Origin of the sequence: Kribbella aluminosa, assembly GCF_017876295.1 — a bacterium.
GTDB classification, from domain to species: Bacteria; Actinomycetota; Actinomycetes; order Propionibacteriales; family Kribbellaceae; genus Kribbella; species Kribbella aluminosa.
Genome location: NZ_JAGINT010000001.1, coordinates 3,759,645 through 3,814,252 on the forward strand (window position 1 = coordinate 3,759,645; position 54,608 = coordinate 3,814,252).

A 54,608-nucleotide genomic window follows, 5' to 3' on the forward strand; every position below is an offset into this window, starting at 1 on the left:
GACAGCAACCGGAGATCGGCAGGGACCACCTCGCCGAGTCGCAACCGCACCAGGTCACCGGGAACCAGCGTCGTCACGTCAACCGCGACCTCCCGCCCGTCGCGCAGGACCACGGTCTCGTGACGGATCTGCGAGTGCAGCGCCTCGGCCGCCTTCTCGGCGCGGAACTCGTTGCCGAACCCGAGCCCAACCGACACACCGACGATCGCGCAGATGATGACCGCGCTGCCGCGTTCGCCGATCACGTACGACGCGACCGCGGCCGCGACCAGCAGGCCGAGCAGCGGCGACCGGAGCTGATGCCACAGCACCGGCAGCCAGCGAGCGCGATGCGAGCTGACCGCATTGGGCCCGAAGATCGCCGTACGACGCTCGACCTGGTCGCCGGTCAGGCCCGAGTCGGGCCGCACCTCCAGCTCGCGGAGAAGATCGTCGGCGGCTCGCGCCGCGGTGCCGGCCAAGTCCCCGGCCGTGCCCGGCGTCGCGGCGGCGGGGTCGACGCCGAGGCTGGTCATGCGCCGGCCGCGCGCATGCGTCGGGCGTGCCAGTCGGGTTCGGACGTCGTCGGCGTGAGGCGCATTCGGGCGTCGACCGCGAAGGCGCCGGACGGGCCGGCGATCAGCGGGTTGATGTCGAGTTCCGCGAGTTCGGGGACCAGCTCGGCGAGCCAGGCGATGCGGTGGATGACGTCGAGGACGGCCTCCCGATCGGCGGCCTGTGCACCGCGGTAGCCGGCCAGCAGCGGTGCGCAGCGCAGTGCGTGCACCATGTCGGTGGCGTCCAGGTCCGTGAGCGGCAGTCCTCGCCACTGGCGGTCGGCCAGCAAGTCGGTGAGGATGCCGCCGCTGCCGGCCATCAGCATCGGGCCGAAAAGATGGTCCCGCACGACGCCGATCACCAGCTCGGTCCCACTCGGCGCCATCGCCTGGACCACGACCTGCGGATCCCCGGCCGCAGCGGTGATCTCGTCGTACGCCGTCGCCAGCAGCACCGAGTTCGCCAGTCCGACCCGGACTCCTCCGATGTCGGTCTTGCGCAGTACGCCGGACGCTGCGGTCTTCACCGCGACCGGATAACCCACCGACTCGGCCGCCGCGATCGCCTCGGAGCGGCCCGACGCAGCCAGCACCGGAATCGCCGGAACCCCAGCACACTGCAGAAGCCGGCCGACATACAGCGACTCCAACCAGCCACCGTGCGGTTTGTGCTCGAGGAACCGCCGGACCACAGCCCGCGTTCCGACGGCATCGACCCGAGGCAGCTCCGGTACGACGCCCTGCGGCCGGGACCGCCACTCGGCGTACCGAACGGCGCGGGTCATCGCACGTACGGCGTTCTCCGGGAACGGGAACACCGGCAAGCGGCGGCCGTCCGCGAGCACGACCTCCGGCGCGAGGCGCGGCGCGCCGACACAGTTCACGACGATCGGCAGGTCGGCCTCGACCGCGGAGCCGGCGATGGCGTCGTAGATGTCCTCGACCCGGCCGGGACGCGTCGCGGCGCAACAGACCAGTACGGCGTCGACCTCGCCGCTGTCGACGATCACCTTCAAGGCCCGGGCAAGACTCTTCGGTGACGCCGCCGCGCCGAGATCGACGGGATTTCCGCATCCCACCGCATCGACCGCGGCCAGCTCGCGCTGAATGGCTTCGCTGAGTTCCGGCAGCTCGAGGCCGAGCCGACCGGCCGCGTCCGCCGCGAGCACACCGGCACCGCCGGCGTTGCCGACAACGGCGATCCGCCGGCCACGCGGCAACGGCCGGACCGCGAGCACCCGGGCCGTCTCCACGAGCTCCTCGACAGTTTCCATCCGCAGGACGCCGGACTGCGTGAACAGTGCGTCGACGGCAGTCTCCGGCGTCGTCGTCGCCGCGGTGTGTGACGCACCGGGCCGTCGACCGCCTGCTGACCGGCCGCCCTTCACCACCAGGATCGGCTTCGTCCTGCCGACCAGCCGGGCGAGTCCGCCGAACTTGCGCGGGTTCCCGAACGACTCCAGGTACAGCCCGATCACCGTGGTCCGCGGGTCGCCCCACCAGTGCAGCAGCAGATCGTTGCCGCTGACATCGAGTTTGTCGCCGAGCGAGACGAACTCGGAGATTCCCAGCCCGGTCCGGGCCGCCTGGTCGAGCACCGCAAGGCCGACGGCACCCGACTGCGCCGCGATCGCCAGCGACCCGGGTGTCGGGGCCACTTCGGCGAAGGTCGCGTTGAGCCGCACCTCGGAGTCGGTGTTGACCAGGCCGAGACAGTTCGGTCCGATCAGCCGGATACTGTGCCGGCGGGCGATCTCGAGGATGTCCCGCTGCAGCTCGGGTCCGGCGGTCCCGGCCTCGGAGAAGCCGGCGGTCAGGACGACCGCTCCCCGGACGCCTTTGGATCCGCATTCGCTCAGTACCTGCCGGACGTGCTCCGCCGGTACCGCGATCACCGCAAGATCGACCACGCCGGGCACATCGACGACCGACGGGTACGACGGCACCTCTGCGACCTGCTCCGCGTGCGGATTCACGGCGTACACGCATCCGGTGAAGTTGCCTTTGACGATGTTCCGCAAGACCTCGTGGCCGATCCCGCCCGGGGTGCGGCCGGCGCTGACCACCGCCACCGCGCGCGGCGAGAACAGCCGCTGCAACGAGCGGTCTTCAGCGCCCCGCTCACGGTCGGCCATCCGCTCCAGCGTCGACGGCCGGTACGCCGTGTCCAGTACCAGCTCGACGACTCCGCTGTCCATGCTGCGGACCTGGTCGAAACCGGAGCCGGCGAACACGCGCAGCATCCCCGCGTTCTCGACCAGCGTGTCAGCACGCAGCCGCCGGACTCCGTTCTCCCTGGCCACGGCGGCGAGCTGCTCCAGGAGCAACGTCCCGATCCCCCGGCCATGGACCGAGTCCTCGACCAGGAACGCCATCTCCGCTTCGCCCGTCCTGAGCGGTTCGTAACTTGCCACCCCCACCAGCTGACCGCCGTACTCGGCCACCAAGGCGACGTGCCCGTCATGGATTCTCACCAGATGGTGCGTCTGCTCATCGGCGGACGCTCGGCTGATCCCGAAGAACCGCAGGTAGATCGACCGGTCCGACACCCGCTGGTTCATCGCCTCCAGGGCCGGCTCGTCGTCCTCGCGAAGCGGCCGGATCCCGACCACCGCACCGTCGGAGGCCAGCACGTCCCAGCCCGCATCGGGCCGCCCACCCACCACTTGGTCGACCGCCGCCATGACGTCTCCTTCCGACACCCCTCCCAGCCCACCTCGCCTCGCGCGCGCGAGCCAGTGCCGTTGGGTCCTACCTCAGCGGGACCTTTGCCTCTGGTTGACCATCGCCCGCGACCGGAACGCTGGGACCATGGATGTGCTCACCGGCAAGCCCCTGTCCGCCGACGAGGTAGCCGACCTCGGCTCCTACTGGCGGGCGGGCAACTACCTGTCCGTCGGCCAGATCTACCTGCTCGCCAACCCGCTCCTCACCGAGCCGCTGCGACCAGAGCACATCAAGCCGCGCCTCCTCGGTCACTGGGGTACGACGCCTGGGCTCAACATGCTCTACACGCACCTGAACCGGGTGATCCGGCGCCGCGACCTGGCGATGATGTACGTGATCGGTCCAGGGCACGGTGGGCCGGCCATCGCGGCGAACACCTGGCTCGAAGGCAGCTACAGCGACACCTACCCGGGCGTGTCCCGGGACGCCGACGGGATGGCGAAGCTGTTCCGGCAGTTTTCCTTTCCCGGCGGCATCCCCAGTCACGTCGCACCCGAGCTGCCCGGCTCGATCCATGAGGGCGGCGAGCTGGGTTACTCCCTCAGCCATGCGTACGGCGCCGTGCTCGACAACCCGGATCTGGTCGTCGCCTGTGTAGTCGGCGACGGCGAGGCCGAGACCGGTCCGCTGGCGACCTCGTGGCACTCGAACAAGTTCCTCGACCCCCGCACCGACGGCGCGGTCCTGCCGATCCTGCACCTCAACGGCTACAAGATCGCCAACCCCGCCATCCTCGCGCGGATCGGCGACGACGAACTCACCCGCCTCTTCGAGGGGTACGGCTACCGGCCGTACCTTGTCGAAGGCAACGAACCCGAGCACGTCCACCAGGCGCTCGCGCTCACCCTCGACCAGGTCCTCGACGAGATCGCCGGGATCCAGGCCGAGGCACGGGCGAGCCGCGGGACGCCCCGCCAGCCCTGGCCGATGATCGTCCTGCGCACGCCCAAAGGCTGGACCGGGCCGCACGAGGTCGACGGCGTACTGGTCGAAGGGACGTGGCGGTCGCACCAGGTGCCGCTGGCACAGGTCCGGACGTCACCGGACCACCTGCGGCTCCTGGAGGAATGGCTGCGGAGCTATCGGCCGGAGGAACTGTTCGACGCCGACGGCCGGCCGGTGGACCGGCTGCTCGCACAGGTTCCGCCCGATGACCGCCGGATGGGTTCCAGTCCGCACAGCAACGGCGGTCTGCTCAGCCGGGACCTCGACCTGCCGGATCTCACCGAGTACGCCGTACCGGTGGCCGGCCCGGGCGAAACCGAACACGAGCCCACCCGCATCCTCGGCGCCTATCTGCGCGATGTGATGCGGGACAACCTGCCGCATCGGAACTTCCGCGTCTTCGGTCCGGACGAGACGGCATCCAACCGGCTGGACGCGCTGTACGACGTCACCGGCAAGGCGTGGAACGCCGACGTCCTACCCACCGACGAGCATCTGGCGGTCGACGGCCGGGTGATGGAGATCCTCAGCGAGCACACCTGCCAAGGGTGGTTGGAAGGCTATCTGCTGACCGGCCGCCACGGCTTGTTCTCCTGCTACGAGGCATTCGTGCACATCGTCGACTCGATGGTCAACCAGCACGCGAAATGGCTCAAGGTCACCCGCTCGCTCCCGTGGCGCCGGCCGATCCCCTCCCTCAACTACCTGCTCACCTCACATGTCTGGCGGCAGGACCAGAACGGGTTCTCCCACCAGGACCCCGGCTTCATCGACCACGTGGTGAACAAGAAGGCCGAAGTCATCCGGGTCTACCTGCCGCCGGACACCAACACGCTCCTGTCGACCGCCGAGCACTGCCTGCGCAGTCACGACTACATCAACGTGATCGTCGCCGGCAAACAGCCTCAGGCGGACTGGCTCGCGCCGGAGGCCGCTGCCCTGCATTGCGCTCGCGGCCTCGGCATCTGGGACTTCGCCAGCAATGACGACGGTTCTCCCGATGTGGTGATGGCGTGTGCGGGCGACGTACCGACGCTCGAAACGCTCGCCGCGGTGAGCCTGCTGCGCGAGCACCTGCCGTCGTTGAAAATCCGGGTCGTCAATGTGGTCGACCTGATGCGTCTGCAGCCGGCGAGTGAGCATCCACACGGCTTGCCCGACGCCGACTTCGACGCGCTGTTCACCACGGACAAGCCCGTCATCTTCGCGTATCACGGGTACCCGTGGTTGATCCACCGACTCACCTACCGGCGGACGAACCACGGCAACCTCCACGTCCGTGGCTACAAGGAGGAAGGCACCACCACGACGCCGTTCGACATGGTGGTCCGCAACGACCTGGACCGGTACCACCTCGCCCTCGACGTCATCGACCGCGTCCCCGGTCTCGGCCAGCAGGCCGCGGATGTCCGCCAATGGCTCATCGACCAGCGGACCCGGCACCACGCCTACATCCTGGCCCACGGCGAGGACATGCCCGAGATCAGGAACTGGCACTGGCCCACGGCCGCAGGTCATCAGGCCCGCCAGTGATGGTCATTCGGCACTGCCTCCACGGCATCCCCAGCTGCTGTGCTGGAGCTGACGAGAAGGAGTTCTAGATGTCCAGGAACGTATTGGTTGCCTATGCCAGCAAGATGGGCGCGACCGCCGGCATCGCCGAGGCCATCGGCGCCGACCTCCGCGAGCACGGGCACGACGTCGACGTACTCGACGTCGCCCAAGTCCACAGCATCGAGCCGTACGCCGCCGTCGTACTCGGCAGCGCGATCTACATCCGCCGCTGGCGGCGCGAGGCCGTACAGTTCCTGCGGAACCACGTCGACGCGCTCTGCACCCGGCAGGTCTGGCTCTTCCACAGCGGACCGGTCGGCCCCGACAAGGACCAGGTCCAGGAGATGCCAGCCGCAGTACGCCGGCTCGCGCATGAGATCGGAGCCACCCCCGCGGTCACCTTCGCCGGCCGACTGGAACGCGACACCGCCAAAGGCTTCCTGGCCCGGCGCCTCGCCACCGGCGATCTGGCCGGCGACTCCCGCGACTGGACCAAGATCCGTGCCTGGGCCGACGACATCAGCGCCGCCATCCAGCGCAGCACCTGGGACCGCCCCGCAGACGGCACAACGCCGAACTGACCCGCGCCGGGGGTGAACAGGAATCCGCAGCGCTCTACGACTGCCGCTGCTTGTTCGCGTGTTCGACCGCGAAAACGGCGGCCTCGGTGCGGCGATCGAGGTTGAGTTTGCGCAGCAGTGAGGAGACATAGTTCTTGACCGTCTTCTCAGCCAGGTACAGGGACTGGGCGATCTGACGGTTCGTCTTACCTTCGGCGATCTCCGCGAGGATCCGGCGCTCCTGTTCGGTCAGGGCGGCGTACCTCGGATCCTCCTCCGCGACCGGGTGGCGCAGCCGTTCCAGCACCTTCATGGTCATCGCCGGGTCCAGGAGCGAGTCGCCGGCGGCGAGACGTCGTACCGCCTCGATCAAGGCGTCACCGTGGATCTGCTTCAGCAGGTAGCCCGCTGCGCCGGCCATGATCGCCGTGAACAGCGCCTGGTCGTCGGAGTACGACGTGAGCATCAGGCAGGCCGGCGGAGTGTCCATCAACGACCGGATCTCACGGCAGACGGTGATGCCGTCACCGTCAGGGAGCCGAACGTCCAGCAGAGCGACATCGGGACGAACCGCTGGGATCCGCGCGATCGCCTCCGCGGCCGTCGAGGCGTCACCGACGACCTCGATGTCCGGCTCCGCGTCCAGCAGTTGATGCAGACCCAGCCGGACCACCTCATGGTCGTCCAGCAGAAACACCCTGATCGTCATCACCGTCTCCTTCGCCATCACCCACCGTACGTGGTCCAGCACGCCGTACACGAGCATCTCGTCCTCCGCACGGAGCGCACCAGAGGCAACGGTCCCGTCCGCGCCGGGACCTTCGGCGAGTCAGCTCGTCGGTACGACGTGGTCGCCGCACTGCTGGAGCTCGTGCTCGACCGTGGGCCGGTGATGCGGCACGATCGCGACCGGGCACGTCATCGCGGCCACCGAGCGGCGCGCCACCGGATCGATGGGCAACGGACTACCGTGCGAACCGACGACGACCAGGCCGACGTCGCCACTTTCCTGCACCAGCGCGGCGGCCGGCTGACGGCTGCTCAGGAAGCGCGTCACTCTCACCTCCGGGAACCGGCTCGCCCACGGGGCAAGCGTCTCCGACAGGAGATGATCTGCCCGGCTGATCCACGTGTGTTCCGGGTCGTCGTCGTTCCAGGCGTGCTCCGCGGGCAGGCCGGCGTGCACGACGACCAGCTCCGCCTCTCGGCCGGCCGCCGTACCGAAGGCGAACTCGAGCGCCTCCGACGACAGCGCCGTACCATCGATGCCGACGGCAACCTTGCGGTCCTGCAGCGACGGCTTCCACGACGCCGGTACGACGACAACCGGACAGCCGGCCCGACTCGCCAGCGTCAGGTTCGTGTGCGTGTTCAGTAGCTGCTGTGGACCACGACCACGCGATCTGCCGACGATCAGCATCCGCGCGTTCCGCGCCGCGTGCGCGAGCACCCGCGTGCGCGATCCCTCACCGGCAACCGCAGCCAGCTGCAGCGCGTAGCCATCCCGGTGCCTGACATGCGCGGCAGCCGCCCGCAACGTGGCATCCGCGAGCTCGGCCGGCGGCTTCGGCGTATATCCCAGCGTCATCGGGGAGAACGAACTGTGCGCCGAGTACGGCGCAACCAGCACCAGCTCGGCGCCACGTCGCAACGCCTCCGCGGCCGCATAGTCAACCACCCGCAGATTCTCCGCACGTCCATCGACCTCGACCACCACTGGTCCGGTCCGGGTCCATGTGCTCATCTGTTTCCGCCCTTCTCTCACTTCCAGCGTCTCGCCACTCGGGCGGGAGATGCAGAGGCGCGGAGCCCGTCCCGGCGCCGCAGGGGACCCTCATCCGGAGGGACCTTCGTCCTGCAGAGTCGCGTCCGTCGGCTCACCGAGACCTGAGACACGAACTCGTGGGCCGCCGACCGGCGCCCTCGGCGAGCCGAGGGCGCGATATCACGGTGTGCGCGTCCGAGCGCGAGCACGACGGAAGCCGCCGACCCTGCGACGGGTCGGCGGTTCGGGGTGCCTGGATCAGGCGGTGCGGGGCACCGCGCTCATCAGTTTCGGCATCACCTCGGCGTCGACGGGGACCCGGCGCAGGTGGGCGTAGCCGAGCAGCGACAAGATCAGCAGCACTCCGGCGCCCGCGAACACGGAGATGGCGGCAAACAGGGCGATCTGGCCCATCTTCCCGAAGGCGTAGGCGTTGAGCAGCAGGCCGCGCAGCGTCTCACCGCGGAACACCGTCTGCACCTGGCCGGCCAGCTTGGAGTCGTTCGGGTTCGCCAGCGACTCCGCGGACAGTTGCGAGTACGTCTTGCCGCCGGCCATCTCGTTGATGTGAACGGCGATGAAGTGGTTGGCGTACACCTCGGCCTGGGCGCCGGTCACCAGTTGCAGGCCGGCGTACTTGAACAGGTACGGCTTGACCGCCGGGTCGTTGAGTGAGTCGCTTCCTGCCTTGGGGAAGAAGATCTGCTGTGCGGCGAGCTGACTGTGGACCTGGTTGTCGACGAAGTTGTGGGCCCATAGCAACAGACCGCCGGCCGCGACCAGGACGATCGCGAGAACGAACCCGGCAGAGGTGAGCAGCGCATCGAACGTCTTGCGGCGCATGATTCAGTTCCTTTCAAGCCGCGACGTGCGGCGACAGAGTATCGACTGATATTGCTTCGAGTCTTCACGCCGGCCACCATCAGGGCTACCTACCGAACGGCCCTGATCCGCAGGCCTATGGACCCGAAGTCGTCCCGTCGGCCACCGCAATAGGCCTCGGCAAACGCGGCTGCTCGGTGGACATCGTGCAACAGACGGTGGACTCTGGCCTTGTAGCGTCCGCCCTGGTGGTCGTCGATGGCCGCAGTCAGCCAGGTCGGTTTGATTCCGTCGAACAACAGAGGTGGGTCATGCTTGTATTCCTGATCGTTCTCCTGGTCCTTTGGCTCGTCCTGACGATCGTCGGATTCGCCATCAAGGGCCTGATCTGGCTGGCGATCATCGGGATCGTGCTTTTCCTGGGCACCAGCGCGGTCGGGTATGTCCGCCGTAAGGCAGCCAAAAGTTGACGGGCGACGACTCTCAACCTGACCTACCTACCCCGGCATCGACTCCCTCCACCTGCCGCCCGAAGCCGCCGTCTCCTGGAAACGACGGCTGAAGATCCTGCGGACCAAAGTCGGCACCGCGAAGGGGAGCGGAAGAACTATCCGTGCGTGCTGCTGCAGATCCGGGCCTTCTATCTCGCCACCAGTACGTCACGCAGTTGACTGAGGATGGAGTTGACCTTCCCTTCATCCAGCAGCAAGTCGGCCACGAGTGCGACAGCTCCACCGCCGTCTACACCCACGTCAGCGACGACTTCATGAGCACTGCCCTGCGCGAGGTACTTGCCTCGTCGTTCGCCGGGGACTGATGAGAGGGACCCGATCCACTATCAGTGGCACCTGCGCAGGAGCATGGCGGACCGCGGGATGTTCTCCACCACCGATCTGATCCACCCGCTGGAGGTGCGCGGCGTCACCTTTGTCCTCGAGTCACGTCTACCGGCTCGTCGTGGATCGGCCCGAGCGGCTCAGCTTGAAGGTCCTGGACACCTTCGAAGGCACCCAACAAATCCAGCACCTGATGGTGGCTCGCTCCGGAATCTTCGCCGCGAAATCCCGGGACGTCGTCGAGTCTTCGGGCGAAACGCGGCGGTACCCGAGGTCCGAGGCATCCTCTGGCAGAACCAGCACCTATCTGAACCGGCCACGTTTCCGCCCGCACGGCGGCGCGACCGGTTCGCCAGCTCAACGAGGCGTCACCCCAAAGCGGTTAGGCACGTGGGAATCCTGACAACATCCCGAGCGGCCCCTTGTGCCCCGGGCACGATTATGCGGGGGAGGCCCCGACCGCGGCCGGTGCGAGGTCGGTGAAGAGGGCGAGCTCGGCATGGTCGAGGGCGCGGCGGACTGCTCCGACGACGACGGCGCGGCCGCCCAGCGAGGATGCGAGGACCTGGGGCACCTAGAGGGCGTCGTCGTCGATCAGGATCGAGAGCTGCCGTTCCAGCCGCGGCACCAGAAGGTCGCCCGCGTCGGCGACGCCGCCGCCGATGACGATCATTTCCGGGTTGAGCACCGTGCCGAGCAGCGCCAGGACCGGGGCTATGCGTACGACGACGCGGTCGACCACTTCCAAGGCGACCTCATCCCCACTCTGCGCCGCAGCGAACACGGTCTCCGAGGTGACCGCCGCGGGGTCACCGCCGACGGCCTTGTACAACGCGGAGCGACCGGTCCTGGACCGTGAACCGCAGGCCGCCGCGACGATCTCGATCCAGTTGAGTTGCGGGCGCAATACAACGCGGCCGCCGCGGAGGAACACGCAGCCGAGACGGCGCTCGCGGCAGCGCCGAGTGAGAAGGGTCTGACCCTTGAAGAACTTGACGCGTACGTCGACCAGCTCGGCGACGTCGCACAGGCTTTGGACTCGGCCGAGCCGAACGAGCTCAGCGAGCTCTACTCGTCACTTCGGCTGTCGCTGACGAATCACCACACCGGCCAGATAGTCGATGTGGAGGTCGATCCGTTGGCCGATCGTGTGGTTAAGTCTCGTGTCCGAGGAGGAACAGGCACCTTAACTACACGGCTTGGGTTGGAGACGGATACTGTCAGCGGAGGTCCCGGCGCAGATGGAGGCCGTAGGTCAGCATCCCGTCTGGATGTTCGAGGACGGTCAGGTCATTGACGCCTACGACGGCGCAGGCGGCCTGCTGCTCAGCGACGCGCAGGCGAGCCGTCTCCTCGGGACGGTTCGGCATCCCGGCCTCGCCACGGGTGAGCAGGAGACAACCCGACCTCGATGCCGCGGGCGGTCCAGCGAGCGACCGCCGCGGACGCGCCGTACTCCATGTCGTCAGGGTGCGCGACGACGTACAGCACCCGTTGGAAGGATTCCTCGGGGAGGGCAGGCAGTGTCATGCGGGCCACCTTCCCACGCCGCGAGTTGCGGTCCGCCGAACTTGCTCTGCGAGTAGAGTTTCGAATCGTGCCCGCCGTTCGCCCACGCCGCTCCCGGCCGCCCGATATGACAGTGCCTGTTGGCGCGCGATCGGTGTTCACCGACGGTGCGTGCTCCGGCAACCCCGGGCCTGGAGGATGGGCGTGGGCGTTGTCGAAAACGGAGTACGCCGCTGGTCACGAGGCTGTCTCGACGAATCAGCGGATGGAGATCCGGGCTGCGCTAGAGGCGGTCCGCGCGAACGACTGTCCGTTGCTGGTGGTCTCGGATTCGACGTACGTCGTCAACTGCTTCCGCGACCGGTGGCACGCGGGCTGGCTCGAACGGGGCTGGCTCACGTCGGCGAAGAAGCCGGTGGCCAACAGGGATCTCTGGGAGCCGTTGGTGGCGTTGGTGATCGAGCGCGGGGACGTCGCTTTCCAGTGGGTGAAGGGTCATTCCGGTCATGAGATGAACGACTTCGTGGACGGACTGGCCGTCGCTGCCTGCTCGACCCCGTAGCGCCTTGACGAGGTCGATCAGCCCGTCTTGAACAGGTTTCAAGCCGGAGGTACTCCTACAGTTGGCGCAGATTGATGATGACCTCGTGATGAACGCCGGCCGTGACGGTGGTCGCCTTCAGATCCAGGGCCTGTCTTCGCGCAGGCTGAGGCTTGCTGCGCCTGGAGAAGGCGCTCAACGACCTGGACGTCGCAGCGTCAGCTGCATCGCCGCCGGTGTGGACTGCCATCGCTGCGGAGCTGCAGGTGGAGGTGCGGGATCTACGTCATGGGCTGGCGCTGTTCTCCGAAGGTGTGGAGCCGCCTGAGGACGGGATACGCCGAGTGTGGGACGACGACGCGCCGTTCGTGACCTCTGAGGAGGCACTGAGCGATCACACCCGTCACCACCTGGACGAGCAAGAAGACGAAGCGAGCGCCGTCAAGCTCTGCCGAGGAGTCGCAGATCTGCAGATGCTGTACGACGTGCTCGGTTCCAGATGAAGGCTCACCGCAGGATGCGTGGAGCGTCGGCATCTCCCGCTGGGTGCCTGATGACCCTGACGAGGAGTACGGCGCAGCCTCCGGCGACGCAATCCTCGAGTGTCGGCGGCCGACCTCCCCTCACCTCGAGGAACTGGTGAACTTGCTGAACCTGAGCGATGGAGACAACGCTCAGCTGGCAGCCTGGGCGGCGACGCCGGTCGGAGAACCGCTCGCCGGCACCACTTTCGTCGTGACTGCCCGCTACACCGACTGAGCACCTACGTACCGAAACGCCTTGGAGAGATGGGGCGCGTCGTACCGGCGTCGCCGAGGACGAGCTCGCCCGCGCTGTGACCGACCTCTCCGAGCCGGGACAGCCCGGTCCTGCGCGTACCACGTGACGTCCGCAGTCATCTCGACCTACCAGTGCTGCTCGTCGACGACAAATCTTCAGCGGTCGCGATGCGCTCGAACAGGCCGACGGTGTGCTGGTTCATCCAGCGGGTGTTGGAGTACAGGAACGTGTTGGAAGTCGGCCAGCAGCCGCTGGTCGTCGTAGGAGTGCCAGACCACGTCGTACCCGTTGTAGGTGCCGGGGGTGTTGTCGGGCAGCGGCTTGGTGGACCGGATGATCTCGGCGGACATCAGGAACTGGTACGGCGGGTGGCCGGTGTGGACGTGTGCGTCCGCGAAGTACGCGTACGCCGTGGGGTCCTTGCGGCTCCAGGTCCGCGGGGCCTGTAGGGCGTTGCGCCGACAGACCTCGTCGCCGGTGATGGTCCACATCAGTGCCTGGGTCGGGGCGCCGTGCGAGTCGTTGGTCTCCCGTAGCGCAGGCCGACCTGGTTGAAGCGGTTGTCCAACGACTGATAGCGGTTCGGCGGTCGGCGCCGCGAGTTGTCTCATGACGGTTGTCCGTGGTGGATGGAAAACGTTAGGTGCGACGGGCGTGTGGACAGGGCCGGAGCGTCTCAGACGGCCCGGGGTGGCGGCCCGGCGGAGTCGCGGATGACCACGTGGGTGCCGATGACGGTGTGCTGGCTCAGCGCGTGCTGCTCGCGATGAAGGGCCAGGCGTACGGCGGTGCGGCCGAGTTCTTCGTGATCCACGTGAACCGTGGTCAGGGTCGGTGTGACGTCGAGCGCGAGCGGTATGTCGTCGTACCCGACCAGGGAAACGTCCTCCGGGACCCGCAGACCGGCTTCGCGCAAGGCGACCAGCGCACCGCTGGCCACGACGTCGGTCACGGCGAAGATCGCCGTGAAGGTTCGGCCGCCGGCGAGCAGGTCGCGGGTGGCCAGGTAGCCGCTCTCGCGGTCGAACGGGATGGTCGCCCGCCGCTGCGGCGCCACCGGGATGTGGTGCGACTCGTGGGCTCGGACGAACCCGCGGAACCGGCCGTCGATGGTGGTGTAGCCGGGTTCTCCGGCGCCGAGGAAGACGATGTCGCGATGACCCAGCGAGATCAGGTAGCTGGTCATCGCGAACGCACCGCCCTCGTTGTCGTATTCGACGACGGTGGCGGGTACGTCGGAGCCCAAGGGCGGACGGCCGCACAGCACGAGGCGGGAGCCGGACTTGTCCAGCGCACGGGCTGTCTGGATCATCTGCTCGACGTAGGCCTCGTCGTTGGATCCTCCGCCGACCATGACCACCGCCTCGGCCTGCTGCTCGCGCATCACGTCGATGAGTTCGCGCTCGCGTTGGGGGTCACCGTGGGTGGTGCAGACGAGGCAGAGTCGCCCCTCGGCTGTGGCCTGTCGTTCCACGCCTTGGCCGACGTACGCGTGCGACGGACCGACCAGGTCGTGAACGATGAACGCCACGGTCTTGGTGTTGCCACCGCCCAGGGCCCTGGCTTGGGCGTTGATGACGAAGTCGAGTTCCCGGACCGCTTTCATGACTCTGGCCCGGGTGGCGGTCGAGACGGGGTAGTTGCCGGCCAGGACACGTGACACGGTGGTGGGGGAGACGTTCGCCGCAAGGGCGACGTCCTTGACGGTCGGGCGGTCGCCCGGCCCTGGTTGTCGTGCCACCTTCAGTCCTTTCCGGCGTTGTGCTGAACGATAGTGCACCGTGGTCAGGCGACGCGGTCGAGATCGCCGACCGTGATCGCGTAGGCCAGTGGCTGCCCGGCACGGAGGCGTTGCAGCTCGTCGACGATGTAGCGGCCCATACGAGCGAGTTCGTTGCCGTGCGAGCCGGCGATGTGCGGGGTCAGGAACACGTTCGGCAGGTCGTACAGGGCCGAGTCGGCCGGTAGCGGTTCGGGCGAGGTCACGTCGAGGACGGCATACAGACGCTCTTTCCGGAGATGTTCGATCAAGGCGGCGGAGTCGACGAGAGCCGGTCGTGCGGTGTTGATGAGGGTGGCTCCGTCGCGCTTCAGGGCGAGCTGACGGGCGCCGACCAGGCCCTGGGTCTGCAGGTTGTCCGGGGCGTGGACGCTGACGATGTCGCAGGTTCGCATCAGCGTGTCCAGGTCGACCAGGTGTACGCCGAGGGCATCGGCCGTCGCGTGGTCGACGTACGGGTCGAACAGGTACACCTCGAAGTCGAACGGCCGGAGCAGTTCGATCACGCGGCGGCCGATCCACGAGGCGCCGATCACTCCGACCGCGCGGCCGTGGTTGCCGACTCCCGCGTGCACTTCGGCGACGGTGAACTGCCTCGACGTACGGTAGTCGTCGCGCAGCCGGAAGACGTCCTTGCCCGCGAACAGGATGGCTGCGAGGGTGTATTCGGCGACCGGTACGGCGTTCGCGGCCGCAGCCGAGGTGATCGCGAGCCCGCGTTCCCAGCAGGCCGGTGTGAGGTGCCCCTTGACCGATCCGGCTGTGTGCAGGATGGCCTTCAGTCGGGGCGCGGCGTCCAGAACGTCCGCGGTGACCGGCGGGCAGCCCCATCCGGTGATCAGGTACTCCGTCGACCTGAGCGCGGCCCGGGTCGCCGGCGAGTCGAACCGCTCCGCGACCAAGGTGTCGTCGACCTGGACCAGTTGGTGCAGCCTGGTCAGCAACTTGGGCGGGAACAGATCTGGCAGGTAGTGCGCGCCGAGGGCGAACATCGCGTGGGGACGGTCGGGCACGAGTTGGGTTTCTCCGTTCATTTGAGGCTGCCGAGCGTGATGCCGGAGCGCCAGTAGCGCTGCATGGCGAGCATCAGCGCGACGATCGGGATGAGCGAGACGATCGATCCGACGATCACCAGGCCGGTGAGGTCGTAGGACTGGTCGACCTTGACGTTGAGCCAGGAGTAGAGGCCGAGCATCACGGTCCACTTCTGTTCGCCGCGCAGGAAGACCAGTGGGCCGAAGAAGGAGTTCCACGAACCGACGAAGCCGAGCAGGAAGATGGTCGCCGAGCCGGTGGTCATCAAGCGGGCGCCGATGGTGAAGAAGACGCGGTACTCGCCGGCTCCGTCCACCCGGGCCGCCTCGATGAGCTCGGGCGGGACGGCGCCTTCGGCGTACACCTTGGCGAGGTAGACGGAGAACGCGCTGAAGAAGTGCGGCACGATGATTGCCCAGGGCGTGTCGACGATGTGCAGCCGTGTGTAGAGCAGGAACGACGGAATCGTCAGCAGCGCACCGGGGATCAGGAACGAGGCGATGATGCAGCCCATCAGGACTCCGCGGCCGCGGAATCGATACATGGCCAGGGCGTAGCCGCAGGCAACGCAGATGACGGTCATGCCGACGGTGCCGACGACGCCGTACAGGAGGGTGTTTCCCATCCAGCGCAGGAAGATGCCGTTGTGGTAGGTGAAGAGCTGGCGAGCGTTGTCGAACAGATGGAAGTCGGCGAACCACAGGCCGTTGGAGGTGTAGAGGTCGCGCTGGTTCTTCGTCGCGGAGACGATCAGGAACCAGATCGGCGAGACGGAGTAGATCAGGAAGAGCACGAGGCCGGTCCAGACCAGGGTCCGGGACAGCTTGGACGGATGGTGGCCGGCCGGCAGGTCGTCGTCGTACCGGCGCCTGGCCGGAGTGGTCGTGCTCATGTGGGAGCCCTGTTCGTCAGCTTGTAGAAGGTCGCGGAGACGAGGCCGACCACGAGCGCGAGCATGATCGACAGCGCTGCCGCGTAGTTGAAGTCACCGACCGCGAAGGCCTGGTTGTAGATGGTCATGATCGGAGTGAAGTCCTTCGTCACCGTCTCCGGCGTCATCGAGCGGAACAGCAGCGGTTCGCTGAAGATCTGCAGGGTCCCGATGATGCCGAGAACGCTCACCAGTACGAGCGATCTCCGGACGTACGGCACCTTGATCGACCAGGCGATGCGCCACTCGGACGCCCCGTCGACGCGGGCGCTGTCGAAGATGTCGCGCGGTACGGCCTGCAGGGCGCCGTACACGATCAGCATGTTGAAGCCGATGCTGCCCCAGGCCATCAGGTTCCCGACGGACACCCAGATCATCCCGCTGCCGTAGAAGTTGGCGCCGATCCCGAACAGCTTGAAGAACGGTGTCAGCGGTCCGACGGCGGGACTGTAGAGATAGATCCAGATCAGGGTGGCGACGATGCCCGGGGTCATGTACGGCACCAGCATCGCGATCCGCAGCCGGCCGGCGTACCGCCTGCGGACCGAGTCGAGGAGCAGGGCCAGCGTCAGGCTGGCGAACTGGATCAGCGGGATCACGATCACCGCGAACAGGCTGACCCGCCACAGGCTGCCCCAGAACTTCTGGTCGTGGAGGACCCGGGCGAAGTTCTCGAGGCCGCTGAAGCTCACGGTTTTGGCGCCGAAGCCGAGTCCGGAGCTCCGCGCCGTATAGAGACTCTTGCTGAGGGCAAGGATCACCGGTACGACGGTGAAGAGAATGAATCCGCCGAAGAACGGGACGGTGAAGGACGCACCCTTGAGTGCCATCGTTCGGCGCCATTGCCGCCCCGGGGGACCGGCCGGTTCGGTCGTGGTCGTTACCTGTGGTTTCTGCAACTGGTCCAGGGACATCCGCACCCCTCCAACTCGATCGTCGGTGGTCAGCTTGCGACGTTGATGCCCTTGGCCTTCAGGTCGTCGACGGTGAACTTCTGCATGTTCTCGAGCAGTTGCCGGAAGGTGATCTTCTTCGTGACCGCCTGCGCCCACTGGTCCTGCAGTTCCTTGAAGACGCCCGTGTAGTTCGGGCCGACCAGCCAGTTGTCGACACCGGACCGCGAAGCCTTGAGGATGACCGCCTTGGCCTCCGGCCGGCGGCTGCCGAACAGCTTCTGCGGCACGGCGGAGTCGACCCACGGCGAGGGATCCGGCATCGCACCCGGCCAGGCGTACGACCCCGTGGCCTTGTCGAAGGTGGCGTCGACGGCATCCTTGGTGGTGTTCATCCAGATGCCGACCTCGCTGGCCTCTTTGAGGTGTGCGCATCCCTTGGGGACGAGCAGCGCGCCGCCGTGTGCAGGCGTGGCGAACTTCGCGGCACCGGCGTACTGCGGCAGATCGACCGGCTCCCAGTTGCCGACGGACTTCTTGAAGTTCAGCTCGTAGTTGGTCAGCTGCCAGGTGGAGGTCGGCAGCGAGGCCATCTTGCCCTGGTCGAAGTATGCGATCAGCGCGGGCCGGTCCTGATACGTCTGGTTGGCGACGAGGTTGTTGTCGACCAGCTGCTGGAGAATGTTGGCGGCGGCAACAGACTCAGGCGACAGGAAGTCGACCTTCCACGCGTCTTTCTGGACGGAGTACCAGCTGCCGCCGGCCTGGATGATCAGGTTGACCAGCGTGCTCGGGTCCTCACCGGCCAGGTTCATCACCTGCACGCCGTGCGGCTTGAGCGCCTTGCCCGCGGTGATGACGTCGTCCCACGTCTTCGGCACCGGTACGCCGTACTTGTCGTAGACCGCGCGGTTGACCATCATGAACGTCGGCCCGCTGCCCGTCGGAATCCCGTAGTACTTGCCCTGCACCTGCGCACCCGGCAGCGCGGCCGGGACGAACTTGCTCTCCGCGGGCTTCACGTAGTCGGTCACCTCCGCGAGCAGGCCCTCCGCCAGTAGGGCCGGCACATCCCCGAAGTTCTGCACCAGACAGGGAACACCGCTGCCGGCCGCAACCGCATTGCGCAAGCCGGTCGCGGTGGTGGTGAGCTCCGCCTGCTTGACGAACTTGACCTTGATGTCGGGGTGGGTGGCGTTGAACTTGTCCACCACAGGCTGAGCATCCCCCCACGCCCAGTACTCGATCTCGACCGGGCCGGAGGCGGAACTCTTGTCGCTGTCGCTGCTGCAGGCGGCTGTGCCGGCGGCCAGGCCCAGCGCGAGGGTGGCGGCCAGCACAGCACGACGGCTGGTTCTGGGCATGCGCGTATCTCCAGGGTGAGGTAGGGAATCTACGGAGAGGGAAGAGCATTCGTAGTTAACGATTTCTACGAAAGCTAGGAGAAGAATGTCCATATCGTCAAGGCCTCGTGGGCTTGCTGTGTGCCTGGATGTTGCCTAGCGTAGAAATCGTTAACTACGGTTCGGCGGTTGATCGGCGTGCTCGTCGCAGCGCGCTTCTGCCAGTCACCGAAGTCCTTTGAATTCCTCCGCCCAAGGAAGAGGTGCTCCCTGTGAATCCGACTCCAGCCGCCGCAGGTGGCGAAGTCCGACGCTTCTCCGCGTTCGCCACCGCGCTCCTGCTCGTCACCGGACTGCTGTTCGCGGTAGCCCGGCCTGCCGCCGCACAGGAGCTCGGCACGTGTGCCGTGACGTTCCAGTCCACCGTCAGCGCGCAGGGGTTCGTCCACCCCGGCGTCGGCCTGACCCAGCCGATCCTGAAGAACGCCCGCCGGCAGATCGCCGCGGGTGCCGAACCCTGGACCTCGTCGTTCCGTGCGATGCAGCAGTCGTCAGCGGCCGGGACGGCCGTGACGTCGTCGAACCGGAGCAGCGCCGATCCGGCCAAGCCCGCCTCCGACGCGTTCAACAGCCAGGGCTTCAACGGCCGCTTCATCGCCGACGGCCTGAAGTCCTACACGCAGGCGATCCTCTACGTGCTCACCGGCGAGGAGGTCTATCGCAAGAACGCGCTCGACATCATCCGCATCTGGGAGCAGATGGACCCGGCGAAGTACGAGTACTTCACCGACGCGCACATCCACACCGGAATCCCACTCAACCGCATGGTCTCTGCCGCCGAGCTGCTGCGGTACACCTCGTGCGCCGACGAGGCGTATCCCTGGACCGACGCAGACACGCGGGAGTTCACCGGCAATCTCGTCGTCCCGGTCATCGAGACGTTCCAGAACGACAACAACCACTTCATGAACCAGCACACCTACCCGCTCATGGGTGCGATGGCCGGAGCCGTCTTCATGGACGACACCGTCCTCTACAAGCGATCGGTCGAGTGGTTCACCGTCAACGCCACCGCGAACGACCAGGGCTTCAACGGCTCGATCGCGCGGCTGTTCCGATGGGTCGACCACGACGACAAGACCGGCAAGCCGATCAAGGACCCGCACGTCCAGCACGCCGAGATGGGACGCGACCAGGCCCACGGCGGTGGCGACCTCACCAATGCCGCGATCATTTCCCGCATGCTGCTGGCGCAAGGGACGAAGGTCGACCCAGTCGCCGGCACCGTCTCGAACGCCCCGAACGCCGTCGGCCCCTACGAGTTCCTGAACGACCGGATCCTCGCGGCCGCCGACTACTTCTGGCGATACATGCTCGGCTACAGCACCCCGTGGACCCCGATGGCCTATGCCATCTCGCCTGACGGCACGATCCGCGACACGTACAACCACATCTCGTACGGCTACCGCGGGCGCTACAACACCGCGAGCTTCTGGGACATCTATTACTACTACGCGTTCACCCGCGGCGAGGACGTCTCGAAGCTCGCGCCGTACTTCGCCGAGGCGTACGCCAAGCGCAACGGCCCGCTGTTCTACTACGGCGGCAGCCGCAACAACGCATGGGACAACGTCGACGGCGGCGGCGACTCCTGGCTCTTCGCGCCTGTTGCCGCGGCCGGGCAAACCGTCCCGCCGTTGCCGGACAGCCCTACGATCCTCGAGGTCGAGAACAAGTACACCCGCGTTTCCGGCGACGTCGAGCGCAGAACCGACGGCAGCACCGGATACGTCCGGATGTCGACCGCGGGTCACGGCTCCGAGATCGCCTACCTCAGCGGCTCGACCAGCAAACAGCTCCTCGCCTTCCGGGTCCGCACCGACGGCGAGGTGCGGCTGCGGATCGACCGCCACGACGATCGCACGATCGTTGTTCCGGACACCGGCGGCGAATGGCGTTACGTGACGTACCCGCGCTCCATCGGGGACATGCTGTTCCTCCAGGCGACCGGCAACGGAGCGACCATCGACATCGACCACATCAACACGAACGCCGCCGCCGAACTGACCCCACCGACCTTCGACGACACATCGACCGCCCACATCGTGAACTGGAAAGGCGCGACCACGACGGCCGACCTCTCCGCGCACTACACCGGCACCGGCAAACTCGCCTATACGGCGCAGGGGCTACCTCCGGGCGCAACCGTCGACGCCTCCACCGGGAAACTGACCTGGACGGCCACCGCGGCCGGCTCTACCACCATCGCCGTGACGGTCTCCGACGGCATCACGGTGGCGAGTCATCACGTCGTACTCGCCGCTGCCCGCAACCGCACCGGCGCGCTCAGGCTCGCCGAGCGTGGCCACGACGCGGATGCCGTTTACGTCTCCGGCACCAAGTCCACCTTCGCGCAGGCGCTCGCTAATGCCGAGGCTCTGGGCAAGAAGGGTACGGACGACGAGTACTGCGCGGCGCTGGCCCACCTGGTGACGGCGGTCGACGGGCTCGCCCTCGTCTCCCCGCGCACGGCCGTGGACGGCAGCCTCGACTATCCGTCGCTCCTGGTCAGCTCCACGGCCGGCGCCAGTACCGGCAACCTCGTCGACGGCGACAACCAGTCGGGGACCGGGTACGGCCAGGCGGTGAACCTCTCCCACATCTTCGACTTCGGGCCAGACTTCCGGGTCTCGGCGACCCGCTTCGGATTCCAGAGCAACATCTTCGCCGACCGGCTCGCGAACTCCACCGTCTTCGGCTCGAACGACGGCAGGAACTGGACCCGCCTGACCCCGGGCGTCACCCGGTTCACCCAGGACTTCAATACCCTCGACGTCGCTCCTGCCCTGCGCGACCAACAGTTCCGCTACCTCAAGGTGCAGTTGCTCAAACCCCTGCCGGACGTGCTGTACGGCATCGTCCGCAACCTGTTCGAGATGACCGAGTTCCACATCTACGGCGAACGGCACGAGATCGGCAACCAGGTGTTGGCGACCTCGATCGCGTCCGAACAGGCCATCGCGGGCAAGATCATGACCGGTGACACCGTCGACGTCTCGGTGACCACGAAGCAGCCGATCCAGCAGGGCTCCGTGACCGTCCAAGGTGTGACGGCGAAGGCGATCTCGGCCGACGGCGTCAACTGGACGGCCTCGGTCAAACTCGACAAGGTGGCACCCGGCGACGTCCAGGTCGCGGTCGACTACCTCGACGCCGCGGGCAAGGCCGGGCCAACCGCGTACGGAACCACCGACGGATCGAAGCTCTACATCGCGGGTGATCCCGCACACTTCATCGACGTGGCCAAGCTCGCCACCGTCACCGCCTCCGACAAACAGTGGCCAGGCACCGGACTGGGCGCCGACCAGGTCGGCTACCTGCTCTTCGACCGCAACGCCGACACGTACGGCGACCTGAACAGCGGAGAAGGCGCGTACTACCTCCTGGACTTCGGCGCCCACGCGACCGTACGGCCCGAGGAACTCCTGTTTCTGCCGCGAGCCAGCCACCCGCAGCGGGCCAACGGCACTGTCGCGCAGGCGTCCGACGACGGCCAGACCTGGACCGACCTGACCAAGCCACTCGCCGGCGCTGTCGCAAACACCTGGAGCGACCAGCCTGCCTCAGGCGAGAACCACTACCGATACCTGCGGATCTACAACGCCACAAGCTGGTACGGCGACCTCTCGGAGGTGGAACTCTACGGCGACATCAAGTACGACGCCTGATTCGGCGTCGTCGGGGAATCACTGGCGGGCGGCGGTCACTACGATGTACATGACGTAAGGTCTGTCCTCGTAGTGGACCGTGATGGTGGTGGCGCCGGCGCCGATCGGCCGGATGAGGCCGTCGACGACTGCCGCGACGGCCGGGCCGGCGACGGTGAAGCACAGTCGGCCCGCCGGGACCAGGTGGCGGGTCCCGGCGGTGTCATAGCGGTACAGCCTGATCGGCTCGCTCCCGCCGCGGCCGGTGGAGGACAATTCGCCGGTCTGCAGGAATGCTTCGCCCTGCACTCGCGGGACGGATGCGGAGTATCGGAAGAACGGTCGATCAGGCCGGCCGGTCGGCGTCGAGCCAGCGCACGACGGTGGAGCCGTTGTGGCCGTGTACTGCAAGGAGGGCATCGAGGCCGTAGCCCCAGACGACCGTGGTGGCCCACTTTCCGCGCCATCGCAGCGCCACGGCTCCGTCCGACCACTCGACTCCCTCGGCGACGTCGCCGGTGCCGCTGACTCCGCTGACATCAACGGCGCGGCGGAGCACGAACCGGCGTGGGTCCGCGATGCGGCTGGTCGAGTGGTCGAGCTGTGCATCGACTTCCATTGGAGTTCCCCTTCGAGGTCCTTGATCCCCATCAAAGAACGCGCGACTGCGGAACGTAAGGAAGAAGTTGCTACCTCGCTGAACGTGAACCGGAAATCTCCGGGCGGAACGCTGTCGGCCGGTGACTCGCCGTACATATCGTTGGACTGTGGAGGCCAACCAGATCCTGCATCAACTCGATGCTTCAAGACTTCGGCAGCACACTGCAGATCGCTGCACCATCGAGCGACCCGGCAACCGCCTGGGATCATTACGCACACGACTCGCTGAGGAAGCTTCTGTGACCCCTGACGGTATTGCACTGCGCCACTCCACCGTGATCGACGACGTGTGGAGCACGTTGATCGAGGTGTATGCCGACGTGCGTGCGGATCAACTTCACCTTCCGAACTATTCGGTTGAGCGGTTCGGAGAACAGCTTGCCCGGCACGGATCCGATCCCGGCTGGGAGGTTGTCATCGGCTACGACGCGGCACAGCCGGTGGGATTTGCGTACGCGAACACGCTCACGCCCGACGACCGCTGGTGGCGCCGGATGACCACCCCGCTTCCCGACGGATGCACCCAAACGTCGACCGTCGCGATGAAAGAGATCATGCTGCGCAAGCCTTGGCGGGGTCAGGGAATCGCCCTGCTGATCCACGACGAACTTCTCCGCGATCGCCCCGAGGAGCAGGTGTCGTTACTGGTCAATGCCTTGAACGGCGACGGGAAGGTCAAGGCGCTGTACGAGTCGTGGGGTTACGAGCCGATCAGCACCCAGCGGCCGTCGGTCGACGGCCCGGTCCTGACCGCCATGCTCCGGCGAACCCACCCTGGGCCCGAAGACATTGAGTAGCGTTGAGAAGCTTTGGTTACTGTGCGTAGTTCATGCGTTGAGCAGGCATGGAGAAGCCAGATGTGGACGGTGTAGGTGAGGATCCGCAGATTCGGGTGAGGCTGCCGGGCAGGTCGCCGGTGCTCTATCCACAGGCTGCCCGTGTGTTGCGCCGGATCGTTCTTCGACTGGCACGGTCGAAGCGCAGGAACGGTGGCGATTCCCGGCCGGAGGAGAGGGCATGTTGAGCGGCGACGAGTGGGCGACGCTGGACGAGCTGCTGGGTTTGGAGGCTCTGGCAGCCGGTCCGGTTGGTGGGGACGGAGTCGGGCGGCTGGCGTTCTATGGACGGTGTTCGACTGAGGACAACCAGGATCCGCGGACCTCGCTGGCGTGGCAGTTGGGGGAGGCGACTCGATTCGTTGAGCCACTCGGCGGCGAGATCGTGGAGCAGTTCTTCGACATCGGACAGTCTCGGTCGCTTCCCTGGGAACGCCGCACCGAGGCCGGCAGATTGCTGCAGGAATTGAAGAACCCGCAGCGTAGCTGGGACGGGTTAGTCGTCGGCGAGGCGACCCGTTGCTGGTACAGCAATCAGTTCAGTCTGACGTGGCCCAAGTTCCATCGGTACGGCGTCGCGCTGTGGATCCCGAGTCTCGGTGGGCAGTTCGATCCCGAGAACACCGTGCACGACATGGCAATGACGATCACGGGCGGATTGTCGAAGTCAGAACGGCAGTATGTACAGCGCCGGGTTCGGGCTGCGATGGCGGCGCAGGTTGTGATGGACGGGCGGTACCAGGACGGTCGAGCGCCGTACGGATATGTGGTCGTCGACGCCGGGCCGCATCCGAATCCACGTAAGGCGCAAGAGGGCTACCGACTTCGGGTGCTCGCCGTCGACGAGGAAGCGGCGGCGGTTGTCGAGCGAATCTTCGAGCTCTATCGCGGTGGGCTGGGGCTGAAGTCGATAGCCGAGACGCTGAACGTCGAAGGTGTGCCTTGTCCGTCGGCTCATACGCCTCAGCAGAACCGGCATCGGAGAGGCGACGGCTGGTAGCACGGCACGGTGAAGGCGATCCTTGAGAATCCGCGGTACACGGGTTCGCCATCTACGGCCGGTGGCGGAAGGTCGAGGAGCTGCTCGATCCCGACGATGTGGCGGCGGGACACGTTGTGCGGTTCCGGCGTTCGCCGCAGTCGAAGATCGTACGGTCGCGTGAGCCGGCGCACCCCGCGATTGTGCCGGTGGACGTCTTCACACGGGTTCAGTTGGAGATCCGTGCGCGTCGAGGCGCGGACATGGCGGCGCGGGCGTCCCAGCCCCGGACGCGGGTCGGGCAGAGGGCGGCGTACCTCTTCAGAGGAACGATTTGCTGTGCGACGTGTGGGCGGAAGATGGAGGCGCTCGGCGCAAGCATGCGGTGTTCTACAGGTGTGCGGCGAGGACTCTGATCCCGGAATCGAGCGCAGCCTTCGGCCATCCACCTACCGTTTATGTCCGGGAGGATCAGCTCTCCCACGGCGTGAACGAATGGATCGCGGGCCTCTTCAGCCCCGACAATCTTGATGAGACTGTTGCGGTCCTCGTGGGCGCCGACGACCTCGAGGATCCTACGGAGGCGACGGAGCGAGCCTTCCGGAAACGGATTGCTGCAGCGGAAGCAAGTATGAATCGCCTCCAGCGGGCGCTGGAGGCTGGTTGGGATCCCGAGACGCTCACTGGCCAGTACAACGCGGCCGTGGCCGAGAAGAAGGCGGCTCTGGCGGGACTTGATGCGCTGGAGCCTGCCGAGCGTCTGAGCCCTGCGGATATCCGCGCGATGCTCGACGAGCTCGGCGCCATGAAGACGGTGTTGGATCACGCGGATCTGGCCGAGCTGTATGGCACCCTGGCCTTGGGAGTGTCCTATAACCACAAGACGCGGGTGGCTGATGTTTCCATCAATCCAACTCCGCGTGTGGTTAGCCTGCGGGTGTCCGAGGGCAGACACGTACCTTAACCACACGCCTCGACCTCCGCTCCGATAACGATGCGGCCGGCCGGACCCCGTAACCGCTGATTCCATCTGAGGCTGATCAGGGTGTCTTGATAGAGACCGAAACTCGTCCTCGTAGAGGGTTCAGGAACGGCCTCGTACACATCGGTTCGTGTCGATCACCATCCTCTCGCTTTGATTGAGGTGCGCAAGATGTGTGTCAGCGTTCGACCTCGTCGTTTGGCGCAACAGGCGCGTGGGTGTCGTGGCTGGCCAGTCGTCGCTGCTGTTGGAGCGCGAGGACCGCGCCGCTGGCGGTAGTTCGCTTGCGCTGGATCCTGGGCGTTCGAGGGCGGGATGAATATTGGTGACGTGCCATGCTGGTGGGGTGGAGGATGGGCTGATCGCGGAGCTTCGGTTGCCGTCGCCGGTTGTCGAGATCGGCGATGACCGGTTGAGGGCTGCGGGGGTGCGGGTTCTGCTGAAGCGAGACGATCTGATTCATCCGGAAGTGCCTGGCAACAAGTGGCGGAAGTTGAAGTACAACGTCGCGACTGCTCGGGAGCTGGGGTTCGAGACTCTGCTGACGTTCGGTGGGGCGTATTCGAATCACATCAGGGCGACTGCTGCGGTTGGGGCGTACTGCGGTTTCAGAACGATCGGCGTGATCCGGGGTGAAGAGCATCTGCCGCTCAACTCGTCACTTCAATACGCCGTCTCGCGCGGTATGCGGCTGATGTACATCGACCGGACGACATACCGGGCGAAGACCACGGATGTTGTGATCGAGGCGCTGCATGAGGAGTTTGGCGACTTCTATCTGATTCCCGAGGGCGGTAGCAATGCCGACGCGGTCCGGGGATGTGCAGAGTTGGCGGCGGAGCTGGATGCGTCGGTCGACGTTGTGTTCTGTGCGGTCGGCACCGGCGGGACGCTCGCAGGTGTGGCTGCCGGTTTGCGGACGGATCAGGTCGTGATCGGCGTTCCGGTCTTGAAGGGTGGCGCGTTCCTTGAGGGCGACATCGTTGGGCTGCAAGGGCAGGTGTACGGCGAACGAACCGGATCGTGGCGGCTTGAATGCGATTACCACTTTGGCGGCTACGCGAAGCGGACGGGTGAGCTTGGTGAGTTCATCGACGACTTCGAGGGGCGGCACGGTCTACGGCTGGACTGGGTGTACGAGGCGAAGATGATGTACGCGCTGTTCGACCAGGTCGCTCGCAACGCCTTTCCTCGAGGTACGACCGTCGTGGCCTTGATCAGCGGATCCGGCCAAGTTCCAGAAATTTGAGGTCAGATCTCCAGCCACTCGAGGTGCCAGTCGCCTGAGTTGACGTTGAAGTTCTTGCCGAAGCCGAGCCAGCGGCCGTTCATGCCTCGGGCTTGTGGGCTGACGACGAGTTGGATGGTTCCGTGGTAGACGGCACCGCGGTAGTAGCCGGTGGGTGCTGTCCGTTCTTTCCAGGTTCCGGTGGCGATCGCTCTGCTGACTGACAGGTCGAGCGTTAGTCGTGACTCGCCTTCCGCGGGATTGTTGGTGCCGTGGAGCCGTCCGCCGGTGTGGTTGAGGCGGATGGTGTGTTCGCCTTGCAGGTTGGCGTCGCGGCCGGAGGAGAAGTAGCTGTACCGCGAGAGCCAGAGTCCGTTGAGGTCGCCGCTTGTGGCTCGCGCTGTGTCGAGGTTCGAGTAGTCGGCCAGATCGATGACGAGGTCGGCGACGGAGCACTGGTAGAGCTCGGCCAGGCGGGCGAGGACGTCGAGAGATGGGGCGTAGCCGGTCGGTGCCGGCCACTGCTCCCAGTAGGAGAAGTTCTTGAAGGTCTTCGGGTCGTCCGGCCAGTGATGGTTCCAATGGTCGGCTGCGTCGCGCTGGCTCCAGTCGTGGGCGAGGCGGAACGCCACTCGGGGGTTCACGCCGTACCGGTCGGCGAAGGCGTCGGCGATCTCTACCCAGGTTGATCCCTGGGTGCGCAGTTCGATGGCCCAGCCTCGTCGCTGCTGGCGCAGACTGCTCGCCCTGGCGGGACGGGCGCCAGCGTTGATGCTCATGTGTCCTATGGTGGCATGACCTCCCCGTTGTGCGGGGAGTTTTGGGGTGAATGGTCACTGGCTGTCTCGGTGGTTCCTACGCGCTGCTGGCGGCAGATTCGGGGCACGGTCAGGGCGGCGGGTGAGCCCCGAGCGTGCGCCGGGTGGTGTGCGGTTCTCCTGCCCCGTCGCCCTGGCCGATCCAAGCGGTGGCTGTGATCGGAGGACGGGAAAGTGGATCTGACCAGGCAGAGCGGACGCGAATGGCCGGTGCTCCGTTCGGCGCAAGAACTGGACTGCGACGGGCGGAATCCCCGCACGGATGAACCGTGCTTCCTTGGCTATCACCAGGGTCCGCATCGGGACGCGATTGGCGAGGAGTGGCTCGACGACTGACCCGCGTGGGACAACCCGCTGACGTTGCGAAGCGTTGAGGACTGTGCATAGCTCATGCGTTGAACACGACCGAGATCGCCGGCGAACTGACCGCGGCGACAGGCCGGCCGATCGAGTACATGGAGAAGTCAGATGCGGACGGTGTAGGTGAGGATTCCGGGAATGGGCCGCGCGTCCGGGTGAGGATGCCGAGCAGGCGCCGGCGCTCTATCCGCAGGCAGCTCGTGTGCTGCACCGGATTGTTGTGCGACTGACATGGGCGAGGCGCGGAACCGGCGCTGCGTTGCAGTCGGGGGAGGAGGCATCATGAGCGGCGACGGCCTCGATCCGTGGGCGACCCTCGACGACCTGCTGGGCACAGAGGCGTTGCCTCACCACCCGACGGCCAGTGGCGTTGGACGACTGGCGTTCTACGGGCGGTGCTCGACCGAGGACAATCAGGATCCGAAGACGTCCAAGGCTTGGCAGATGGGGGAGGCGACGCGGTTCGTCGAGCCGCTTGGTGGCGTGGTGGTGGAGGAGTTCTTCGACATCGGGCAGTCGCGTTCGTTGCCGTGGGAACGACGGGACGAGGCCAATCGTGGGTTGCAGGCCTTGGAGAATCCCAATCGCGGATGGGACGGACTGGTTGTCGGTGAAGCGACTCGGTGCTGCTTCGGCAACCAGTTCAGCCTGACGTGGCCGAAGTTCGATCGGTACGGCGTATCGCTCTGGATCCCGAGTCTCGGTGGATGATTCGATGCCGAGAACACCGTGCACGACATGGCTATGACGATCACGGGCGGTCTGTCGAAGTCGGAACGGCAGCATGTGCAGCGTCGACTTCGAGCCGCAATGGCAGCTCAGGTCGTGATCGACGGCAAGCATCAGGACGGACGCGCGCCATACGGCTATCAGGTCATCGACGCAGGACCACACCCGAACCCGCGGAAGGCGCAGGAGGGCTACCGGCTGCGAGTCCTCGCCGTCGACGAGGTGGCGGCTCCAGTCGTCGAACGGATCTTCGCGCTGTACCTCGAAGGTGTCGGTCACAAGGGCATTGCCCAATTGCTGAATGCCCAGCACATCCCATGTCCGGCTGCTCACACTCCTCATCAGAACCGACATCGCGCAGGCGACGGCTGGCAGGGATCGACAGTCAGGGAGATCCTGTGCAATCCGCGCTACACGGGGTATGCGATCTACGGCAGGTGCCAGAAAGTCGAGGAACTGCTTGACCCGGATGACGTCGCGGCGGGCCACGTCGTCAGGTACAAGCGTTCGTCGGCGTCGAAGATCGTGCGACCCTGCCCATCCGGCGATCGTGTCGGTCGAGGACTTCACGCGAGTGCAGCTGGAGATGTCCGCGCGGGCTGGAGCGAATATGTCCGAGCGAGCGCGAGTAACAAGGACCCGCGTCGCGTCGTCGCACACCTACGTGCTGCGTAGGCGGATCCACTGCACGATCTGCGGGCGACGGATGGAGGGCTCGCACCGATCGCAGGCGACGTTCTACCGCTGTCGGGCCCGAAGCCTGGCTCCCGAGTCACCCGCGCTGCAGGACCATCCGGCGAACGTCTATCTGCGCGAGGACCACCTGACAGTCAAGATCAACTCGTGGATCGCCCGGTTGTTCGCCCCGGCGCACATCCGGCGCACTGTGGAGGAGTTGGCCGACGCCGACGAGCTGGCTGGCAGGATTGAGACCCAAGCGCAATCATTCCGGCGCTGCATCGCGGCCGCGGAGTCGACGATGGAGCGCCTGCGGCGGGCGATCGAGGTGGGCTGGGATCCGGAAACCCTCACCGAGCAATACAACGCGGCAGCGGCCGACAAGCGAGCTGCGGAAGTCGGTCTGAAGGTTGTCGATCCAGTGCCTCAACTGACCGCAGACGACATCCGCACGATGGTCACGCAGCTTGGTGACATGGCGAAGGCACTGGATCTCGCGGACCGCCACGATTTTGCCGAGCTGTACGAAGCCTTGGGCCTGACGATTGCTTATGACCACCGACTGCAGGTCGCGGAAGTATCGATTACTCCTGCCCTGCGTGGAGTTAAGAAGTGTGTCCGAGGGCAGACACGTACCTTAACGACACGCCTCGACCTAGCCTTCGATCCAGCCGGCCGAACCCCCTAACGGTTGATATGCCGCCGAGGCCATGCGTCGTCTGTCGATGATGAGCGAAAGCTCTTACTGGCAAGAGGTTCGTGGTTGGCCTCGGCCGGGCACGGCCGCCGGGGCTGGAAGGCAGCAGCGAGTTGGTGGCGGTGCGCCTCGCGGACCGGGAGCTCATGAGCGACTTGGTACGCACTTGACCGATACTGTTCCTGTGTTTAGTCTGCTGAACATGAGTTCAGTGGTTGACGATGGCGATCTGACGGCGAGGGCGAGTATCCGGAATGCCGCGCTGCGGCTGTTCGCGGAGCGTGGGCATGATGCCGTCACGCTGCGGGAGATCGCTGGGGTGGCGGGGGTGTCGCCGGCGCTGGTGGTGCATCATTTCGGTAGTAAGGACGGGTTGCGGGCCGCGGTGGACGAGTATGCGGGGCGGGCTTTTGACTCGCTGTTCGCGATGGACGAGCACGACCTGGTCGACGCGATGACCGGGGACAATTGGGTTTCGGTTGGGGAGATGTTCGCGCGCGCGTTCCCGCCGGGTTCGCCGTTGCCGGCGTACCTGCGTCGGCTGCTGCTGACCAACGACCCTGTGGGTGCGGCGTTGTTCGGGCGTTGGTTCGCCCAGACGCGCCGCCTGCTCGACACCATGGCCGACCTGGGTGCCACCCGACCCAGTGAGGACGTGGCGGTTCGCGCGGCGTTCCTGCTGGTCAACGATCTGGCGGTGCTGCTGTTGCGTAATCAGGTCGCGGCCGCGATCGGGGTCGACCCGCTCACGCCGGAGGGGATGTCCCGCTGGGCCAAGGAGGTCACTGCCGTCTACCAGCAAGGCGCCTTCGCCCCTGGGAAGGAGCAATCGTGACCGATGTCATCAACATCGGTGAACTGACCAAGACCTTTGGGAAGGTGCGCGCCCTCGACGGCCTCAATCTGATTGTTCGTCCGGGCGAGGTTCATGGCTTCCTCGGCCCGAATGGGGCGGGTAAGTCGACGACCATCCGGATCCTGCTCGGGCTGATGCGGGCCACCAGCGGTGACGTCGAGCTGTTCGGCGCCGATCCCTGGCGGGGCGCTCCCAGACTTCATGAGCGCCTTGCGTACGTCGCCGGCGATGTCGCGCTGTGGCCGGGCCTGACCGGCGGGCAGTGCCTCGACGTGATCGGTACGACGTACGGCGGTGTCGACCACATGCGCCGGGACCGGCTGATCGATCGCTTCGAACTCGATCCGACGAAGCGGATCCGGGACTACTCCAAGGGCAATCGGCAGAAGGTCGCCCTGGTGGCGGCGCTGTCCGCGGAGGCCGAGCTGCTCGTCCTCGACGAGCCCACGTCCGGGCTCGACCCGTTGATGGAGGAGGCGTTCCAGCAGTGTGTGCGCGAGCGGAGAGAGGCCGGTGTGACGGTGCTGCTGTCCAGTCACATCCTCGGTGAGGTCGAGGCGCTGGCCGATCGGGTGAGCATCATTCGTCGCGGCCGGACCGTCGCCACCGGCAGTCTCGCGGACCTGCGCCGTCATACTCGTACGACAGTGCACGTGGTGACCGGCACCGAACCCGAAGCGCTGGCCCGAGCCGCCGGGGTGGCCGACTGTGTGTCGGAACGGCTGGACGGGTACGTGGACAGTCGGTTCACGATCGACGCGGATCATCTGGATGCGACGATCGGTTTGCTGCACGCCGCGCGGATTCACACGCTGACGGTCACGCCTCCGAGCCTGGATGCGTTGTTCCTGCGCAACTACGGGGACGGTCTGGAGGTCGGCGAGAAGGTTGCCGAGGCCGCGCAATGAGCGCGGGTGGCCGGCAGGCGGTCCGGTGGCGACTCGGCTTGGCCGTCATGGCCGGGATCGTGTGGCGTACGCGTCGCCGCGGCATCCTGGTGTGGGTCATCGCGCTCATGGCAGGTATGGTCGGGACAGCCGCAGCGGTAGCTCGCATGTACAACACGCCGGCCAAGATTCAGACCTATGCCGAGGCGGTCACGTCCGGCAGTGCGCTGGCGGCGATCAACGGGCACGTCGAGGGGATCGACAGCCTGGGCGGGGTCGTTCAGGACGAGTTCGGGTTCCTGGCGTCGTTCCTGCTGCCGCTGCTGGGCATCGGGCTGGTGGTCGGCTCGACGCGGCGCGAGGAGGAGTCCGGCCGGCTGGAGACGACGCTCGGTGGCCGGATCGCGCGTTACCAGCCGACGCTGGCGGCGCTCGCGGTCGCGACGGCGGCGATCCTCGCGACTGCGGTGTTGTTCGCGGGCGGGCTTGTGCTCGTGGGAGTGCAGGCGTCCGGGGCGATCTTGTACGGCGCGGCCCTCGGCGGGCTGGCGTTCGTGTTCGCCGGCTTCGCCGCGTTGGTGGCGCAGCTCGTGCTGCACTCGCGTGGGGTCTATCTCTGGAGCCTGACCGTGCTGGCCGCCGCGTATGTGCTGCGGGGGATCGGTGACGCGACCAAGACTGGATTGACATGGTTGACGTGGCTGTCTCCGCTTGGCTGGGCGGAGAAGACTGCGCCGTTCGGGGGCCAGCGGTGGTGGGTGCTCGCGATGCCGTTCGCCGTCGGAGTCGTGCTGGGTGGTGCGGCGGTGTGGCTGGCTGCCCGCCGCGACGTCGGCAGCGCCCTCCTGCGGGGACGCGTCGGACCTGCGCGGGCGACCTGGCTGCAGCGGCGGCCGGTCGGCCTCGCGCTCTGGATCCACCGCCCGGCGGCGCTCGGCTGGCTGGCCGGCGGCATCCTGCTGACCGCGATGATGGGCTCCCTGGTCAAGCAGTTGCTCGGCGCCATGGCCGGAAACCCCGCGTTGGCCGAGTCCATGGGAATCCAGGGCGGCCGCCCGGTGGACGGCTTCGTCGCCGCGACGCAGTTGTATCTCGCGGTCGTCGCCGGGGGATACGTCATCCAGGCGATCGGCACCCTCCGTGCCGAGGAGGCCGACGGACGCCTGGAAACGCGACTCTCCGGTACGCTCTCGAGGATCCGCTGGCTGGCTGCCCACACCGTCGTCGTTGCGGCCGGATTGGCGCTCATCGTCGTGGTCTCGTCATTGGTCCTCGCGATCTCGACTGCTTGGTCCGTTGGTGACGCCCACGAATTCGGTTCGATCATGAAGTCTGGCCTGGACTATCTGCCAGCAGAACTGGTGCTGGCCGGTGTGGCGCTGGCGCTGTTCGGGTCGTGGCCGCGCGGCTTCGGCCTCGCCTGGGTGGGCTACGCCGTGGCAACGTTCATCGCCTTCCTGGGGCCTGGGCTCAAGCTGGCGCGCTGGCTGCTGGACCTCGCTCCCACAACGCACGTTGGAAACCCGCCGCTCGGCGCGGCCGATCCCGGCAGTCTGTCCGTGCTCACGATCGTTGCCGGGGCGCTCCTGCTCCTCGGCTTCATCGCCTTCAACCGCCGGGACATACCACGCGCCTAGCGCGACCCGCCGATACGTCGGAGGGGCGTTGTGGCGCTGTCGACAGTACGAGGAGAAGCGGTTGTGAATGGGATTGAGGTGGAGACGTGACGCGGCGGATTCCCCGGGGGATTGCGCGGTTGCCTATTCCGATGTTCCGTGCCGGGTTGGGGTTCGTGTTCGGGCGGCGTCTGGTGATGCTGGAGCACCTCGGGCGGACCAGTGGGCTGCGGCGGTACGTCGTACTCGAAGTGCTGGAACACGACGCGCACGGGCTGGTGATCGTGTCCGGCTACGGTCGGGGCGCGCAGTGGTACCGCAACGTGCTGGCCCAGCCGGGTGTGCGGGTGTGGACGGGCCGTCGCCGCGGGGTACGGGCGACCGCGGAGCTGGTTCCGTCAGAAGAGGTTCCGGCGCTGTTCGAGCAGTACCGTGGTCGCCATCGGCGGGCTGCGAAGGCGCTGGGGCGGATGCTGGAGCTTCCGGACCTTGCCGGTGCCGGTCCAGTACGGGCCGACGTCGGCGCGAGGCTGCCGTTGCTGCGGATCGAGTTCGCAGCTCGGTGACCCGACCGACCAGCCTCTGCAAGATGAGCCAGATTAACGCTGCGCAGGTGGAGCCGTGACCGGCGCAGCCGGCCCGGGGCTTGCGGCGTCATTGAACGTGCGTTTAAGCATTGAACCTGCGTTCAAGCGAGGTGGCCGAGCGGATCCGGGACCGCGGCGATCCTGCGGTACGGGCGGGATGGTTTCGCGGTCGGTCTGCGCGCGGTCGGGACGGACGCGGGCGTGACGGCGGGGCTGGTGCTGCACTACTTCGGCTCGAAGGACGGGCTGCGAAAGGCGTGTGACGCGTACGTCCTGAGCGTGATCCGGTCGGAGAGGCTGAAGGCGGCGACGAGCGGTCCGGCGGCGGCGATCGCGCAGTTGGCCGAGATCGAGGAGTATGCGCCGATGGCGCTGTACTCGCTGCGGAGCCTGCAGGCCGGTGGCGAGCTCGCGGCGGAGTTCATGGAGCAGATGGCCGGGACGCGCGGGAGTACCTCGAGGCAGGGGTCGAGAGCGGCCTGATCCGGCCGAGCCGGGACCCGGTCGCGCGGGCGCGGTACCTGGCGATGCAGTCGATGGGTTCGTTGTCGCTGTGGATCTCGCTGCGTCCGGGGATCCGGGAGGTCGATGACTTCCGGAAGGAGCTGCGGCAGCTGTCGGACGAGATCACGCTGCCTGCGCTGGAGTTGTTCTCGGAGGGGTTGTTCGTAGAGCGCTCGATGCTCGACGAGTACTTGATGTACGTCTGCGATCCGCCGGCCGGCGACGCGAAACGCTAAGTCGGCCACGCGCCCTCGACGGTCTCGATCTGGCCGTCGGGACCGGACAGGTGGCCGGTTTCCTCGGTCCCAACGGCGCCGGCAAATCCACCGCGATCCGCATCGTCCTCGGTCTGCTGAGCGCCGACTCCGGGGATGTCGAAGCGTTGGGCATGCACCCGTGGTACGACGCGGTGGAGCTGCACCGACGCCTCGCCTATGTGCCAGGCGACGTGAGCCTGTGGCCGAACCTGACCGGTGGCGAGGCATTCGACTAGAGTCCGGGATCTTCTCAGCCGGGTTCAGACGCGGGTCGAACCTGATGACTCTGGTCTCATGGGTACCAGCGAGGCGAACGGATTTCGGGTGACTGTTGATGATCTCCGCAGAGCTGTCGATGCGGACGTCCGTCGGAACTGGTCTGATTGGCAGTGGATGCGGTGGCTGGAGGCGTCTGCGATGCTGCGTGGCCAGTCGTTCAGGAACGTTGTGCTGATCAAGTTGCAGTTGCCGGATGCCGTGTGGGTGGAGGGGCGGCAGGGATGGCAACGGCGGGGGCGCCGTGTTGTGCGGGGCGCGTCTGGAATCAGGATCGTTGCGCCGGCAGCGGACTTCGATCGTCATGCCGGTCCGGTGCAGGGCCACGGCGTCGCGACGGTCTGGGACGTGAGTCAGACCGATGGCGCGCAGATTGTCCGTTCCTCGCTCGGGCCGGTCGTCAGCGTACGGCCGATGAGCGTCTTTGCGGGGCTGGCGCAGGTTGCGGCTGCTGCGGGATACCGCGTCGAACAGGGATCGTTGTCGGCGGACATGCGTGGGGGAGGCACCGATCACCGGCGCCGGCGGATTGTTGTCCCTGGCGAGTTTGACGACCCGGTGGTGGCGCTGAGCCTGGCTCACGAGCTGGCTCACCTGCGGATGCACAAGCTGTCTCGTGATTCGGGCTGCCATGGTCTGGTCCGATTGGAGGCTGCGTCGGTTGCGTACACGCTGCTCGCGCGATTCGGCGTCGTACCAGGCGGAGTGTCAACGGACCTCATACCCAGCGTCTCGGGAATGGTCGGCAGATCCCCCGCAGCACGACTTGTTGAGACGTTGGGTGGTCGAGTTGTCGCCGTTGCGGGACGCCTGATCGATGCCGCCGAGCGGCACATCCCAACTTCCGAGATGCGCCTCGATAGAGCCGGGTCGAAGTCGATCGACCTAGACGCCGAGACCAGGCAGCCTGATCTCGGCTTGTAGGTCCTGCCGCCGCCGCGGTTCAGAGGAAGCCGGGGCCTTCGGTCCAGGGATGTAGGGGGAGCGTTTCGGGTCGGCGATCTGGCTTTCGAATCTCTTCTCCCAGAGGTCAGGAGGGTGGTTGATCTTGTGCAGCGCGGTGAGCTCGCCGGACTGGTTGGTCTTGGCGCGGTCCTGGAGATCCCAGCGGACTGCACGGGCTCTCGCAAAACATCGCAACGCTTCCCGATTGCCAGTTCTTTGGTGGTCGCGAGCGTTCAGCGTTCATGGCGGATGGTCGAGATGTTCAGCGGGAACGAGGCGAGTCGTGGGTCGGAGTGGAAACTCCGGATCGGGCGCCGGTGCTGTATCCACAAGCTGCTCGTGTGCTTCGGCGGATCATTGCTCGGCTGGCAGGGTCGCGTCGTGGGTCTGATGAGCGGTGCGGAGCGGAGAGGAAGCGTCGTGAGTGACGGCGATGAGTGGACGACTCTGGACGAGTTGCTCGGCATGGAGGCGTTGGCAGATCAGCCGGTGAACGGGAGCGGGATCGAGCGACTCGCGTTCTACGGGCGGTGTTCGACGGAGAACAATCAGGATCCTGCGACCTCGAAGGCGTGGCAACTGGGGGAGGCGCAGCGGTTCGTGGAGCCGCTCGGGGGTGAAGTGGTCGAGGAGTTCTTCGACATCGGGCAGTCAGGGTCGTTGCCCTGGGAACGGCGGGAGCAGGCGAGTGAGGTTCTGCGAGCCTTGAAGAACCGGGACAGGGGGTGGCAGGGACTGGTGGTCGGGGAGGCGACTCGGTGTTGATTCAGCAATCAGTTCAGCTTGACGTGGCCGAAGTTTGATCGGTACGGCGTGTCCCTGTGGATACCGAGTCTGGGCGGGCGGTTCGACCCGGAGAACACAGTGCACGACATGGCGATGACGATCACGGGTGGGTTGTCGAAGTCCGAGCGGCAACATGTGCAGCGTCGGGTTCGGGCCGCGATGGCCGCGCAGGTGGTGATTGGTGGGCGCTACCAGGGCGGGCGTCCGCCGTACGGGTATGTCGTGGTGGACGGCGGGCCGCATCCTCATCCGAGGAAGGCCGCTGAGGGGCAGCGGTTGCGGGTGCTGGCGATTGATGAGTTCGCGGCCGCGGTGGTGCGCCGGATCTTCGATCTGTATCTGGAGGGGTGGGGGAGGAAGGCGATCGTTGAGCACCTCAACCGGGAAGGTGTTCCGTGTCCGTCGGCGCGTGCTCCGCAGCAGAACCGGCATCGGTCGATGAACGGATGGCAGCACTCGACGGTCGTTGCCATACTCAACAACCCGCAGTACACCGGGTACGCCGTCTACGGTCGCTGGCAGAAGGTCGAAGAGCTACTTGATCCAGATGATGTTGCCGCCGGCTACGTGGTGAGGTTTCGGAGGTCTCCGCAGGCGAAGATCGTGCGATCGAGGGAGCCGGCGCATCCGGCGATCATCTCGGTCGAGACATTCACCGCGGCTCAGTTGCGGCGGCGGAAGCGGAAGTCCGATGGGATCCAAAAGTGGTCTGCGGTTGAGCGGCGCCGCACCTCGCCGAAGCGGGTGTACGCGCTCCGTGGCTTGGTGAGGTGCGGACTGTGCTCGCGGAAGATGGAAGGGCGGCTCGACGGCAGGACGTTGTCTACTACCGGTGCAATGCGCGGACGCTGGTTCCGGGGTCTAGGAGTGCGCTGGCACATCCTCGGCAGATCTACCTGCGGGAGGACGTTGTGACGCCCGCCGTCAATCGTTGGATCGGGTCCCTGTTCGACCCGATGCACCGCTCCGAGACGATCGAGACGTTGCTGGTCGAGGACGATGCCGAGGATCACCGGATCGAACATGTCGAGGACCTTCGCGGGCGTGTCCGTGCGGCAAAGATCACCATGGATCGGGTGCGGAAGGCGCTCGATGCCGGCTGGGATCCAGTCGAGCTGCGTGAGCAGTACAACGCGGCCGCAGCGGAGAAGCAGACCGCCGAAAGGCTGCTGGCGTCGTTGCCGACTCAAGCGACGATCACCAGGGCGCAGCTCGAGGAGTGGATCGATGAGTTGGGCGACATCGGAGCGGCTTTGAACGTGGCAAACCCGGAAGAGTTGAACCAGCTGTACGGCTCGCTGCGGCTTTCGCTGAAGTATCACCACGCCGACCAGACGGTTGACGTGGAGGTCGACCCGATGGGGGACCGTGTGGATAAGGTCTGTGTCCGAGGGGGGACTTGAACCCCCACGCCCCGTAAAGGGCACTAGCACCTCAAGCTAGCGCGTCTGCCTATTCCGCCACCCGGACGAGTGGTCTGACCGCCTGCGCGGTACCGACCGGAGAACAGTAGCAAACTCCAGGGGTGGAATTCACATCGGGGCGTTGGGTGGTGACGACGGTGTGTCGGGGGCGTAGTTTGAAATTGAAGCACCGGCTTCGCAGGCGGAGGTGAGTACGCCGTGGACGCGTGGAACGGGATGACGTTCGAGGGTAAGGACACGATGCTCCGGGTCGTTCGGGACGAGGCGGAGCGGTTCTTCGGGATGGTCGACGGTGCCGACGTGTGGGAGGCGCCGACCGGGGCCGGGCACTGGGAAGTGCGGGACGTGGTGGCACACGTCACGGACACGACGGAGGCGTACTTCGTGGCGTTCGACGCGGCACGCTCGCACACGGAGGTGCCAGCGGCGTACGGGCTGCCGGGGATGGCCGAGCGGGTGGACAAGCAGGCGCTGGCGCTCCGCGGGGTGCCGCAGGCCGAACTGGTCGAGCGGCTGCGGTCCGACTTCGACAAGTTGATGGGGATGTTCGAGGCGCTCGGGCCGGACGACTGGGGCGGGCTCACCGTGCCGCACTTCTACATGGGGCCGCTGCCGGCGTTCTTCTACCCGGCGTTCCAGTTGATGGACTACGGCGTCCATTCGTGGGACATCCGGCAGGGCACCGGCCGGGCGCACGGCCTCTCGGGCGAGGCGGCTGATCTGCTCGTGCCGTTCATGTTCGTGCTGTGGAAGTACACGACCGGGGCGAAGGATCCGTGCGAGCTGGGGATCCGGATCACCAGCGGCCCGAACGCCGGCGACACCCGGGTGAGCGTCGGGCCGGGCGGTATGGACTACGCGGCCGGTGACGCGAGCGGTCTGCCGGCGGTGATCGAGTTCGATCCGGGCAGCTTCGTACTGACGGCGTTCGGCCGCGGCAACGCCGGTACGATCCGCGGCGACCGGGCCGTCGCGGACCGGTACCTGAACCTGTTCTTCCGGATCTGAGGGGGACTCGGCATGACCGACATGGACCTGCCTGCGATCGAGGCCGAGCGGGACCGGATCAGAACGGCGTACCTGAAGCCGGGCGGGAAGTCGTCCGCGCGTGGGCTGCATCACACTGCGTTACTGTGCACGGACGTCGAGCGGACGGTGCGGTTCTACCAGGAGGTGCTCGGGTTTCCGTTGACCGAGATGGTCGGGAATCGGGATTACGAGGGGTCGACGCACTTCTTCTTCGACATCGGGAACGGGAACCTGCTGGCGTTCTTCGACTTCCCCGGGCTCGACCTCGGGCCGTACGCCGAAGTGCTCGGCGGGCTGCACCACCTTGCGATCTCGGTGGAGCCGGCCAGGTGGGACGAGCTCAAGGCGAGCCTGACCGCGCACGGTGTCGAGTTCCAGGAGGAGAGCGGTACGTCGATCTACTTCCGTGACCCCGACGGCGCCCGGATCGAGCTGATCGCCGACCCGCTCGGCGAGATGTACGGGCTCAAGGTCCTCTGAATACGAGCAGCTCGGGGCCGACATGCGGCGCGAGTTCGGCCACGCGGGCTGGTGGCTCGACTCGGCCGGGCCGGCCCCGGAGGAAACCGCCGACCGGATCCTCGACCGGGCAGCGCGCGCACCTAGGATGGGCGCATGACGACCTCGACCGACAGTACGTCGTACGCCGCCGACGCCGAGGTGGTGGAGCTCTGCAGTGAGCTGATCCGCATCGACACCACGAACTACGGCAACGGCAAGAGCAACGGCGAGCGGGTCGCGGCGGAGTACGTCGCGGCCAAGCTGGACGAGGTCGGGATCGAGTCGACGATCTACGAGTCGGAGCCGGGCCGCGCGACGCTGGTCGCCCACTGGGACGGTGAGGACCAGAGTGCGGACCCGCTGCTCGTGCACGGCCACCTGGACGTGGTCCCGGCGGACCCGAAGGACTGGAAGGTGGACCCGTTCGCGGGCGAGATCTTCGACGGGTGCGTGTGGGGCCGCGGCGCGGTCGACATGAAGGACTTCGACGCGATGGTGCTCTCCGTCGTACGGGCGCGCCAGCGGGCCGGCGTGAAGCCGCGGCGGCCGGTGCGGCTGGTGTTCACCGCCGACGAGGAGGCCGGCGGCGTGTACGGCGCCCAGTGGCTGATCGACAACCACCCGGAGACCGTTGCCGACTGCACCGAAGGTATCGGTGAGGTCGGCGGGTTCTCGGTCACGATCAAGGACGACCTCCGGCTGTACCTGATCGAGACCGCCGAGAAGGGCATGAACTGGATGCGGCTCAAGGCCCGCGGTACGGCGGGTCACGGGTCGATGGTGAACACCGACAACGCGGTCACCAACCTGGTCGAGGCGGTCACCCGGATCGGCTCGCACGAGTGGCCGCTGCGAGTCACGCCGACGGTCCGCGAGTTCCTGAAGACGCTCGAGGACGTGCTCGGGACCGAGCTCGACCCGGACGACATGACGACCACGCTGGCCAGGCTCGGCAGCTTCAGCCGGATGTTCGGCGCCACCCTCCGGAACACCGCGAACCCGACGATGCTGAACGCCGGCTACAAGGTGAACGTGATCCCCGGCGACGCCGAGGCGCACATCGACGGGCGGTTCCTGCCCGGGTACGAGGACGAGTTCTACGCGACGATCGACGAGCTGCTCGGCGACAAGGTGCAGCGTGAGACCGTGGTCTCCGACATCGCGTTGGAGACCGAGTTCACCGGCGGGCTGGTGGACGCGATGAAGGCGTGCGTGCAGGCCGAGGACGCGCAGAGCCGGTTCGCGCCGCTGCTGATGTCGGGTGGTACGGACGCGAAGTCGTGGAGCCGGCTTGGCGTCCGCTGTTTCGGGTTCGTGCCGCTGCAGCTGCCGCCGGACCTGGACTTCATGGGCATGTTCCACGGCATCGACGAGCGGGTGCCGACGTCCTCGCTGGAGTTCGGGTCGCGGGTGCTGGACCGGTTCCTCACTCAAGCCTGACGGAGGATCTGCGGTACGGCGAGGAGCCCGGAGTCCAGGTAGTCCGTCGCGTGCTCGACGTGCTGCAGGTCGAAGCGTCGGCCGTAGTGGGCGGCGGACTCGGCAGCCGCGTCGAGCAGGTGCTGGTCCGCCGAGAGGGCGTTGGCCGCGGTGTTGTGGACCACGATGCGTAGGTCGTTGGTGCCTGGACGGGCCGCCTCGGTGAGGTCCAGCTGGTACGGCGGGGCCCAGAGTGCGCCGCAGTGGACGTCGTTCAGGTAGACGTCGGCGGCTACGCCTACGGGCGGGGTGATGAGGGCGCGGTAGGAGTTGCCCGGGACGTACGGCTCGCTGTCGGGTGCGACCGGGGTGCCGGGGCCGAGGTCGATGAGGAGGCGGTCGCTTGTGGCCGGTAGCTCGACCTGGGTTCGGTAGGTGGCGGAGCCGGAGTACGTCGTACGCGCCGGGTCGTCCTCCCAGCGGTGCGGGAGCGTCACCGGACGAACCTCATTGCCAAAGGCAACCGACCAATCACCGTCAACCGCACAGACGAGTTCGGTGGACGGCACAGTGTCCGTTCCCGCAGCCGGGACGAGGATGGCCGACTCGTAAGGGTGGAGGGTTGTGGAGCGGGTGCTGCGAGTTTCGCCGGTGAGGGGGCTCCAGCGTTCCATCGGGGCAGGGAAGGTCAGGGTGCGGGCCTCGGGGCTGGTGTTGGCCACGAAGTACAGGTCGGCGTCGTCGAGACGGCGGTGTACGACGCCGACGTCGGGCACGGGGGTGAGAGGTGCGGGCGGCAGGCTCTGCGCGAGGGTGGAGACGTCGGTGACCACCGTCCCGCCGGCGGCACGGACCGCGTCGAGCCAGCGGCGGGTGTCCGGCGGCAGCGTCGTCCCCGACGGTACGACGATCACCGGGACGTCGCCGGGGTCCACCACCGTGATCGCGTCGTCGTCGATCAGGTCGAAGTCGAGGCCCGCGTCGCGGATCGTCTGCGGCACGCTCTCCGGGATCAGCTGCCGCACGACGCGGTACAGGTTGTTCGGCTCGCGGTACCCGTCGCGCACCGCGGCGTACGCGTCTGACGCCGGGATGTAGATCTTCACCGGCCGGACCGGCGTACCTTGCCGCAGCACCCACGACAGCCGCTGCAGTGAGCCGAACAAAGCCGTTGCCGTCGGCCACCAAGGGTTGCGGTCGTCGAGCGCCCCGGCGGCGTAGAAGATCCATCCGAGCCCCGGCCCGTCGGACGGCGAGTACGGCCAGCCGTGCCCGATCAGGTGGTTGACGCCGGACAGGAAATGCTCGTGCGCCTCACCCTGAAGATCCAGCGGCGTCGCCCGGAAGGACGGTGAGTGCACCCACGTCCACACCTCGGCCGACACCACCGGCTGGCCGTAGATGTTCGCCGCCGACGACGCCCAGCGGGTCTCCGGAATGCCCCGCCACGCCCACCCCTCGCCCTCGGAGATGTCCGCGAACCGGAAGCTGCTCATCGTCGCCGGCGGCTCGCCGTAGCTCTGGATCCGGAACGGTACGCCGTGCCCGGCCGCCCAGCTCTGGAACACCTTGAGGAAGTTGTCCTCGTACAACTCCGACAAGGTCCGCCCGAAGTCGATCCGGAGTTGCCGCGACCCCTCGGTCTCGACCAGCAACTCGTACAACCGGGACCGCAGGTCGTACCCGCGGCGCCCGGCGAACTCGGACAGCATCGCCGGCGTCCAGTCCCCGCCGTACACCTCGAGGCTGTCGCAGAACACCGACCCCACGGGCATCGCGGCCTTGAGCAACGGCTCCGCGACGGCCCGGATGTGTTCCTGCGCCGCGGCCGCCGAGTAGTGGTCGAGCGTGTGGCCCTCGGCACCCACGGCCGCCCGCTTCACGTTCTGCCCGGTGACCCGCGACGTCGCGATCAGCACCTCCCGGGGCTGCCCGCCCGCCGGGACCTGGATGACCCCCTCACGCACCGGCACCTCGACGTACGACGACGGCGCACCCGCGGACCCGTCACCGACGTACGCGGCGACGAACTCGTCACCCGGCCAGGCCGCCACGATCGGTACGTCGTACGCCGCCGCGCCGATCTCGCGCCGGTCCCAGTGCAACTGCCGCGCCGCGTACTCGGTCCCGACGTGCGGGCCGCCGTACGACCAGCCGCTCCCGAGCGTCACGTCGAACCGGAGGCCGAGTGTCTGCGCCGTACGGGACGCGTGCCCGACGAGCTCGAGGAACTCAAGCGACCCGAACGGCGCGGTCACCGGCGCCATCGGGTACACGAACGCGACCTCCGCCCCGCCGAGCCCGGCCGCGGCCATCGCGTTCAGCTCGCGGTCGATCTCGTCTCGGTCGACGGACGGTCCGAACCACCACCACCGCATCATCGGCCGCGCCTCGGGCGGCGGGTTCCGGAACTGTCGTCGTACGTCGTCGACGGTCGCCATACGGTCCACCCCATAGTGGCGGCGGCCGCGGGTCAACGCGAATGACCACTACCGGTCAGATTTGGTCACGCCCGAGGTCAGCAGGTACTGCCCGACGGCGTACGTCGACATCGTCAGCGCACCGCGGCCGCGGAAGTCGTGGCCGGCCATCCGGAGCGCGATCAGCGCGTCCGAGACCAGGAACAACGCGCCGCCGACGCCGCTGCGGGTGTTGTGCCAGCGGGACGCGATCGCGGTTGCTGTCAGCAACAATGCGTAGGCGGCGACCGGCACCCGCTGACCGCCGAGGCTGGGGGACAGTACGGCGATCAGCGCCGCCCAGAGCGCGGCGTACGCCGCGAGCACCCGCCAGGACCGCTGCGCTGGGTCGGCGAGGAACACCGCGAGGTAGCAAGCATGGGCCGCCGCGAACGCCGCCATCCCCGCGAGCTGCAGATCGGTCTCGAGCAGCAGATCACCGGCCGCCGACGCGAGCAACGCAGCCTGCAGCAACGGCGGCGCGTCCTGCGTCCGCGACCACTGCCACAGCAAGGGCATCAACGTCATCTTGCTGGCCTGCTTCAGGATCCCGACGTCGAACGCAACCGCAGCGACCTGCACCACGGTCGCACCCCAGAAGCCCGCCAACACCCGCCGCCCGCGCGCCAACCGCCCCAGCTTCATGCCAGTGAGTCTGCCGCACCGTCAGCCACAACTCACCGCTGTTCACGACAAGTTCAACGTGGCGCGGAGCTGGGGGAGGTGGGCGATCAGGGGCTTGGGGGGTGTCGGCGTGGTGACGACGGAGAGGGTGAGGCGGTAGCGGAACGGGGCGGGCATCAGGTGTTCACCTGGGCGGAGCTCGGTGGCCAGGGCGGTGCGGGGGACGAGGGCCAGATGGGCGCGGCGGCGGGCCATCGCGACCGTGGTGCTGAGGGTGACGCCGCGGCGGGGGAGGGCGCCGAGAGCGGCGAGGCGGTCGTGGATGTCCTCGCTGCCGCGGTCGTAGGTGGAGAACACCATCGGGCGGTCCTTCAGCGGCTGCCGCCCGCGGCCGGGCGGTCGTGCGCCGGGCGGGACGAACAGGACGAGCTCGTCGCGGCCGACCCGGCGGCCGACGGTGCCGTGCGGGAGCGCCATCTGCTCGGCGATCGCGATGAAGGCGGCGTCCATGGTGCCCTCGGCGACGCGTTCGACCAGGAAGTGGCCGTGGTCGACCTGCTGCTGGATCTCGATCTCCGGGAGGTCGGCGTCCAGGATCGGGAACAGGATCGGGGCGATGCTGCTGAACGTACCGATCACCAGGCGCTGACCGGTGGCGGCCGCGCGGGTGGCGGCGTACACCTCCTCGAGATGGCCGAGGATGTGGTCGGCGCGGCGGCTGAGCTCGGCTCCGGCCGGCGTCGGGCGGGCGCCGCGGGTGTCACGCTCGAAGAGCTTGGTGCCGCAGAGCCGTTCGAGGCGGGAAAGGCGCTGGGACGCGGACGGCTGCGAGATGCGCAGCTCGCGGGCCGCGGTGCCGACCGCGCCGGTCCGTGCGACGGCCTGGACCAGCCGTAGGTCCTCGACCGAGGGTAATGAGGCCATAGGTCCAGCCTATGGCAAGCACGCAAGCTCCGGTGGCTACCTGCTGGGCACCGGAACGCCAAGAATTCAAGGCATGCGGGCAAGAACTGAGGCGCTGGCACTGCTGGCGGGAAGTGGTACGGCGGATTTCGCGTTCCGGCTCGCGCAGGTTGCGTTGCCGTTGGTGATCCTCCGTGAGACGGGGTCCGTCGCCGCGACGGGACTGGTCGGCGGCGCGGCCGGCGTACCGGTGCTGCTGTCGCCGTGGTGGGCACGGAAGGCGCGGCAGTGGGTCGACTCGGGACCACGGCTGGCGGTGGTGGCGCTGGTGTCGGCGATCGCGCTGGCATCCGTGCCGACGGCTGCCGGCCTGGGCGTGCTTTCGCCGGCGCTGCTTGTGATCAGCGGGCTGCTGCTCGGCTGCGGCGATGCCCTGGCGACTCCGGGTCGGGCAGCGCTGCTCGCGGACACCGGCGACAGGTGGGGCGACGGCCGGGCAGTGATGCTGCTGACCTGGCAGGACGGCCTGCGCCGCGTCGGCATGCTGGTCGGCCCGTCCGTCGGAGCGCTGGCGGTCGCGATCGGCGTCACGAACGAGCTGTTGTGGACAGAGGCGGCCGCCGTTCTCGCGGCCGGGCTGCTGGCCTGCACGGTCCAGCCGGAGCGGACCGTCGCGGTCGCAGTCGAACCGCCTTCCATCCGCGAGAGTCTGCAGGGCCGGCGCGAGGTGTTGTACGGCTGGATCGTGCGGGGGACCGGGTGCGTCACCTGGTTCGCCTTCACTCTCGGGCTGTCCGTCCTCGGCGAGGAGCGCGGCCGCCCGGGCGTCTACCTGGCCGCCGGCATGACCGGGTACGGCGTCGGCTCGCTCGTCGGTACTGCGATCTCGCTGGCGGTGGTACGGCGTACCAACCCGGTGCTGACCGCCGTCGCCGCGTGGGGCTGGTCCGGGCTGTGCTGGGTCGGGATGGGGCTCTGGACCACACCGCCCGTCGTCGCGCTGATGGGCGCGCTGTCCGGCGTGGCGGTGGTGATCGGGATCGCCGCGATCTCGGTTCTGATCACGCGCTCCTCGGCCGGCGCCGAGCGCAGAACACTCCTCGCCGGGCAGAGCGTCGTCGTCAACGCGGGCAGCGCGGCCGGGTTGCTGGCCGGCGGCCCGATCATCGGCGCGGTCGGTGCGGCTCCGTCCCTGGTCGGCGCCGGGCTGGTCACGTCCGCGGTCGCCGTACTGGTCCTGATCAGATGCCAGACAGCCGGACCGGTGACGTCGACCGCGGGTTCCGCGCTCAGGTGTGCTCCTGCTGTTCTTCGGGATGCAGACGATCCGCCAGTACGGTGAGCACCGGCAACGCGGCCCGCAACGCGCGTCGGTCCGCCGGGGCGAGGTCGTCGAGTGCCCGGGTGACCAGTGCCGTACGGCGGTCCCGCCAGGCCTCGACCTGTTCGCGGGCCGGATCGGTCAGGGTCAGCCGGGCGACGCGCCGGTCGGACTCGTCGGGGGTGCGCTGCAGCAGGCCGCGCTCGGTGAGCTGGCCGACCAGGGTCGAGACCGTGTTCGCGACCAGCCCGAGCCCGTCGGCTGCCTCCGCGACCGAGATGCCCGGGTTCCGCCGGACGGTGCGGATCAGCTCGGACTGCGAGTCGGACAGCGACGACAGCGGGAACGGGCGGCCGACGGATCGGCGCAGGTGCCGGCGCACCAGCCCGAGCGCGGCCAGCAGTTCTTCGGCGAGGGCCTCGGTCATGATTCGAGAATACCTCTGCCGCAGAGATATCACTCCCGGGCGGTCCGGAAACCCCAACTAGTAGGGGTACGCGGGCCCGGCGCGCCGCTGGAGCATCGATGCCATGGAGACAACCGAGAGCAACAAGGCCGTCGTCAAGGACTTCATCGACGGGCTGTTCACCAAGGGCGATCTCAGCGCGGTCGACACGTACCTCGCAGAGGACTTCATCGCTCACGACTCGCCGGGGTTCGGCGGTACGCCGGATCGGGAGGGGTTCCGGCACGCCGGCGAACAGATCCGGGCCGCGTTCCCGGACTGGCACAGCGAACTGCATGAGCTGATCGCCGAGGGAGACCTCGTGGCCGAGCGGTTCACGGCCAGTGGCACACACCAGGCAGAGGTAATGGGCGTGCCGGCTACCGGCAAGACCGTCACGCTGCCCGGCATCAACATCTTCCGTGTCCGCGACGGCCGCATCGTCGAACGCTGGGGCCAAATGGATCAGCTGAGTCTCCTCAGGCAACTGGGCGTCGTACCGGCGTAGGATCCGATCATGGGGGCGGGGGATCGCCTGGAGGTGCTGATCCGGCGCTGTTACGCGGGGCTGGACGCCGATGCGCTGCGGTCCGAGGTCCTGACTCGGCTCAAGGGCCTGATGACGGTCGATGCCGCGTTCTTCGCCACCGTCGACCCGGCGACCGTGCTCTTCACCTCGGCGACGGCGGACGCGCTGCTCGGCGAGGTGACCGAGCAGTTCCTGGCCAACGAGTTCGGGCAGCCCGACGTCAACAAGTTCACCGCCCTCGCCGCCGCCCGCGATCCGGTCAACTCTCTCGGGCACGCGACGAGGGGCGACTGGGGCAGCAGCTCCCGGTACGCCGACGTGATGCGGCCGCTCGGCCTCGGTGACGAGCTCCGGGCCGCGCTGATGTCGAACGGCCGCTGCTGGGGTGTCATCTGCCTGCACCGGGCCGACGCCGAGGCCGGCTTCTCCGAGCGGGACATTCAGGTCGTACGACGGATCGCGCCACACGTCGGCGAGGGACTGCGACGCGGTCTACGGGCGGATCCGGTAGCCCCGGCCGACGTCGGGCCGGGCGTGGTCGTCCTCGATGCGGAACTCCACGTGGAGTCGATGAGCGCGGAGGCCGAGCACTGGTTGCGGGAGCTCGACCCGGAACGCCGTACCGAGTTGCCCGTCGCGGTCCGGGCACTGGCTGAGCAGCTGCGGAGAGTGCCGGAGCTGCCGGCCATGCCGTCCCCCAGACTCCGGACGAGCGCGGGCCGGTGGCTGGTACTGCATGTGTCGACGCTTCGGACCGGCAAGCCGTCGGACGGCGCACGGACGGCGGTGGTGATCGAGCCGGTGTCGGCGGCTCAGCTGGGATCGTTGTTACTGGACCTGCACGGATTGACCCCGGCTCAGCAGCGGGTAACCCAGCTGTTGCTGCAAGGGTTCTCGACGCGGCAGATCGTCGAGCGGTTGTGCCTGTCGCCGCACACTGTGCAGGAGCACGTGCGGGCGGCATACGAGAAGGTCGGCGTCGGCAGCCGCCGGGAGCTGGTGGCCGCGCTGCTCAGAGGGTCCGCATCACCCGGATGATCCGGCGCCGCAACCACACCCGGCGCGAACCGTCCGGATAGCGACGCAGCCTGGCCAGCTCCCAGCCGCCGTACTCCGCGTGCTCGGTGAGCAGCTTGCGCACCGCGCCGCGGGACTCCGTCCTGGACACCTCGAACTGCTGCAGCTCGTATTCGCCCATCCACACCTCCACCTGCAGACTTCAGGAAACGTCCTCCAGTGCCGCGACGATGGCGGGCGGCACTGTGAGCTCTTCCACACCCAGCACGGACTTCAGTTGCAGCGCCGTCCGGGCCCCGACGATCGCCGCCGACACGCCCGGCCGGTCCCGCACCCAGGTGAGCGCCACCTCGAGCGGGGTCCAGCCGAGCCCGTCGGCGGCTCGCGCGACCGCTTCCACGATGCCCGATGCCCGGGCGTCGAGGTAGGGGTCGACGAATCTGGACAGATGCTGAGACGCCGCCCGCGAGTCCGCCGGGATGCCCGTCCGGTACTTCCCGGTCAGCACCCCGCGGCCGAGCGGCGACCAGGCGAGGATCCCGATCCCGAGTCCGGCGGCCGCCCGGATCGCGTCCACCTCGGCGTCCCGGGCGAGCAGCGAGTACTCCACCTGGTTGGCGACCGGGACCGCGCGGCCCGGCCAGGCCTGCTGCCAGGTGACTGCCCGCGCGGACTTCCAGCCGGCGTAGTTCGAGACGCCGACGTACCGCACCTTGCCGGAGCTGACCGCGTGGTCCAGGGCCGAGAGCGTCTCCTCCAGCGGCACGTCGTCGGACCAGGTGTGCAACTGCCACAGGTCGAGGTAGTCGGTGTTCAGCCGCCGCAGCGAGCCGTCGAGGTCGCGGAGCAGCGCACCACGCGAGGTGTCGGTGATCCGCTCGCCGCGCCGGACGCTGAACCCGGCCTTGGTCGCGATCACCACGTCGTCGCGGTCCACCACGTCGCCGAGCAGCGACCCGATCAGCTGCTCGCTGTCGCCGTCGCCGTACGCCGCCGCCGTGTCGATCAGCGTGCCGCCCGCGGACACGAACGCGGCCAGCTGCTCGCGCGCCTCGTGCTCGTCGGTGTCCCGGCCCCACGACATGGTGCCCAGGCCGAGCCTGCTCACCGCGAGTCCACTGTGACCGAGATAGCGCTGCTGCATGACCCGAGCCTATTGCGGCCCACCGACAACCTCTCGCTAGGCTCGCCAGTCATGCGACTCGGACTGAACATCGGCTTCGTCTTCGGCGGCGACGACCATCTGGACCATTTGAGGCTGGTGAAGGAGGCCGAGGCACTCGGTTTCTCGGTCACCTGGGCCGCGGAGGCGTACGGCTCGGACGCCGCCACGCTGCTCAGCTGGATCGCCGCCCAGACCACGACCATCGACGTCGGCGCGGCCGTCTTCCAGATCCCGGCCCGGACACCGGCCATGACCGCGATGACGGCGGCCACCCTGGACCGGCTGTCGAACGGCCGGTTCCGGCTCGGCCTGGGCGTGTCCGGTCCGCAGGTCTCGGAGGGCTGGCACGGCGTCCGGTTCTCTCAGCCCCTCCTCAGGACGCGTGAGTACGTTGACATCGTGAACGCGGCCCTCCGGCGTGAGACGGTCGCGTACGAGGGGAAATACTTCACGCTGCCGCTGCCCGACGGACCGGGCAAGGCGCTGAAACTGACCGTGCGGCCGATCCGCGACCACGTGCCGGTGTACTTGGCGGCGGTCGGCCCGAAGAACCTCGAGCTGGCCGGCGAGATCGCCGACGGCTGGCTCGGGATCCTCAATGACCCAGGCTTCCTTGGAGAGCAGTTGACGCACATCCGGACCGGCCGCGCGGCCGGTCAGAAGGACCTCGACGGCTTCGACGTCGTCGTCACCACGCCGCTCATGACCGGTGACGACGTTCACGCGGCAGCGGACCCGGTCCGTGGGTACGCCGCCCTGTACATCGGCGGCATGGGCAGCCGGGAGAAGAACTTCTACAACGACCTGGCGGTCCGGATGGGGTACGCCGACGAGGCGAAGGAGATCCAGGACCTGTACCTGGACAAGAAGCACCGCGAGGCGATGGCCGCCGTACCGTTCGGGTTCCTGGACGGGATCTCGCTGCTCGGCGGCAAGGAGCGGATGGCCGAGAAGCTGACCGCGTACGCCGAGGCGGGTGCGACCACCGTCGCGCTGACGCCGTTCGCGTCGACGGTCGAGCAGCGGATTGCCGACCTGCGGACCGCCGCCGAGGCGCTTGAGCTGTCCGGGGTCGGTCACTGATGACGATCTGGGACTCCATCATCCTCGGCATCGTCGAGGGCCTGACCGAATTTCTGCCGGTCTCCAGCACCGGGCACCTGACGATCGTGTCGAAGATGCTCGGGCTGAAGATCAACGACCCGTCGATCACCGGGTTCACCGCGGTGATCCAGGTCGGTGCGATCCTCGCCGTCATCCTGTACTTCTGGAAGGACATCGTCCGGATCGTCGGCGCCTGGGTGGGGGGCCTCACGAAGCCCGAGCGGCGCTCCGAGTTCGACTACCGGATGGGCTGGTACGTGATCGTCGGCTCGGTGCCGATCGGGATCGTCGGCTTCCTCGCCAAGGACCTGATCTCCGGCCCGTTGCGGAGCCTGTGGTGGGTGGCCGGGGCGCTGATCGCCTGGTCGGCCGTGATGGTCGCGGCCGAACGGCTGAGCAGCAAGGAACGGCCGCTGACCCGGATCACCTTCCTGGACGCGCTGGTGATGGGCCTGGTCCAGTGCCTGGCGCTGATCCCCGGCGTGTCCCGCTCCGGCGCGACGATCTCCGCCGGTCTGTTCCGCGGCCTGGACCGGGTCGCGGCGACCAGGGTCTCGTTCCTGTTCGGCATCCCGGCGCTGGTCGGCGCGGGTGTGTACGAGCTCAAGGACGCCCTGGGCGGCGGCGTCGGAGCGGTGCCGCTGCTGGTCGGTACGGTGGTCAGCTTCGTGGTCGCGTACGCCTCGATCGCCTGGCTGCTGCGGTTCGTCGCCAAGCACTCGATCGAGCTGTTCGCGTTCTACCGCGTGCTGCTCGGCGTCGTCCTGCTGATGCTGCTGTCGACCAGCACGATCACGGCGACCTAGACCGTTTCTAGAGCCAGCCGACCTTGCGGAAGAAGCGGTACATGGTGACGCAGACGACCGCCATCAGCAGGAGGATCGCGTAGTACCCGAAGTGCCAGCTGAGCTCGGGCATGTTGTCGAAGTTCATGCCGTAGATGCCGGCCAGCATGGTCGGTACGGCGGCGATCGCGACCCAGGCGGAGATCTTCCGCATGTCGTCGTTCTGCTGGACCGAGACGCGCGCGAGGTGCGCGTTCAGCGCGGACGTGAGCAGGGTGTCGATCGCCTCGGCCTGGTCGGAGACCCGGCTGAGGTGGTCGGCCACGTCGCGGAAGAACGGGCTCGCCTTCGGGCCGAGCCCGGCGACGCCGTGCGCGAACTGCTCCATCGGCTCGCGCAGCGGGTCGATCGCGCGGCGCATCTCCAGCACCTCGCGCTTCAGCAGGTAGATCCGCTCCGCGTCGCTGGTCCGCTCCGGCGAGAACACCGAGCCCTCGATCTCGTCGACGTCGATCTCGACCTGCTCCGCGACGGTCTCGTAGTCGTCCACGATCGCGTCGCAGATCGCCCACAGGACGGCGGCCGGTCCGTGCCCGAGCATCGACGCCCGGGCCTCGAGCTCGTGCCGGGTGGTGGCGAGTTCGCCGCCTTCGCCGTGCCGCACGGTCACGACGTACCGCGGGCCGACGAACGCGGTCACCTGCCCGGTCTCGACGGCGTCGCCCGCGTCGACGTACCAGAGGGTCCGCAGTACGACGAGGATCGTGTCGCCGAACCGCTCCACCTTCGGGCGCTGGTGGATCTGCAGTGAGTCCTCGATCGCCAGGTCGTGCAGCCCGAACAGCCGTTGCACGCGCTGCATCTCGGCGTCCGACGGGTCGTGCAGGCCGATCCAGCCGAAGCTCTCGGCGTCGTCGTCGATGGCCTGGGCAACGGTCTCGGGGTCCTTGGGCAGCTGCTGACGCTCCCCGGCGGTGTACACCCCGCAGTCCACGATCACCCGACCATGATTGCACCCCGCTTGGGCCGACCCGATAACGTGCAGTGCATGCCCACGGTGATCCTGGTCCGGCACGGCCGCAGCTCCGCGAACACTTCCGGCACCCTGGCCGGCCGTACGCCCGGCGTGAAACTCGACGACGCGGGCGTTCAGCAGGCCGCAGCGGTGGCGCAGCGACTGGCCGAGCTGCCGCTGGCCGCCCTCGTCACCTCGCCGCTCGAGCGCTGCCGGCAGACCGCGGCCGCGATCGCGAAGTACCACGAAGGGTTGCGTCCGGCAACGGATCGTGGGCTGACCGAGTGCGGGTACGGCGACTGGACCGGGAAGAAGATCTCGGCGCTGGCGAAGGACCCGTTGTGGGCCGTCGTCCAGCAGCACCCGTCGGCCGTCACGTTCCCCGGCGGGGAGTCGATGCGGGGCATGCAGCAACGGGCCGTCGACGCGGTCCGCGCGCATGACGCCGAGCTGGCGAAAAGCCATGGCGGCAACGCGATCTGGGTCGCGGTCTCGCACGGCGACGTGATCAAGGCGATCGTCGCGGACGCGCTCGGTCAGCACCTGGACACGTTCCAGCGGATCGTCGTGGACACCGCGTCGACGACGATCATCACCTACACCGCGACCCGCCCGTTCCTGGTCCGGCTGAACGACTCCGGCAGCGAACTGGCCTCGCTGATCCCTAAGCCGTCAGCGAAAGCGAAGCCGAAGAAGCAGTCCTCGGACGCGGTTGTCGGCGGACGGTAATAGGGTCGGACGTATGGCGCGAGTTGTGCACTCCTACGACGACCCCGAGCGGTTCGTCGCCGGCACCGTGGGGGAACCCGGTGCGAGGACGTTCTTCCTGCAGGCCCGGGCCGGGCACCGGTTGACCTCGGTCGCCTGTGAGAAGGAACAGGTGATGGCGCTCGCGGAGCGGCTCGACGTGATGCTGGATGAGGTCGCGCGGCGCTTCGACCGGGACCCGGTCGCCCAGACCGGCGCGGACGACAACGCACCGCTGGAGCAGCCGATCGAGGAGGAGTTCCGGGCCGGCACCATGACGCTGGCCTGGGAGGCCGACGCCGAGCGGGTGGTGATCGAGGTGTTCGCGGTCGTCGCCGTCGACCCGGCCGAGCTCGAGGAGGAGCCCGACCCGGTCGGCGCCGCGATGGAGTCCGACGACGCCGAGGTGTTCGTGGTCCGGATCACCGAGGAGCAGGCCCGGGCCTTCGCCCGCCGCGCGGTCGCCCTGGTCGCGTCGGGCCGCCCGAGCTGCCCGTTCTGCGGCCGGCCGATCGATGCGGACGGCCACATCTGCCCACGGGCCAACGGCTACCGCAGGCACCTGCCGGAATGACGATCGACCCGGAGCTGCTCGCCCTCGGGGAGCTCTCGTTGCACGGCCGCCTGGTCGCCGCCTCGAACGGTACGTATCAGGGTTCGGTGAGCCTGTCCGGTGCGAGCGCGACCGTCGTCTACAAGCCGGTCGAGGGGGAGCGCCCGCTGTGGGACTTCCCGGACGGCACGCTCGCCCAGCGTGAGTTCGCCGCGTACGTCGTGTCCGAGGCGCTCGGGTGGCACGTCGTTCCGCCGACGCTGTTGCGGGACGGGCCGCTCGGCGTCGGCATGGTGCAGCTGTGGATCGACGAGGCTGAGGTTGCGGCGGGGGAGACCGAGCTGGTCGACATCGTCCCGCAGGGCCGCGTGCCGGACGGGTGGGTCGGCGTACTGGAGGCTCTCGACGGCCGGCACAACCCGGTCACGCTGGTGCACGCGGACAACGACGCGTTGCGGCGGATGGCCGTGTTCGATGCCGTGGTCAACAATGCGGACCGCAAGGGCGGCCACGTGCTGAACCCGGGGGACGGGCGCGTGTACGGCGTGGACCACGGCGTCACGTTCAACGCCGACGACAAGCTCCGGACGGTGCTGTGGGGCTGGGCCGGCGACCCGATTCCG

Annotated in this window: 59 protein-coding genes, 1 tRNA gene and 2 pseudogenes (2 of these 62 cut by a window edge); 36 read left to right on the top strand and 26 right to left on the bottom strand. The window is 67.6% G+C overall.

Going from position 1 to position 54,608, the window contains the following annotated elements; translation table 11 throughout:
* A protein-coding gene (gene mgtA, locus JOF29_RS17920; RefSeq protein ID WP_209695319.1) for a magnesium-translocating P-type ATPase crosses the window boundary here: on the bottom strand, positions 1 to 515 show its start. Its footprint begins 2,224 nt before the window's first position; only the first 515 of its 2,739 coding nucleotides appear in the window; its start codon is at positions 513 to 515; its stop codon lies off the left edge, out of view.
* Complete coding sequence (locus JOF29_RS17925) at positions 512 to 3,220, bottom strand: bifunctional acetate--CoA ligase family protein/GNAT family N-acetyltransferase (RefSeq protein WP_209695320.1); 2,709 nt, start codon at positions 3,218 to 3,220, stop codon at positions 512 to 514. Before JOF29_RS17925 ends, mgtA begins: the two co-directional genes overlap by 4 nt.
* Before the next feature lie 127 nt (positions 3,221 to 3,347).
* Between JOF29_RS17925 and JOF29_RS17930 the strand changes: the two genes are divergently transcribed.
* Both JOF29_RS17930 and JOF29_RS17935 read left to right on the top strand, forming a co-directional pair.
* Positions 3,348 to 5,741 carry a phosphoketolase family protein gene (locus JOF29_RS17930; RefSeq protein WP_209695321.1) on the top strand — a complete coding sequence of 798 codons (2,394 nt, stop codon included), beginning with the start codon at positions 3,348 to 3,350 and terminating at the stop codon, positions 5,739 to 5,741.
* A 68-nt stretch (positions 5,742 to 5,809) separates the two neighbouring features.
* Positions 5,810 to 6,343, top strand: a complete 534-nt coding sequence (locus JOF29_RS17935) for a flavodoxin domain-containing protein (protein WP_209695322.1) — start codon at positions 5,810 to 5,812, stop codon at positions 6,341 to 6,343.
* Between the two features lie 34 nt (positions 6,344 to 6,377).
* Here JOF29_RS17935 and JOF29_RS17940 read toward each other — a convergent pair whose 3' ends face one another.
* The 3 genes from JOF29_RS17940 to JOF29_RS17950 all read right to left on the bottom strand — a co-directional run bounded on the left by JOF29_RS17940 (position 6,378) and on the right by JOF29_RS17950 (position 8,930).
* Positions 6,378 to 7,088, bottom strand: a complete 711-nt coding sequence (locus tag JOF29_RS17940; protein ID WP_425557272.1) for a response regulator — start codon at positions 7,086 to 7,088, stop codon at positions 6,378 to 6,380.
* A 63-nt stretch (positions 7,089 to 7,151) separates the two neighbouring features.
* A complete protein-coding gene (locus tag JOF29_RS17945; protein WP_209695323.1) occupies positions 7,152 to 8,066 on the bottom strand; it encodes a universal stress protein in 915 nt (304 codons plus the stop codon).
* Between the two features lie 279 nt (positions 8,067 to 8,345).
* On the bottom strand, positions 8,346 to 8,930 hold the full coding sequence (locus tag JOF29_RS17950; protein WP_209695324.1) for a hypothetical protein: 585 nt from the start codon (positions 8,928 to 8,930) through the stop codon (positions 8,346 to 8,348).
* Between the two features lie 290 nt (positions 8,931 to 9,220).
* On the opposite strand from JOF29_RS17950, the gene JOF29_RS17955 reads away from it, so the two are divergent.
* Both JOF29_RS17955 and JOF29_RS17960 read left to right on the top strand, forming a co-directional pair.
* On the top strand, positions 9,221 to 9,379 hold the full coding sequence (locus JOF29_RS17955; protein WP_209695325.1) for a hypothetical protein: 159 nt from the start codon (positions 9,221 to 9,223) through the stop codon (positions 9,377 to 9,379).
* Between the two features lie 143 nt (positions 9,380 to 9,522).
* Entirely contained in the window at positions 9,523 to 9,726 is a 204-nt protein-coding gene (locus JOF29_RS17960) for a tyrosine-type recombinase/integrase (protein WP_307863429.1), read from the top strand.
* Positions 9,727 to 10,184: 458 nt separating this feature from the next.
* Here the strand turns inward: JOF29_RS17960 and JOF29_RS44585 are convergent, their stop codons facing one another.
* From JOF29_RS44585 to JOF29_RS17975, 4 genes are all read right to left on the bottom strand, one after another.
* Positions 10,185 to 10,319 (bottom strand): hypothetical protein, encoded by a 135-nt coding sequence (locus JOF29_RS44585; protein ID WP_281067245.1) that lies wholly within the window; start codon positions 10,317 to 10,319, stop codon positions 10,185 to 10,187.
* Positions 10,320 to 10,679 (bottom strand): ROK family protein, encoded by a 360-nt coding sequence (locus tag JOF29_RS17965; protein WP_209695327.1) that lies wholly within the window; start codon positions 10,677 to 10,679, stop codon positions 10,320 to 10,322.
* A gap of 286 nt (positions 10,680 to 10,965) precedes the next feature.
* On the bottom strand, positions 10,966 to 11,115 hold the full coding sequence (locus JOF29_RS45980) for a PIG-L deacetylase family protein (protein WP_209695328.1): 150 nt from the start codon (positions 11,113 to 11,115) through the stop codon (positions 10,966 to 10,968).
* Entirely contained in the window at positions 11,072 to 11,275 is a 204-nt protein-coding gene (locus JOF29_RS17975) for a PIG-L family deacetylase (RefSeq protein ID WP_209695329.1), read from the bottom strand. Before JOF29_RS17975 ends, JOF29_RS45980 begins: the two co-directional genes overlap by 44 nt.
* Positions 11,276 to 11,381: 106 nt before the next feature.
* On the opposite strand from JOF29_RS17975, the gene JOF29_RS17980 reads away from it, so the two are divergent.
* The 3 genes from JOF29_RS17980 (at position 11,382) to JOF29_RS17990 (ending at position 12,554) form a co-directional block, all read left to right on the top strand.
* Complete coding sequence (locus tag JOF29_RS17980; RefSeq protein ID WP_209695330.1) at positions 11,382 to 11,816, top strand: ribonuclease H family protein; 435 nt, start codon at positions 11,382 to 11,384, stop codon at positions 11,814 to 11,816.
* Positions 11,817 to 11,968: 152 nt separating this feature from the next.
* Positions 11,969 to 12,298: a hypothetical protein gene (locus JOF29_RS17985; RefSeq protein ID WP_209695331.1), complete on the top strand. Its 330-nt coding sequence runs from the start codon at positions 11,969 to 11,971 to the stop codon at positions 12,296 to 12,298.
* A 43-nt stretch (positions 12,299 to 12,341) separates the two neighbouring features.
* The gene (locus tag JOF29_RS17990) at positions 12,342 to 12,554 is read left to right on the top strand and encodes a hypothetical protein (RefSeq protein ID WP_209695332.1); all 213 of its coding nucleotides are present in this window, start codon (positions 12,342 to 12,344) and stop codon (positions 12,552 to 12,554) included.
* 176 nt (positions 12,555 to 12,730) lie between these two features.
* Here JOF29_RS17990 and JOF29_RS17995 read toward each other — a convergent pair whose 3' ends face one another.
* The 6 genes from JOF29_RS17995 to JOF29_RS18020 form a co-directional block, all read right to left on the bottom strand.
* Positions 12,731 to 13,066: a hypothetical protein gene (locus JOF29_RS17995; RefSeq protein ID WP_209695333.1), complete on the bottom strand. Its 336-nt coding sequence runs from the start codon at positions 13,064 to 13,066 to the stop codon at positions 12,731 to 12,733.
* A gap of 185 nt (positions 13,067 to 13,251) precedes the next feature.
* Positions 13,252 to 14,316: a LacI family DNA-binding transcriptional regulator gene (locus tag JOF29_RS18000; protein ID WP_209695334.1), complete on the bottom strand. Its 1,065-nt coding sequence runs from the start codon at positions 14,314 to 14,316 to the stop codon at positions 13,252 to 13,254.
* A gap of 44 nt (positions 14,317 to 14,360) precedes the next feature.
* Complete coding sequence (locus tag JOF29_RS18005) at positions 14,361 to 15,389, bottom strand: hydroxyacid dehydrogenase (protein ID WP_209695335.1); 1,029 nt, start codon at positions 15,387 to 15,389, stop codon at positions 14,361 to 14,363.
* Positions 15,386 to 16,282, bottom strand: a complete 897-nt coding sequence (locus JOF29_RS18010; RefSeq protein ID WP_209695336.1) for a carbohydrate ABC transporter permease — start codon at positions 16,280 to 16,282, stop codon at positions 15,386 to 15,388. The genes JOF29_RS18005 and JOF29_RS18010 overlap by 4 nt, the downstream gene beginning before the upstream one ends.
* Complete coding sequence (locus tag JOF29_RS18015) at positions 16,279 to 17,151, bottom strand: carbohydrate ABC transporter permease (protein ID WP_209695337.1); 873 nt, start codon at positions 17,149 to 17,151, stop codon at positions 16,279 to 16,281. Before JOF29_RS18015 ends, JOF29_RS18010 begins: the two co-directional genes overlap by 4 nt.
* Positions 17,152 to 17,264: 113 nt before the next feature.
* Positions 17,265 to 18,578: an ABC transporter substrate-binding protein gene (locus tag JOF29_RS18020; RefSeq protein ID WP_209695338.1), complete on the bottom strand. Its 1,314-nt coding sequence runs from the start codon at positions 18,576 to 18,578 to the stop codon at positions 17,265 to 17,267.
* Positions 18,579 to 18,829: 251 nt separating this feature from the next.
* On the opposite strand from JOF29_RS18020, the gene JOF29_RS18025 reads away from it, so the two are divergent.
* Positions 18,830 to 22,285: a putative Ig domain-containing protein gene (locus JOF29_RS18025; protein WP_209695339.1), complete on the top strand. Its 3,456-nt coding sequence runs from the start codon at positions 18,830 to 18,832 to the stop codon at positions 22,283 to 22,285.
* 18 nt (positions 22,286 to 22,303) lie between these two features.
* Here the strand turns inward: JOF29_RS18025 and JOF29_RS18030 are convergent, their stop codons facing one another.
* Together JOF29_RS18030 and JOF29_RS18035 are read right to left on the bottom strand one after the other, a co-directional pair.
* A complete protein-coding gene (locus JOF29_RS18030; protein ID WP_209695340.1) occupies positions 22,304 to 22,573 on the bottom strand; it encodes a hypothetical protein in 270 nt (89 codons plus the stop codon).
* 37 nt (positions 22,574 to 22,610) lie between these two features.
* The gene (locus JOF29_RS18035; protein WP_209695341.1) at positions 22,611 to 22,883 is read right to left on the bottom strand and encodes a hypothetical protein; all 273 of its coding nucleotides are present in this window, start codon (positions 22,881 to 22,883) and stop codon (positions 22,611 to 22,613) included.
* 148 nt (positions 22,884 to 23,031) lie between these two features.
* On the opposite strand from JOF29_RS18035, the gene JOF29_RS18040 reads away from it, so the two are divergent.
* The 4 genes from JOF29_RS18040 to JOF29_RS18055 all read left to right on the top strand — a co-directional run bounded on the left by JOF29_RS18040 (position 23,032) and on the right by JOF29_RS18055 (position 26,970).
* On the top strand, positions 23,032 to 23,721 hold the full coding sequence (locus JOF29_RS18040) for a GNAT family N-acetyltransferase (RefSeq protein ID WP_209695342.1): 690 nt from the start codon (positions 23,032 to 23,034) through the stop codon (positions 23,719 to 23,721).
* 220 nt (positions 23,722 to 23,941) lie between these two features.
* Positions 23,942 to 24,760 carry a recombinase family protein gene (locus JOF29_RS18045; protein ID WP_209695343.1) on the top strand — a complete coding sequence of 273 codons (819 nt, stop codon included), beginning with the start codon at positions 23,942 to 23,944 and terminating at the stop codon, positions 24,758 to 24,760.
* Between the two features lie 325 nt (positions 24,761 to 25,085).
* On the top strand, positions 25,086 to 25,703 hold the full coding sequence (locus tag JOF29_RS18050; protein ID WP_209695344.1) for a hypothetical protein: 618 nt from the start codon (positions 25,086 to 25,088) through the stop codon (positions 25,701 to 25,703).
* 364 nt (positions 25,704 to 26,067) lie between these two features.
* Positions 26,068 to 26,970, top strand: coding sequence for a 1-aminocyclopropane-1-carboxylate deaminase/D-cysteine desulfhydrase (locus JOF29_RS18055; RefSeq protein ID WP_209695345.1), 903 nt, complete (start codon positions 26,068 to 26,070; stop codon positions 26,968 to 26,970).
* A gap of 2 nt (positions 26,971 to 26,972) precedes the next feature.
* Here the strand turns inward: JOF29_RS18055 and JOF29_RS18060 are convergent, their stop codons facing one another.
* Positions 26,973 to 27,728 (bottom strand): hypothetical protein, encoded by a 756-nt coding sequence (locus JOF29_RS18060; RefSeq protein ID WP_209695346.1) that lies wholly within the window; start codon positions 27,726 to 27,728, stop codon positions 26,973 to 26,975.
* Positions 27,729 to 28,409: 681 nt separating this feature from the next.
* On the opposite strand from JOF29_RS18060, the gene JOF29_RS18065 reads away from it, so the two are divergent.
* The 13 genes and pseudogenes from JOF29_RS18065 to JOF29_RS18125 all read left to right on the top strand — a co-directional run bounded on the left by JOF29_RS18065 (position 28,410) and on the right by JOF29_RS18125 (position 38,348).
* Complete coding sequence (locus JOF29_RS18065; protein ID WP_209695347.1) at positions 28,410 to 28,838, top strand: serine integrase family protein; 429 nt, start codon at positions 28,410 to 28,412, stop codon at positions 28,836 to 28,838.
* Between the two features lie 27 nt (positions 28,839 to 28,865).
* Positions 28,866 to 29,531 carry a recombinase family protein gene (locus JOF29_RS18070; RefSeq protein ID WP_209695348.1) on the top strand — a complete coding sequence of 222 codons (666 nt, stop codon included), beginning with the start codon at positions 28,866 to 28,868 and terminating at the stop codon, positions 29,529 to 29,531.
* A gap of 31 nt (positions 29,532 to 29,562) precedes the next feature.
* Positions 29,563 to 30,222 (top strand): hypothetical protein, encoded by a 660-nt coding sequence (locus JOF29_RS18075; RefSeq protein ID WP_209695349.1) that lies wholly within the window; start codon positions 29,563 to 29,565, stop codon positions 30,220 to 30,222.
* A 175-nt stretch (positions 30,223 to 30,397) separates the two neighbouring features.
* Entirely contained in the window at positions 30,398 to 31,066 is a 669-nt protein-coding gene (locus JOF29_RS18080; RefSeq protein ID WP_209695350.1) for a TetR/AcrR family transcriptional regulator, read from the top strand.
* Positions 31,063 to 31,995: an ABC transporter ATP-binding protein gene (locus tag JOF29_RS18085; RefSeq protein ID WP_209695351.1), complete on the top strand. Its 933-nt coding sequence runs from the start codon at positions 31,063 to 31,065 to the stop codon at positions 31,993 to 31,995. The genes JOF29_RS18080 and JOF29_RS18085 overlap by 4 nt, the downstream gene beginning before the upstream one ends.
* Positions 31,992 to 33,611, top strand: a complete 1,620-nt coding sequence (locus JOF29_RS18090) for an ABC transporter permease (protein ID WP_209695352.1) — start codon at positions 31,992 to 31,994, stop codon at positions 33,609 to 33,611. The genes JOF29_RS18085 and JOF29_RS18090 overlap by 4 nt, the downstream gene beginning before the upstream one ends.
* A gap of 131 nt (positions 33,612 to 33,742) precedes the next feature.
* Positions 33,743 to 34,156, top strand: coding sequence for a nitroreductase family deazaflavin-dependent oxidoreductase (locus tag JOF29_RS18095; RefSeq protein WP_209695353.1), 414 nt, complete (start codon positions 33,743 to 33,745; stop codon positions 34,154 to 34,156).
* 222 nt (positions 34,157 to 34,378) lie between these two features.
* Positions 34,379 to 34,917 (top strand): annotated as a pseudogene (locus tag JOF29_RS18100) (TetR/AcrR family transcriptional regulator).
* Positions 34,884 to 35,171 (top strand): annotated as a pseudogene (locus JOF29_RS18105) (ATP-binding cassette domain-containing protein); the annotation flags it as partial. The pseudogenes JOF29_RS18100 and JOF29_RS18105, both read left to right, overlap by 34 nt.
* 61 nt (positions 35,172 to 35,232) lie before the next feature.
* Complete coding sequence (locus JOF29_RS18110) at positions 35,233 to 36,138, top strand: hypothetical protein (protein WP_209695354.1); 906 nt, start codon at positions 35,233 to 35,235, stop codon at positions 36,136 to 36,138.
* Positions 36,139 to 36,579: 441 nt separating this feature from the next.
* The gene (locus JOF29_RS18115) at positions 36,580 to 36,924 is read left to right on the top strand and encodes a recombinase family protein (RefSeq protein WP_209695355.1); all 345 of its coding nucleotides are present in this window, start codon (positions 36,580 to 36,582) and stop codon (positions 36,922 to 36,924) included.
* Positions 36,925 to 37,104: 180 nt separating this feature from the next.
* A complete protein-coding gene (locus JOF29_RS18120; protein WP_209695356.1) occupies positions 37,105 to 37,860 on the top strand; it encodes a recombinase family protein in 756 nt (251 codons plus the stop codon).
* Positions 37,857 to 38,348: an intermediate filament family protein gene (locus JOF29_RS18125; RefSeq protein WP_209695357.1), complete on the top strand. Its 492-nt coding sequence runs from the start codon at positions 37,857 to 37,859 to the stop codon at positions 38,346 to 38,348. Before JOF29_RS18120 ends, JOF29_RS18125 begins: the two co-directional genes overlap by 4 nt.
* Here the strand turns inward: JOF29_RS18125 and JOF29_RS18130 are convergent.
* Positions 38,330 to 38,415 (bottom strand) — tRNA-Leu (locus JOF29_RS18130). The two genes, JOF29_RS18125 and JOF29_RS18130, sit on opposite strands and share 19 nt — an antisense overlap.
* A 152-nt stretch (positions 38,416 to 38,567) precedes the next feature.
* Between JOF29_RS18130 and JOF29_RS18135 the strand changes: the two genes are divergently transcribed.
* The 3 genes from JOF29_RS18135 (at position 38,568) to JOF29_RS18145 (ending at position 41,339) form a co-directional block, all read left to right on the top strand.
* Positions 38,568 to 39,377: a maleylpyruvate isomerase family mycothiol-dependent enzyme gene (locus JOF29_RS18135; RefSeq protein ID WP_307863432.1), complete on the top strand. Its 810-nt coding sequence runs from the start codon at positions 38,568 to 38,570 to the stop codon at positions 39,375 to 39,377.
* A 12-nt stretch (positions 39,378 to 39,389) separates the two neighbouring features.
* A complete protein-coding gene (locus JOF29_RS18140) occupies positions 39,390 to 39,878 on the top strand; it encodes a VOC family protein (protein ID WP_209695358.1) in 489 nt (162 codons plus the stop codon).
* Between the two features lie 135 nt (positions 39,879 to 40,013).
* Positions 40,014 to 41,339: a M20/M25/M40 family metallo-hydrolase gene (locus tag JOF29_RS18145; RefSeq protein WP_209695359.1), complete on the top strand. Its 1,326-nt coding sequence runs from the start codon at positions 40,014 to 40,016 to the stop codon at positions 41,337 to 41,339.
* Here the strand turns inward: JOF29_RS18145 and JOF29_RS18150 are convergent.
* Genes JOF29_RS18150 through JOF29_RS18160 form a run of 3 tightly spaced genes read right to left on the bottom strand, consistent with a single transcriptional unit; the run spans position 41,330 to position 45,325 of the window.
* Entirely contained in the window at positions 41,330 to 43,759 is a 2,430-nt protein-coding gene (locus JOF29_RS18150; RefSeq protein ID WP_209695360.1) for a glycosyl hydrolase, read from the bottom strand. The two genes, JOF29_RS18145 and JOF29_RS18150, sit on opposite strands and share 10 nt — an antisense overlap.
* 48 nt (positions 43,760 to 43,807) lie before the next feature.
* Complete coding sequence (locus tag JOF29_RS18155) at positions 43,808 to 44,422, bottom strand: lysoplasmalogenase family protein (protein ID WP_209695361.1); 615 nt, start codon at positions 44,420 to 44,422, stop codon at positions 43,808 to 43,810.
* Between the two features lie 42 nt (positions 44,423 to 44,464).
* On the bottom strand, positions 44,465 to 45,325 hold the full coding sequence (locus JOF29_RS18160; protein WP_209695362.1) for a LysR family transcriptional regulator: 861 nt from the start codon (positions 45,323 to 45,325) through the stop codon (positions 44,465 to 44,467).
* Positions 45,326 to 45,398: 73 nt separating this feature from the next.
* Between JOF29_RS18160 and JOF29_RS18165 the strand changes: the two genes are divergently transcribed.
* On the top strand, positions 45,399 to 46,646 hold the full coding sequence (locus JOF29_RS18165; RefSeq protein ID WP_209695363.1) for an MFS transporter: 1,248 nt from the start codon (positions 45,399 to 45,401) through the stop codon (positions 46,644 to 46,646).
* Here JOF29_RS18165 and JOF29_RS18170 read toward each other — a convergent pair.
* Positions 46,594 to 47,052: a MarR family winged helix-turn-helix transcriptional regulator gene (locus JOF29_RS18170; protein WP_209695364.1), complete on the bottom strand. Its 459-nt coding sequence runs from the start codon at positions 47,050 to 47,052 to the stop codon at positions 46,594 to 46,596. The genes JOF29_RS18165 and JOF29_RS18170 overlap by 53 nt on opposite strands.
* A gap of 103 nt (positions 47,053 to 47,155) precedes the next feature.
* Between JOF29_RS18170 and JOF29_RS18175 the strand changes: the two genes are divergently transcribed.
* The gene (locus tag JOF29_RS18175) at positions 47,156 to 47,578 is read left to right on the top strand and encodes an ester cyclase (RefSeq protein WP_209695365.1); all 423 of its coding nucleotides are present in this window, start codon (positions 47,156 to 47,158) and stop codon (positions 47,576 to 47,578) included.
* Between the two features lie 9 nt (positions 47,579 to 47,587).
* On the top strand, positions 47,588 to 48,637 hold the full coding sequence (locus tag JOF29_RS18180) for a LuxR C-terminal-related transcriptional regulator (RefSeq protein WP_209695366.1): 1,050 nt from the start codon (positions 47,588 to 47,590) through the stop codon (positions 48,635 to 48,637).
* Here JOF29_RS18180 and JOF29_RS18185 read toward each other — a convergent pair.
* Together JOF29_RS18185 and JOF29_RS18190 are read right to left on the bottom strand one after the other, a co-directional pair.
* Positions 48,612 to 48,797, bottom strand: a complete 186-nt coding sequence (locus JOF29_RS18185) for a DUF5703 family protein (protein WP_209695367.1) — start codon at positions 48,795 to 48,797, stop codon at positions 48,612 to 48,614. The two genes, JOF29_RS18180 and JOF29_RS18185, sit on opposite strands and share 26 nt — an antisense overlap.
* Before the next feature lie 21 nt (positions 48,798 to 48,818).
* Positions 48,819 to 49,760 (bottom strand): aldo/keto reductase, encoded by a 942-nt coding sequence (locus JOF29_RS18190; protein WP_209695368.1) that lies wholly within the window; start codon positions 49,758 to 49,760, stop codon positions 48,819 to 48,821.
* 51 nt (positions 49,761 to 49,811) lie between these two features.
* On the opposite strand from JOF29_RS18190, the gene JOF29_RS18195 reads away from it, so the two are divergent.
* Both JOF29_RS18195 and JOF29_RS18200 read left to right on the top strand, forming a co-directional pair.
* Positions 49,812 to 50,864, top strand: a complete 1,053-nt coding sequence (locus JOF29_RS18195) for an LLM class F420-dependent oxidoreductase (protein ID WP_209695369.1) — start codon at positions 49,812 to 49,814, stop codon at positions 50,862 to 50,864.
* Complete coding sequence (locus JOF29_RS18200; RefSeq protein ID WP_209695370.1) at positions 50,864 to 51,691, top strand: undecaprenyl-diphosphate phosphatase; 828 nt, start codon at positions 50,864 to 50,866, stop codon at positions 51,689 to 51,691. The genes JOF29_RS18195 and JOF29_RS18200 overlap by 1 nt, the downstream gene beginning before the upstream one ends.
* Positions 51,692 to 51,698: 7 nt before the next feature.
* On the opposite strand, the gene JOF29_RS18205 is transcribed toward JOF29_RS18200, so the two are convergent.
* Entirely contained in the window at positions 51,699 to 52,670 is a 972-nt protein-coding gene (locus JOF29_RS18205) for a magnesium and cobalt transport protein CorA (RefSeq protein ID WP_209695371.1), read from the bottom strand.
* Positions 52,671 to 52,718: 48 nt separating this feature from the next.
* Here JOF29_RS18205 and JOF29_RS18210 point away from each other — a divergent pair, with 48 nt between their 5' ends.
* The 3 genes in view from JOF29_RS18210 to JOF29_RS18220 are tightly spaced (at most 13 nt apart) and all read left to right on the top strand, a layout consistent with a single transcriptional unit that may run on beyond the window.
* A complete protein-coding gene (locus JOF29_RS18210; RefSeq protein ID WP_209695372.1) occupies positions 52,719 to 53,414 on the top strand; it encodes a histidine phosphatase family protein in 696 nt (231 codons plus the stop codon).
* 13 nt (positions 53,415 to 53,427) lie between these two features.
* Complete coding sequence (locus JOF29_RS18215) at positions 53,428 to 54,006, top strand: DUF3090 domain-containing protein (RefSeq protein ID WP_209695373.1); 579 nt, start codon at positions 53,428 to 53,430, stop codon at positions 54,004 to 54,006.
* On the top strand, positions 54,003 to 54,608 hold the 5' portion of the coding sequence (locus JOF29_RS18220) for an SCO1664 family protein (RefSeq protein WP_209695374.1). The gene runs 189 nt beyond the window's last position; only the first 606 of its 795 coding nucleotides appear in the window; the start codon lies at positions 54,003 to 54,005; its stop codon lies off the right edge, out of view. Before JOF29_RS18215 ends, JOF29_RS18220 begins: the two co-directional genes overlap by 4 nt.

What these genes read in the sequence shown, in the direction of transcription:
- JOF29_RS18150 (WP_209695360.1), bottom strand. Translation starts at nt 43,759, where the DNA reads ATGGCGACCGTCGACGACGTACGACGACAGTTCCGGAACCCGCCGCCC.
- JOF29_RS18140 (WP_209695358.1), top strand. Translation starts at nt 39,390, where the DNA reads ATGACCGACATGGACCTGCCTGCGATCGAGGCCGAGCGGGACCGGATC.
- JOF29_RS18155 (WP_209695361.1), bottom strand. Translation starts at nt 44,422, where the DNA reads ATGAAGCTGGGGCGGTTGGCGCGCGGGCGGCGGGTGTTGGCGGGCTTC.
- JOF29_RS17950 (WP_209695324.1), bottom strand. Translation starts at nt 8,930, where the DNA reads ATGCGCCGCAAGACGTTCGATGCGCTGCTCACCTCTGCCGGGTTCGTT.
- JOF29_RS18075 (WP_209695349.1), top strand. Translation starts at nt 29,563, where the DNA reads ATGGAGGGCTCGCACCGATCGCAGGCGACGTTCTACCGCTGTCGGGCC.
- JOF29_RS18070 (WP_209695348.1), top strand. Translation starts at nt 28,866, where the DNA reads ATGGCTATGACGATCACGGGCGGTCTGTCGAAGTCGGAACGGCAGCAT.
- JOF29_RS17935 (WP_209695322.1), top strand. Translation starts at nt 5,810, where the DNA reads ATGTCCAGGAACGTATTGGTTGCCTATGCCAGCAAGATGGGCGCGACC.
- JOF29_RS17955 (WP_209695325.1), top strand. Translation starts at nt 9,221, where the DNA reads ATGCTTGTATTCCTGATCGTTCTCCTGGTCCTTTGGCTCGTCCTGACG.
- JOF29_RS18160 (WP_209695362.1), bottom strand. Translation starts at nt 45,325, where the DNA reads ATGGCCTCATTACCCTCGGTCGAGGACCTACGGCTGGTCCAGGCCGTC.
- JOF29_RS17995 (WP_209695333.1), bottom strand. Translation starts at nt 13,066, where the DNA reads ATGTGGACCATCACCGGCGACGAGGTCTGTCGGCGCAACGCCCTACAG.
- JOF29_RS18015 (WP_209695337.1), bottom strand. Translation starts at nt 17,151, where the DNA reads ATGGCACTCAAGGGTGCGTCCTTCACCGTCCCGTTCTTCGGCGGATTC.
- JOF29_RS18060 (WP_209695346.1), bottom strand. Translation starts at nt 27,728, where the DNA reads ATGAGCATCAACGCTGGCGCCCGTCCCGCCAGGGCGAGCAGTCTGCGC.
- JOF29_RS18095 (WP_209695353.1), top strand. Translation starts at nt 33,743, where the DNA reads ATGTTCCGTGCCGGGTTGGGGTTCGTGTTCGGGCGGCGTCTGGTGATG.
- JOF29_RS18195 (WP_209695369.1), top strand. Translation starts at nt 49,812, where the DNA reads ATGCGACTCGGACTGAACATCGGCTTCGTCTTCGGCGGCGACGACCAT.
- JOF29_RS45980 (WP_209695328.1), bottom strand. Translation starts at nt 11,115, where the DNA reads ATGCCGAACCGTCCCGAGGAGACGGCTCGCCTGCGCGTCGCTGAGCAG.
- JOF29_RS18065 (WP_209695347.1), top strand. Translation starts at nt 28,410, where the DNA reads ATGAGCGGCGACGGCCTCGATCCGTGGGCGACCCTCGACGACCTGCTG.
- JOF29_RS18010 (WP_209695336.1), bottom strand. Translation starts at nt 16,282, where the DNA reads ATGAGCACGACCACTCCGGCCAGGCGCCGGTACGACGACGACCTGCCG.
- JOF29_RS18190 (WP_209695368.1), bottom strand. Translation starts at nt 49,760, where the DNA reads ATGCAGCAGCGCTATCTCGGTCACAGTGGACTCGCGGTGAGCAGGCTC.
- JOF29_RS18180 (WP_209695366.1), top strand. Translation starts at nt 47,588, where the DNA reads ATGGGGGCGGGGGATCGCCTGGAGGTGCTGATCCGGCGCTGTTACGCG.
- JOF29_RS17925 (WP_209695320.1), bottom strand. Translation starts at nt 3,220, where the DNA reads ATGGCGGCGGTCGACCAAGTGGTGGGTGGGCGGCCCGATGCGGGCTGG.
- JOF29_RS18035 (WP_209695341.1), bottom strand. Translation starts at nt 22,883, where the DNA reads ATGGAAGTCGATGCACAGCTCGACCACTCGACCAGCCGCATCGCGGAC.
- JOF29_RS17930 (WP_209695321.1), top strand. Translation starts at nt 3,348, where the DNA reads ATGGATGTGCTCACCGGCAAGCCCCTGTCCGCCGACGAGGTAGCCGAC.
- JOF29_RS18005 (WP_209695335.1), bottom strand. Translation starts at nt 15,389, where the DNA reads ATGAACGGAGAAACCCAACTCGTGCCCGACCGTCCCCACGCGATGTTC.
- JOF29_RS17940 (WP_425557272.1), bottom strand. Translation starts at nt 7,088, where the DNA reads ATGCTCGTGTACGGCGTGCTGGACCACGTACGGTGGGTGATGGCGAAG.
- JOF29_RS18170 (WP_209695364.1), bottom strand. Translation starts at nt 47,052, where the DNA reads ATGACCGAGGCCCTCGCCGAAGAACTGCTGGCCGCGCTCGGGCTGGTG.
- JOF29_RS18185 (WP_209695367.1), bottom strand. Translation starts at nt 48,797, where the DNA reads ATGGGCGAATACGAGCTGCAGCAGTTCGAGGTGTCCAGGACGGAGTCC.
- JOF29_RS18175 (WP_209695365.1), top strand. Translation starts at nt 47,156, where the DNA reads ATGGAGACAACCGAGAGCAACAAGGCCGTCGTCAAGGACTTCATCGAC.
- JOF29_RS18145 (WP_209695359.1), top strand. Translation starts at nt 40,014, where the DNA reads ATGACGACCTCGACCGACAGTACGTCGTACGCCGCCGACGCCGAGGTG.
- JOF29_RS18165 (WP_209695363.1), top strand. Translation starts at nt 45,399, where the DNA reads ATGCGGGCAAGAACTGAGGCGCTGGCACTGCTGGCGGGAAGTGGTACG.
- JOF29_RS18215 (WP_209695373.1), top strand. Translation starts at nt 53,428, where the DNA reads ATGGCGCGAGTTGTGCACTCCTACGACGACCCCGAGCGGTTCGTCGCC.
- JOF29_RS17945 (WP_209695323.1), bottom strand. Translation starts at nt 8,066, where the DNA reads ATGAGCACATGGACCCGGACCGGACCAGTGGTGGTCGAGGTCGATGGA.
- JOF29_RS18120 (WP_209695356.1), top strand. Translation starts at nt 37,105, where the DNA reads ATGGCCGCGCAGGTGGTGATTGGTGGGCGCTACCAGGGCGGGCGTCCG.
- JOF29_RS17975 (WP_209695329.1), bottom strand. Translation starts at nt 11,275, where the DNA reads ATGACACTGCCTGCCCTCCCCGAGGAATCCTTCCAACGGGTGCTGTAC.
- JOF29_RS18090 (WP_209695352.1), top strand. Translation starts at nt 31,992, where the DNA reads ATGAGCGCGGGTGGCCGGCAGGCGGTCCGGTGGCGACTCGGCTTGGCC.
- JOF29_RS18200 (WP_209695370.1), top strand. Translation starts at nt 50,864, where the DNA reads ATGACGATCTGGGACTCCATCATCCTCGGCATCGTCGAGGGCCTGACC.
- JOF29_RS18045 (WP_209695343.1), top strand. Translation starts at nt 23,942, where the DNA reads ATGTTGAGCGGCGACGAGTGGGCGACGCTGGACGAGCTGCTGGGTTTG.
- JOF29_RS18020 (WP_209695338.1), bottom strand. Translation starts at nt 18,578, where the DNA reads ATGCCCAGAACCAGCCGTCGTGCTGTGCTGGCCGCCACCCTCGCGCTG.
- JOF29_RS18210 (WP_209695372.1), top strand. Translation starts at nt 52,719, where the DNA reads ATGCCCACGGTGATCCTGGTCCGGCACGGCCGCAGCTCCGCGAACACT.
- JOF29_RS17980 (WP_209695330.1), top strand. Translation starts at nt 11,382, where the DNA reads ATGACAGTGCCTGTTGGCGCGCGATCGGTGTTCACCGACGGTGCGTGC.
- JOF29_RS18110 (WP_209695354.1), top strand. Translation starts at nt 35,233, where the DNA reads ATGGGTACCAGCGAGGCGAACGGATTTCGGGTGACTGTTGATGATCTC.